Origin of the sequence: Faecalibacterium sp. BCRC 81149 (assembly GCF_022750605.1) — a bacterium.
Taxonomy (GTDB): Bacteria; Bacillota; Clostridia; order Oscillospirales; family Ruminococcaceae; genus Faecalibacterium; species Faecalibacterium duncaniae.
Window position 1 is genome coordinate 1 of sequence record NZ_QXJA01000006.1, and the last position, 57,671, is coordinate 57,671.

Genomic DNA, 57,671 nt, shown 5'->3' on the forward strand with positions numbered 1-57,671 from the left:
GAACCAGTCATATTGGTCGGTGACGATGACGGTGAGGTTCCACCTGTTCCCATTCCGAACACAGAAGTTAAGCTCACTCGTGCCCAAGATAGTTCGCTGGAAACGGCGCGTGAAAATAGGTAGTCGCCGACTTAAACGAAAGCTCTGAGATGAAAGTCTCAGGGCTTTTTTGTTGTGCGTGTGCCTTTCCGTTAAAATAGCCTAAAAAATCACATGGATTTGTGAGTGTTCACAAACTTTGCCCAGACCCCTTGATTTTTTATAGGGGGGGGGGGTATGATAAGGTGCGAAAAGCACCTTGTCAGCAAAACAGAAAGATCGGCAAACCAGTCGGAAGGCTGTGACGCAAGGCGGAAGGCCCGGTATGGGCCGTCAGCTGCACTTTGCTCTGCAACCCTCTTCGACTATGCGGAAATGTGCCGGCACCCCCCAAAGGGCAGCCGGTGCGGGGTTATGGAGAAGTTTATGGGAGTAGCTTTTCCGGGTACCACGATCACCCTGCCCTTGAGAGAAGCGGCGGGTTAAAGCATAGATAGAGAGGGCGAGCACCCCTAAAGTACAAAACGCAAAGCGTTGTACCAGCCATTTGGCTGGTGCGGCGCTTTTTTCTTTTTGTCCGGATGCTTTTTGTGGAGAAACTGGGAGTATTGATGACTGACAAAGGAGGATTTTTATGAAAAAACGGCTCATCAGCCTCTTACTGGCGTTCAGTATGATGCTGACATTCCTGCCTGCGGGGGCAGTGTCGGCATTTGCGGAGGAAAGTTTGGGTCCGTATGACTGCGGAAAAAAGCCGGGCACCGTTACAGCGACATTAAGTCGGAACAACGATGGAGGCGAAACCTATACCATGACGATTCGCGGAATGGGGCCGATGAAAAATTACGATTTTTTGTCATGTAGAGATATGCCATGGCGTGATGCAATACTAAAGATTACGAGGCTCATAGTTGATGATGGCGTAACCTCATTAGGGGATTGTGTCCTCCATGGTTTTGACGGAGGGCATGATGCAAGAAATCTCATGGAAGTAACGCTTCCGGAAGGATTGACCTATCTCGGAAATTATGCATTTTTTGGTGCAGCCAAATTAAAAAGCATCACGCTACCCAGTACCTTAACAACGATTGGATTAGGTGCATTCGGTGAGTGTGCCGGACTAACGGACATTACGATTCCCTCAGATGTCAAAACGATTAAGGAGGGGGCATTTGGTGGTACCGGTCTAACAAGTGTTACGATTCCGGATAAAGTAGAAACTCTTGGACAGGGTGTATTTGAAAGTTGTACTCAGCTGACAAGCATTAATATTCCCAAAAGCGTAAAATCAATGGGAGCAGAGATGTTTGGTTATTGCGATGCATTGACATGCATCACCTTTGAACCCGGTAGTAATTTAACATACGTTGGTGATTCCAATGGAGATTTGAATCTTTTCACTCGTACGTCTCCCGAGTTAAAAGTTTATTGTGAGCCGGGCTTAAAGTCTAAACTGAGCGGAAGAGGCGTACCTGACGAACGCATTATTACCACCGTTGATGTGACTCTCGTAGATGGTGACAAGAGCGAGCCGAAAAAAATTGACTACGGCGCAAAAATTGCGGCGCTTGGCACACCTACCAAACCGGGTTACACCACCTCCTCCTTTACCGGTTGGTATACCGATGCAGACTGCAAGACCCGATATCCGGATGCACAGCTGTTTACAAACATCAATCGCACCACGCTCTATGCCGGTTGGGCTGGCACTGACCTGACTGTAAAGAATGGCACGATCTCCTCCGTTATTGCTTTTGACAATACTCAGTTGGCAATTGAGCTGAAGAACGGTAAGGCAAAAGTACCGGCAGGTGCAACGGTAACGGTAACCTTTGACCGTGCTGCCGTTGCGGACAACGATTTGAAGTTCGACCATTGGAACATTAGCGGCCTGAATGAGGACGAAAAACCTAAGGACACTTCTCAGGAAGAAATCACCTTTACCGTGCCTGCAGACCGTGACGCTATCGCGATTGAAGCGGTTTGCAAATCGGATAAAACGCCCGATGCGAATACCGAATACCAGCTGTCTGTAACCGGCGGCATTGTTACCGTGAAAAACGGTGACAAGGATGTGACCGATACCCTGACTGTTACTACTGACGAGACCACCGGCAAAAAGACCTACTCTGTACCGGACGGCGCAACAGTGACCGTAACGCTGGACAAGACCCTGATCCCTGAGGGCATGGTGTTTGACATCTGGTCTACCGGCAAATTCTCCCTGCCGCTGGGTCAGGACTACAAGGCAGAGACCATCACCTTTACCATGAGCAGTGGTGTGGATATTGCCGCACAGTACCGTGATGCCACCATTGAAGATGACGAGCCCGATATCGTTGGCCCCATCGTGATCGGCACTACTGTTGTTGTCGGCGGTGCAGTGCTGGGCTATCAGGCCTATTCTCTGGGCGCTGAATTTGCAGGCAAGCTGATGGCTCTGCCCTACTTCCCCAGCAACCGCAGCGCCCTTGCCATGATGCTGTGGGAGGATGCAGGCAAGCCCATGCCCGAATCCGAACTGCTCTACCCCGATGTAGGGCAGGAAGAGCAGGATATGGACCTGCAGCATGCCGCCCGCTGGGCCATGGAAAATGACCTTGTTCCCGATCTGAACGATGAGGGAACGGCTCCGGAAGAGATGAAATTCTATCCCGACAACACCGTAAGCAAGATCGATGTGCTGAAAGCGTGGCAGAAAGCACAGGAGCTCAAGCAGAACGCCTGAGCAGCCCTAAACCAACCCCCACTTGGCCCGTAAACCGCAATGCGGGCTGAGTGTTCCAAAATTCCCAAAGTACAGAAGCGCTTCATCCTCTCCCGGATGAGGCGCTTCTGTGCTTTCCGGAATTTTTTTCCCGGCACCCCTTGCATCCCGCCCGCCGGTGCGGTATGCTTAACCAATAGAGCATTGCAGAGGGAGGGAGACCCCGGATGGACATGGAAGAGATCCGCTACCTGCTGGGCGGCACGATATTCGCACGGGCCAAGGCCTATACGGACCGGATACAGGATCTGAATTGCGAAGTGGCCGGGAACGGCGTGCGCCACCTGAGCGCCGACGTGCGCGGCGGCGGGCGGAGCCTGTACCAGACCCAGGTCTGGCTGCGGGAAAACGGCAGCTTTGTCAGCGCCAGCTGCTCCTGCCCCTACAACGAAAACGGCGAGGGGCCCTGCTGCAAGCACATCGGCGCGCTGCTGATGCGGGACAGCGAGAGTCAGGGCCTTTCCGGCAGAGCGCCGCAAAGGCCCTCGGAGAGCCCGGAGGGCATCCCGGGCGTAGTGCGGGGCACGGCCAACCTGCAAACGCCCCAGCCTGAGGAGCCGCCCCGCAGGGACAGCTATGCCTCCAGCCTGGAGATGCTGTTCGGCAAGAAATGGCGGGGCGAGGAACCGGAATCCGACTACGAGGCACGGCGGCTGCTCCAGGCCTATCAGGAGGGAGCACTGGCCGAGGTGGACGGCGTGACCGGCCACGCGGAGCTGCGCCCCCATTCCGCAGAGCTGGAACCGGAGCTGACCCTGCTGCCCGGGGAGCTGCCCTGGCTGCGGCTGCGCATCTCGGCAGACGGCGGGCGGCAGTATGTGGTAAAGAGCATCCCGGACCTGCTGCGGGCCGTGGAGAAGCACGGCTTCATCAGCTACGGCAAGGCGCTGGAATTCCGGCACAGCTGGGAAGCCTTTGCCCCGGAGGCACAGCAGCTCCTCCGCCTGCTGCGGCGGCAGCTCAGTGCAAAGGAAGGGGTCGAGGCGGCTCTGCGCAGCTATGGCAATGCACCCCGCAGCGGGCCTGCCGGGGGCATCCCGCTGAACGGCGAGATCTTTGACGGTCTGGTGGCCCTCTATGCCCCCACCGGCAATCTGGGCGGCTATACCCTCAAGACCGGCATCCCGGCCCTGACCATGCGGGTGGAAAAGCGCCGGGGCGGCGTGGAGGTGTCCGTGACCCCTGCGTTGGGGTGGAAAACGGGTTTAGACAACGACTATTTATACAGTGAGGATACGATCTGGCAGCTGGACCGGGCCGAAAGCGCCCGGATGCGGCCCGCCCTTGAGGCGCTGTGCGGCAAGAGCCTGTTCTTTACCACCGGGGATGCCACCGCCTTTTGCAGCTATGTCCTGCCAGAGCTGGGCAGCAGGGTGACCATTGAGGACCCCGAACGCCTGCTGCTGAATCAGATCCCGTTGGAGCCGGTGGTGCAGTTTTATCTCGACGCGCCCACGCGGGAAACGGTGCGGGCACACCTTGAATTTTTGTACGGCGAGGACCGCGTCACGCCGGAGGAACCGGGGCCTGCCGGTCTGCTGCGGGATGCCCGCGCCGAACAGCGGGCCGGGCGGCTGCTGGGGCGGTATCTGGAGCCGGGGCCGGACACCATGGGCAACGGCCTTGCCGCCCACTACGATGCCTATGAGGAGGATGCGGTCTACCGCTTCCTCGATGAGGGGATCCCGGCCCTGCTGGCCGAGGGCGAGGTCTACCTGACCGATGCCTTCCGCAATATGCAGGCCGCACCGCCGAAGATCTCGGTGGGGGTGTCGGTGCACGGCAGCGTGCTCGACCTTGAGGTGGACACGGGGGAGTTCCCGGTGGGAGAGCTGAAAGCCCTGCTGAGATCGCTCCACCAGAAAAAGCGCTACCACCGCCTGCGCGATGGCCGTCTGCTCCGGCTGGACGATTCCATGGAGGTGCTGGACGAGCTGAACGAGACGCTGGAGCTTTCCGGGGCCAAACTGGGCCAGACCCACGCCCGGCTGCCCCTGTACCGGGCCCCCAGTCTGGACTGGGCGCTCTCGGGGCAGAACGGCATCCGCTTCAACCGGGACGATGCCTTCCGCCAGCTCAGCCGGAGCTTCCATGCGGTGAAGGACAGCGAGTATACACCGCCTGTATCTCTACAAAAAGTTTTGCGAAAATACCAGCGGGACGGCTACCGCTGGCTCCGCACGCTGGACGGCTACGGCATGGGCGGCATCCTTGCGGATGATATGGGTCTGGGCAAGACGGTGCAGGTGCTCAGCTATCTGCTGGCCCTCCGGGAGCAGGGCGGGAACCCCCTGCCCAGCCTCATCGTCTGCCCGGCCTCGCTGGTGCTGAACTGGGCCGAGGAATGCCGGAAGTTTACGCCGGAGCTGAACTGTGTTGTGGTGGACGGGGATGCCGCCCACCGGGCCCAGCTGGCCGAGCAGTGGGACGGGGCCGATGTGGTGGTGACCAGCTACGACCTGCTCCGCCGCGACGAGACCCTCTACGAGAGCCAGAAATTCTACGCCTGTATCCTGGACGAGGCCCAGGCCATCAAGAACCACACCACCCAGAAATACAAGGCGGTGTGCGGGGTGAACAGCCGTGTCCGCTTTGCGCTGACCGGCACCCCCGTGGAGAACCGCCTGGGCGAGCTGTGGAGCATCTTCTCCTTCCTGATGCCGGGCTACCTGCCGCCCTACAAGAGCTTCTGCAGCCGGTTTGAAAAGCCCATCACGCAGGAAAACGACCCGGCGGCGGTGCGGCGGCTGAACCAGCTTACCGGGCCGTTCATCCTGCGCCGGATGAAGTCCGAGGTGCTGAAGGAGCTGCCCCCCAAGACAGAGAACGTCTACCGCATCGAGCTGGAGGAGGAGCAGCGCAAGCTCTACCTTGCTGCCGTGGTGGATGCCCGGGAGAAGCTGCGGGCCGCCAAGCCTGAGGACAAGATGGCGGTGTTTGCCGTCCTCATGCGGCTGCGGGAGATCTGCTGCGACCCCCGGCTCATTGCCGACAACTGGACAGGCGGCAGCGCCAAGCTGGATGCCTGCATCGAGCTGGTCACCAGTGCCGTGGAGAGCGGGCACCGCATCCTGCTGTTCAGCCAGTTCACCTCCATGCTGGAACTGCTGGCCAAGCGGCTGGACGCGGAGGGCGTGAGCCACTTCACCCTGCAGGGCTCCACCCCCAAGCCGGTGCGTGCCGAGCTGGTGCGCCGCTTCAACGGCGGCGAGGCCAGCGTGTTCCTGATCTCCCTGCGGGCAGGCGGCACCGGCCTGAACCTGACCGCCGCCGATATCGTCATCCACTACGACCCGTGGTGGAACGTGGCAGCTCAGAATCAGGCCACCGACCGTGCCTACCGCATCGGCCAGCAGAACCCGGTGCAGGTGTACAAGCTCATCGCCCAGGACACCATTGAGGAAAAGATCGTGGAGCTGCAGCAGGCCAAACAGGATCTGGCCGAGACCGTCACCGGCAGCGCGGATGGTGCCATCCTGCGCATGAAGCCGGAGGAGCTGCTGAATTTGTTGGAGGGAACCGAATGATGCAATACGCCATCTTTGCCCGGCCGGTCGTGACCATTTACGACCTGCCCCAGACCACCAAACAGAGCGAGGCGGGCCTTGTTTCCACCATCGGGGACGAGGGGCTGTACGGTCAGGCCTGTCAGGTGCGCACCGCCCCCGGCGGCGTGACTGCCGAGGGAGTGCCCCTCTCCCCGGAGGTGGCCGAGGTGGTCACCTTTTACGGTTACCACGGCTTTGTCCGGCGGGATGCGCTGAAATTTGTCCATGAGGATACACTGCGGGACTACCTGCCCCAGCCGCTGGTGCTGGTGGGCCGTGCCACCGATGTGCTCAGCCTGCCCAAGGTGCAGGGGGTGCGGATGCTGGAACTGGAGCGGGGCTGCCTGCTCTGCCGCCTGCCCGAGCCGCCCGAGGAAGCCGAGGCCCACACCGGCTGGGCCAAGGTGGCCCTGCTGGATGGCCGCACCGGCTATGTCCGGGACGTGGCGCTGGAGCCGGTGCGGTTTGAGATGACCGCTGTGTTCTCCCAGCGGGAGGGGCTGGCCTTTGATGACGCGCTGGCCGAGGCCCGGAATGTCACCGCCGGGGAGCTGGTGCCGCAGGCACTGCAGGCGTGGTACGACGGCAGCGAGGAAGCGTTCCGGGATGCCGTCTGCGCGCAGGCGAAAAAATATCTGGGCACCGAGTACCGCTGGGGCGGCAAATCGGGCCGGGGCATTGATTGTTCCGGCCTTGTCAGCAGCGCCTATATGCAGTGCGGCGTGCTCATCTACCGGGATGCCAGGATCGTGGAGGGCTGGCCCATGCACCAGATCCCCTTTGCGGACAAAAAGCGGGGCGATGCCCTCTATTTCCCCGGCCATATCGCCCTTTACCTCGGCGAGGGCCGCTACATCCACTCCACCGGCGCGTCCGCCAGCGGCGGCGTGGTCATCAACAGCCTTGACCCCGCCGACCCGCTGTACCGGGAAGATCTGGTCAAGAGTCTGTATGCGGTGGGGAGTGTGTTCTGATAAAGTAACTCACCCTCTCCGTCATCCCTGCGGGATGCCACCTCTCCCAAAGGGAGAGGCACTGGCAATTCCCCCGCAAGGTTTTGGGAAACCGCCAGAGGCTCCCCCTTTGGGGGAGCTGGCAAAGCCGTCAGGCTTTGACTGAGAGGGCGAGGATGTTATAGGAGGAAGAACAATCCATGAAAGTCTTTGATCTACACTGTGACACCCTGAGCGAGCTGCGGCGCGCGGAGATGCGGGGCGACGGGCAGACCTTTGCCCACAACAACGGCCACATCGATCTGGAAAAGCTGGAGAAGGGCGACTACATGCTCCAGTGCTTTGCCGCCTTTGTGAATCTGGCCGACCCCACCCCGGGCGCGGACCCGCTGGTGACGGCGCTGGAAGAGACCGACGTGTTCAAGCGGATGATGGAGCGGTATTCCGACAGGATCGCCCCTGTTTACCGCCCCGAGGATATCCGCAAAAACGCCGAGGCGGGCAAGATCAGCGGAATCTGGTCAAGAGTCTGTATGCGGTGGGGAGTGTGTTCTGATAAAGTAACTCACCCTCTCCGTCATCCCTGCGGGATGCCACCTCTCCCAAAGGGAGAGGCACTGGCAATTCCCCCGCAAGGTTTCGGGAAACCGCCAGAGGCTCCCCCTTTGGGGGAGCTGGCAAAGCCGTCAGGCTTTGACTGAGAGGGCGAGGATGTTATAGGAGGAAGAACAATCCATGAAAGTCTTTGATCTACATTGTGACACCCTGAGCGAGCTGCGGCGCGCGGAGATGCGGGGCGACGGGCAGACCTTTGCCCACAACAACGGCCACATCGATCTGGAAAAGCTGGAGAAGGGCGACTACATGCTCCAGTGCTTTGCCGCCTTTGTGAATCTGGCCGACCCCACCCCGGGCGCGGACCCGCTGGTGACGGCGCTGGAAGAGATCGACGTGTTCAAGCGGATGATGGAGCGGTATTCCGACAGGATCGCCCCTGTCTACCGCCCCGAGGATATCCGCAAAAACGCCGAGGCGGGCAAGATCAGCGGAATGCTGACCATTGAGGAGGCCGGCTGCTGCAAGGGCAGTCTGGGCGTGCTGCGCCGGATGTACGAGCTGGGCGTGCGGATGATGACCCTGACCTGGAACCACGAGAACGAGCTGGCCAGCCCCAACGTGGTGCCCGGCAACGGCCCCATCTGGCCCTGTATGCCCAACACCGAGACCGGCCTGAAGGAGAAGGGCTTCGAGTTTCTGGCCGAGATGGAGCGCCTGCACATCATTGCCGATGTGAGCCACCTGTCCGATAAAGGCTTCTGGGACATTGCGGAGCACAGCACCCGCCCCTTTGCGGCCAGCCACTCCAACTGCCGCGCCCTGGCCCCCCACTGCCGCAACCTGACCGATGAGATGATCCGGGTCATGGCGGAAAAAGGCGGTCTGGTGGGCCTGAACTACTGCGCGGGCTTTCTGGATGACCAGCCCAGCCCCGACCTGTGCCGCAGCACCACGGCCCTGATGGCCAAACACGCCGCTCATTTCAAGCAGGTGGGCGGCATTGAGATCATCGGTCTGGGCAGTGACTTTGACGGCATCGGCGGCAAGCTGGAACTGAGCGACTGCTCCAAAATGCCCCTGCTGGCCGATGCCCTGCGGAAAGAGGGCTTCACCGAGGATGAGGTGGAAGCCATCTTCTTCCGCAACGCACAGCGTTTCTTTGAAAACAACCTGTAATCACCGTTAGTATCAAAAGATTCATTGAATTCATTGAAATCATTGCTCATCATTGCACTAGAATCAATAAGAACCAATGAAATCAATGTTTTCAATGATAATTATGTCTTAACGGTAAGAATGAAGTATAACGGAAAGTATAGAAAAGTTGAGGGATTCCGGATGGATCAGAATATGACATTGGAAAAGCGCATTGCCGCAGAGCTCTATTCCTATCAGGGCAGGATGAGCGTTTTTGTGGACGATCTGCGCGGCAGCACGGTGGAGATCGGTGCCGACGAGGAATTTGAGACGGCCTCCACCATCAAGGCGTTCATTCTGGCGGTGCTGTATCTGCAGGCCAGCCGGGGCAGGGCTGACCTGGAGGAGGAGATCACCTACGAGGCCAGCCAGTTCGTGGATGGCTCCGGGATGCTCCGGGCCCTGGGCGTGGGGGCAAAGCTCAAGGTGAAGGACACCGCCACCATGATGATCATCTGCTCGGACAACATCGCCACCAATATGATCATCGATTACCTGGGGCTGGAAACTATCAATGCCTGCATCCGGGAATTGGGCTTTGGGCACACCGTCCTGCACAACCCCCTCCACTTTGACCGCTACGACAAGCTGGGCACCACCACGCCCCGGGACTACGCCGCCCTGTTTGCGCAGGTGGCAAAGGGCACGCTGGTCAGCAAAGAAGCCAGTGCCGCCATGCTGGGCATCTTCCGCCAGCAGCACTACAACACCATGCTGACCCACGATTTCCCCCAGTTCTATCTGGACTGCGAGGAGACCGGCGAGCCGGAGCTTATCTGGGTGGCCAGCAAGAGCGGCAGCATGAACGCCTGCCGCAACGACGGCGGCATCATCCACACCCCCTACGGCGAGTATGTGATCGTTCTGATGAACAAGGAGTTCCATGACATCATCGAGTACAACGACCACCCCGCCATGGTCTATGGTGCCCGGGTGTCCCGGATGATCCTGGATCAGATCCTGGCCTGCGAGGGAAAGCTGTATCTGAAGTAAACGAAAGAGTGGGAAAGTAGAACGAATGGAAATTACATTATCATTGCCAATGCTGCTGTTTCTGATGCTGATGACCGGGTTTGCGGGCTTTGTGGACTCAGCGGCGGGGGGCGGCGGTCTGATCAGCCTGCCCGCCTACCTGTTTGCGGGCCTGCCGGTGCATTACACCTACGGCACCAATAAATTCAGCGCGGCCTGCGGCACCACCTTTGCCACGGCGCAGTTCTTCCAGAAGGGAGCCATGAACATCCGGGTCGGCCTGCTGGCGGCTGTGGGCAGCTTTGTGGGCAGCGCACTGGGCTCCCACATCGTACTCCTGCTCAGCGATCAGGTGCTGCGCACCATGATGCTCATCATCCTGCCGGTGGCGGCGGTGCTCATCCTCTGGCGGCGGGACCTGCCCGACGAGAACCGGGACGACGGCACCCTGAACGCCAAAAAGGCGGTGCTGGCCCTTGCCATCGGGCTGGGCATCGGCCTGTACGACGGCATCTTTGGCCCGGGCACCGGCACCTTTGCCATCATTGCCTTTACCACCCTGATGGGCTTTGATCTGCGCACGGCGGGCGGCAACGCCAAGGTGCTCAACCTTGCCAGCAACTATGCCAGCCTTGTAACGTATCTTTCCAGCGGGCTGGTGGTGTTCTCCATCGGCATCCCCTGTGCCATCAGCGGCATTGTGGGCAACCTGCTGGGTTCCCACTTCGCCCTCAAGAACGGCGCAAAGTTTATCCGCCCCATGATGCTTGTGGTGCTGGTGCTCCTGCTGGGCAAGATCGTCTCGGACGCGGTGCTGTAAACCAACAAAAAAGAGGAACTGCCGGGAAAGCAGTTCCTCTTTTTGATTGGGTAAGCTCAGAAGGTGAAGCCTTCATCGAGGAAGGCCAGGCCGAACGCGCCGGGGCCGGCGTGGGTGCCGATGACGCAGCCGATCTGGCGCACAAGGGCCTCGTTCCGGCCCAGATTCTCCTGCAGGTAGGTCTGGATGGGCTGCACCTCGCGGGGGGCGAGGGTGTAACCGGCCAGTGCGTCGGCGCAGGTGCTGATGCCGCCCAGCTCCTCGATCTTCTTGAACAGGGCAACGTAAGCGCCGGGCAGGCCCCGGGCCTTGCCCGCCATAACGACCTTGCCCTCCTTGATGGTGATGAGGGGCTTGATGCCCAGCATCCCACCGGCCACGGCCACAGCGGCAGGCAGGCGGCCGCCCTTGCGCAGATATTTCAGGTCGTCGATGACAGCCACCAGATGCAGATGCTCCTTGGCGTGCTCAAGGGTGGCGGCGATCTGCCCGGCAGTCTTTCCGGCATCCCGCAGCTGAACAGCCAGCCGCACCAGCAGGCTCTCGCCCAGGCAGACGTTCTCGGAATCCACAAAGAGGACATTGTCCACATTGGCCATGTCTGCGGCCAGCCGGGCGCACTGGCAGGTGCCGGACAGCTCATGGGAGAGGAAGATGCCCACCACTTCGTCCCCGGCGGCAGCCGCCTCAAGGAAGAAGCGCTGGAACAGCTCGGGGCTGGGCTGACTGGTGGTGGGCAGCTTGTGGCAGCGGGCCATCACGCCGTAATACACGGTGGGGGTCATGTCCACGCCGTCCCGGAGCACGGTGCCGTCCTCCAGGGTGACGTTCAGGGGGATGACGGTCACGCCCAGCTGCTCGGCTTCAGCGGGCAGGATGTCGGATGCGGAATCGGTAAGAATGCGGATCATAGTAATACCTCCAACGGGGCCAAGAACGGATAACCCGACCAAATCAATCAAAAAGTCGTATAGGAATATACCAGAGACGACGGGAAATGTCAATTGTTTGAATCAATATTTCTTCGTATTTTCGCAATTCCGCTCCGTTTTCTTGCACAAACGGGCCGAAACATGATACAATGGGCATCAGGCATTGCGGGGCGGTGCGCTGTGCGCCCGAAGCAGCGGAACAGCGCACCCCAAACGGAGAGGGGACGGAGAAGATGTCAGAGCGGAACCGCCGCCTGCGGGCGGCAGGCATCGCGGCACTGGCCTGGGCCGGGCTGGCGGCGGTCTGGTGTGTGCTGGTCCCCGGCGGGGCGGCAGAGCTGCCGCAGGGCGTGCCCGGTACGCTGCGCAGCCTGCTGGTGCTGCCGCTGGCCGAGGAGCTGGTGTTTCGGGGGGCACTGCTGCGCCTGCTGCGGCCGCTGGGGGAGCACCCGGCAAACCTCTGCCAGGCTGTGCTCTTTGCGGCCCTGCACGGGACGCTGACCGAAAAGTGCTATGCGCTGGGCATGGGGCTCATTTTCGGGTGGGCCGCAGAGCAGACCGACAGTCCTGCACCCGGGGTGGTGCTGCATATCCTGAACAATGGGCTGGTGCTGACCCGGGCGCTGGCAGAAAGGGGAATGGGATGACCGACTATGAGCTGATGGGCGCGGCGCTGGAGGAGGCCGCACGGGCCGCCGCGCTGGGCGAGGTGCCCGTGGGCGCGGTGGTGGCCCGGAACGGCGAGATCATCGCCGCCGCCCACAACACCCGCGAGACCGAGAAAAACGCCCTCCACCACGCCGAGCTGCTGGCCATTGACGCGGCCTGCAAAAAGCTGGGCGGCTGGCGGCTGTGGCAGTGTGAGCTGTTCGTTACGCTGGAGCCCTGCCCCATGTGCAGCGGCGGCATCATCAACAGCCGGATCAGGCGGGTGGTGTACGGCGCGGCGGATACCAAGGCCGGGTGCTGCGGCAGCGTGACCGACCTGTTCGCCCTGCCCTTCAATCACCATCCGGTGGTGGAAAGCGGTCTGCGGGCGGAGGAGGCGCAGGCGCTGCTGCAGGCGTTTTTCCTCCGGCTGCGGGAGCAGCGGGCCGCAAAGCCCCGCTGGAAACCGCCCGTGACCCCCTGAGAACGTGAAAAAAAGTGGGAACTGCGTGAAAAGACGGCGGTTCCCACTTTCTTTTTTCGCCGAATTGTGCTATATTATTTAATGGTAACTTGTCGAAACCACTCGCACAGACCAGCGGGCTCGCCGCAGGACCGGCCTTGACCGGAAAGAGGAGCAGAGCGCAGCCCATGGGTGCGGTGGAGGGCGGGACCTTCCTGCCTGCGGGATTTTTTGCAGGCAGAGAACAAACGGCAGGAGGGCTGACTCTTGTACGATGATGAATTTGAATTGACCTTTGACCTGAGCGATGAGGACGAGGCATCCCGGGCCCCTGCGCCGGAACAGGAGCCGGTGCAGGAAGCTGCGCCGGAACCGGCAGCGGAAACGGAACCGCCGGTGGAGGCTGTACCGGAACCGGCAGCCCCTGCGGCCAACGGGCGCTGCGTGCTGATCTCGGGCGGCGACCGGGGCATCGGAGCCGCGGCGGCCCGCGCCTTCTGGCAGGCGGGCTACCGGGTGGCGGTGCTCTATCACACCCACGCCGAGGCGGCGGCGGCGCTGGAAAAGGCGCTGCCGGGCCTGCTGGCGGTCCAGTGCGACGTGGCCTCCCGCGCCAGCTGTGAGGTGGCGTTCCACACCGTGGAGCAGGCCGTGGGCCATGTGGATGTGCTGGTGAGCAACGCGGGCATTGCCCAGCAGAAGCTGTTCACCGATATCACCCCGGAGGAGTGGCAGCACATGCTGGACGTGAACCTGAGCGGCGCGTTCCACCTGTGCCAGCTGGCCCTGCCGGGCATGATCCGCCGCAAGGCGGGCCGCATCCTGACCGTGAGCAGCATGTGGGGCCAGACCGGCGGCAGCTGCGAGGTGCATTACTCCGCTGCCAAGGCGGGCCTGATCGGCCTGACCAAGGCCCTTGCCAAAGAGGAAGGGCCCAGCGGCATCACCGTGAACTGCGTGGCTCCGGGTGTCATCGACACCGATATGATGGCTGCCTTTACGGCAGAGGATAAGGCTGCGCTGGCCGAGGAGACCCCCGTGGGCCGCCTGGGCAGCGCAGACGAGGTGGCGCAGCTGCTGGTGTTCCTGGCAGGCGAAAGCGCCGGTTACATCACCGGGCAGGTGTTCGGTGTGAACGGCGGCCTGGTGATTTGAACCATCCCGCAGCGGCAAAACTTATGATACGATATCACTTACGGCGCAGCCAGCGCCGCGGTGAAAAGGAGAGAGCGAAATGGGCATGACTTTGAAGGAACTGTTGACGAAGGGCGAAGGCACCCTGACGGCGGGCGAGGCCAAGACACTGGCTTCCCAGTGCCGGATGGATGTGGAAACGCTTTACACGCTTCTGGAGGAGCGCGGCATCAAAATTCTGGATGACGAGGCCGACGGTGACACCAGCCTGGATGTGGAAGGCATCATGGCAGAGGTGGAAAGTGCCGAGGCAAACAGCGATGAGCTGGGCCTGGGCGATGAAAATGAGGACGACCCGGCAGAGGAGAACCCCGCAGACCTGAAGGCTGCCATGGATGAGCTGCTGGATGATCCTGTGAAGAACTACCTCAAGCAGATCGGTCAGATCCCGCTGCTGAGCGCGGAGCAGGAAGTGGACCTGAGCAAGCGCATCCACGCCGGTGCCGAGGCTGCCCACATCCTTCAGGCCGACCGCCAGAAGTACGGCGCGCCTGAGTACATCAAAAAGAACAGCGCCCGCTTCTCGTTCGAGGAGGATGAGAACAGCCGGAGCTATACCGAGGATCTGGACGAGGAAGGCAACACCAAGTCCAGCGAGGACGACGAGGAAAAGGCTGCCGAAGAAGAAGCCATGGAGGCCGTGGAGAACGGCCCCCTGACGGAGGAGCGCCGCCAGGAGCTGCTCAAGATCCGCCGCGACGGCCTGAACGCCCGCCGCAGCCTGAGCGAGGCCAACCTGCGTCTGGTGGTCTCCATCGCCAAGAAGCATGTCGGCCACAACCTGGCGTTCCTGGATCTGATCCAGGAGGGCAACATCGGCCTGATCAAGGCCGCCGAGAAGTTTGACTGTGACCGTGGCTTCCGCTTCTCCACCTACGCCACCTGGTGGATCCGTCAGGCCATCACCCGCGCCATTGCGGATCAGGCCCGCACCATCCGCATCCCGGTGCACATGGTCGAGACCATCAACCGGATGCGTCAGGCCACCAACCAGCTGGTCTACCAGAACGGCCACGAGCCTACCCCCGAGGAGCTGGCAAAGGCCATGGATATGAGCGTGGAGCGCGTGCGCGAGATCCAGCGCATGGCGCAGGAACCCGCCAGCCTGGAAAGCCCCGTGGGTGAGGAAGAGGATTCCTCCCTGGGCGATTTCGTGGCCGACGAGAACGCCGAGGCCCCCGGCAAGGCAGCAGACCGCGCCATGGTGGCCCAGCAGATCAATCAGGCCCTCAAGAGCCTGACCCCCCGTGAGGAAAAGGTCATCCGCCTGCGCTTTGGTCTGGACGATGGCCGCCCCCGCACGCTGGAGGAGGTGGGCCGCGACTTCGGTGTCACCCGTGAGCGTGTCCGCCAGATCGAGGCCAAGGCCATCCGCAAGCTGCACAGCCGCAAGTGCCTGGCCCTGCTGAACGGCCTGATCGAGTGATCCTGAACTTACCGCTATGAGAAAGAGCCCCTGCCGGTCTATTCCGGCGGGGGCTCTTTTGGTGCTGTACAGGTCAGCAGCTGCGCAGCAGAAAGGCCATATAGAGGGGAAGGGTCAGGAGCGGCCCGGTTTTCCCGATATTATAGTCCCCGAGCTTGATCGCATGGGATACATGATATTTTTCAGGGTGGTTGAGGATCGTCTTTGTGCTTTTGACATTTCCGGAGCGGGCCTTTACCTCTACAAGGGTGCATTCTCCCTGATAACGGATCACAAAATCCACCTCGAGGCCGGAATCCTTGTGGAAATAGTAGAGCTTGCGCCCCATCTTGGTGAAGATATCGGCGATCAGGTTTTCAAAGATAGCGCCTTTGTAGCCATAGAGGTCGCCCTGCAGGATGTCAAACTGCGTTCCGTCCTCCAGCATGCTGACGAACAGGCCGGTGTCGCACATATAGACCTTAAAGGTATCCTCTTCCGCGTTCCCATCCAGAGGCAGCTCGGTAATGGACAGATTGTGGCACCGTGTGATGATGCCAGCATCCTCGATCCATTGCAGGCTTCCGGCATATTTTGCGGAAGTGGAGCCTTTTTTTACAACGGAATACTGGAATTTCTTGTTTTCCTTGGCAAGCTGGCGGGGAATGGACTGGAAACACTCCTTGATGCGGGACTTATCCTTTTTCTCCGCGTACTTTACCATGTCGTCCTCATAGGAACGAACGATGTCCCGCTGGATACGCAGGACCTCATCCATCTGCCTGCTGGTCACAAAGGTCTGGACAGCATCCGGCATTCCTCCCACAACGGTATATTGGAGCAAAAGCTGCCGCATCCGGTTGTGCAGCGCTTCCGGCACAGGGGAACCGGAGTCCAGAGACCTTTGCAGCAGCGCTATGACAGGTTCGGTGATGTCATTGGCCCATAAAAATTCTTCAAAATCCAGTGGGTACATTTCAAGAACCGTCTCCGATCCGACAGGAACGGATCTTGGCTCCTTGCCGTAGCCCTTTACGCCCAACAGGGAGCCGGTGCCGATCACGTCATAGCGGCCGTCGATGCGGAAAAATTTCAGGGCCGTCCGGGCTTCCGGGCAATCCTGGATCTCGTCCAGGATCAGGATCGTCTGGCCCGGCTCAAAAACGGCATCCTTGCCAAGAAGGGCAGAGAGCATCATCACGATGTTGTCGATCTCCAGAGAACCGGAAAAGACAGAAGCATAATCCGGATTCTCGAAGAAGTTGAGGTACACTGTGTGTTTGTAATTCTTTCTGGCAAATTCCAATACAGAAAAGGTCTTGCCGCACTGACGGCAGCCCTTGATGATAAGCGGCTTCCGGCCGGGCGTGTTTTTCCATGCAAGCAGCTGGTCTGTGATCTTTCGCCTTAACATACCGTTTCATTCTCCCGAAAATAAATGATGCTGCATCTATTATAAAAGATAAGGATAACTTTTTCAAGGGACTTCTTTGTGAGGATTGCAACTTTTTTAAGCGACTTTTTAGCAGGAGAAACAACTTTTTCAAATGACTTCTGCGCGGGAAAGTGGATCTGTCGCAGCACGGTTATAATTCCTCTGCCCGCCCCATATATTCTTTTCAGAACAAAACGGGTGGGAGGGAACGGCATGTTTGTGGTAACGCTGAACAAGACGAACTTGAAAAAGGTGGGGGCCGGTGCGCTCTGCTGTGCGCTGGTGATCTTCAGCGCCTTTCTGGGGCGGTACATCAGCACCCGCACGGTGGCGGCAGCGGCCGGGGTGAACCGGATCGAGAGTGCGCAGGATATCCAGACCTGGTTCACGGGCTATGGGCTGGATGTGGACGGCACGTCCATCACGGCGGATAAGGTCAAGATCCCCCGCAAGTGGGACGACAGCTTTTCGGCCTTCAACGGGGTGGTGCAGCAAAGCGGGATGGATCTTACCCGCTACAAAGGGAAAACCGTGGAAAAGTGGACCGCCCTGATCCCGGCGGCCAGCAGCGGAGAGACCAGCCGCTATGGCGTGCTGCTGGTCTACCGCAAAAAGGCCGTGGGGGCCTACCTGCTGGAAAAGCCTTCAGGCACGGTGATCGGCCTGAAGGATGCCCAGACCGCAATGGCGCAGGCTGAGCAGCAGGATGCCCAGCAGGTGTCCGGTGAGGATTACAGCGGCGACTGGGGAGAGCGCCATGATGAGGAGCTGGGCGCGGCCGGGCAGAGCCAGCAGACCAGCGGGGAGCCGGACTCCGTGGTGCCCGAGGAGGCGCAGTACACCGACCTGCCCCTGGATGCCGAGGGGTACCCTGTTGAATGAATCCGGTGGAAAAATGGGGGCAAAACTTCTGTTCAATAGCACCAAAATTTCTGGCTAAAAATCAGCAATATGGGATGATGAAAAAATAACAAAGCGGGTTTATAATAATAGTAGCATCCCGCAGCAAAATCGGCTGCGTCCGGAGTGGCAGGACCGTCCGGATCTGAAACGGGATGAAGTAAGGAGAAAATGATCATGAAGGAATTCCAGTATACTGTTAAGGATGCATGCGGCATCCACGCTCGTCCGGCCGGTCTGCTCGTGAAGGTGGCCAAGGGCTTTGCCAGCACCGCTACCCTGGAAAAGGACGGCAAGAGCTGCGACCTGCGCAAACTGATGGCTCTGATGGGCATGGGTGTCAAGCAGGGCGACACCGTGACCGTGAAGGTGGAGGGCGACGATGAGGCCGCCGCTGCCGAGGCCATTCAGAAGTTCCTGACCGAGAACGTCTGATCTTTGAATCTGCGGACAAAAGCCCTTGCGGGAGACCCTGCGGGGGCTTTTTCGCACTAAATTCTCAACAAAGGAGAGAGAACGATGCAGGTAGGAACCGGTAAAAGCATTCTGAACGGCATTGCCATCGGCAAACTGAAGATCTACAAGAAAAAAGATACCGTGATCTCCACCGCTCAGGTCGCGGACACGGCGGCAGAGGAAGCCCGCTTTGAAGAGGCCCGGGCCAAGGCCATTGACCAGCAGACTGCCCTGTATGAAAAGGCACTGGCCGAGGCAGGCGAGGACATTGCCGAGGTGTTCAACATCCATGCCATGATGCTGGATGACGATGACTTTGTGGATGCCATCAAGGAGATCATCAACGGCCAGCACATGTGTGCGGAGTATGCCGTCAAGAAAGCGGGCGACAACCAGGCCGCCGTGTTTGCCGCCATGGACGACCCCTATTTACAGGCCCGCAGCGCCGATGTCATCGACATTGCCCAGGCCATGCTGGACATCCTGCAGGGCGTGGACAATGCCACCCTGCAGGGCACGGAGCCCAGCATCCTGGTGGCAGAGGATCTGGCACCCTCGGAGACGGTGCGGATGGACAAGAGCCTGCTGCTGGGCTTCATCACCCGGGAGGGCAGCTCCAACAGCCACACCGCCATTCTGGCCCGCAGCATGAACATCCCCGCCCTGATCCAGTGCAAGGAGATCCAGGAAGATTGGGACGGCAAGATGGCTGTGGTGGACGGCTACAACGCCTGCGTGTATGTGGACCCCACCCCCGATCTGCTGGAGAGCCTGAAAAAGCGCCAGCAGGAGGACCAGAAGAAGCTGGCCCTGCTGGCCGAGCTCAAGGGCAAGCCCAACACCACGCTGGACGGCAAGACTGTGCAGGTCTTTGCCAACATCGGCGGCATGAGCGATGTGGGCGCGGTCCAGCAGAACGACGCGGGCGGCGTGGGCCTGTTCCGCACCGAATTCGTCTACCTGAACTGCACGGATTACCCCACCGAGGAATACCAGTTCGAGGCCTACAAGCAGGTGTTGGAGAGCCTGGCTCCCAAAAAGGTGGTCGTGCGCACCTGTGATATCGGCGCGGACAAGACCGTGGACTACATGAAGCTGGACCACGAGGCAAACCCCGCGCTGGGCTACCGCGCCATCCGCATCTGCCTGACCCGCAGGGATTTCTTCAAGACCCAGCTGCGGGCCCTGCTGCGCGCTTCTGCCTACGGCAACATGAGCATCATGTTCCCCATGATCACCAGCCTGCGGGAGCTGCAGGATGCCAAGGCCGTGCTGGAGGAGTGCAAGGCAGAGCTGACCGCCGAGGGCAAGAAGTTCAGCGACAAGATCGAGGTGGGCACCATGATCGAGACCCCCGCCGCAGTTCTGGTGGCGGACGATCTGGCCCAGGAGTGCGATTTCTTCTCCATCGGCACCAACGACCTGACCCAGTACACCTGCGCGCTGGACCGCCAGAACGCCAAGCTGGAGCCCTTCTTTGATCCCCACCACCCCGCTGTGCTGAAGGCCATCCGGATGACCATTGAGGCGGGCCACCGCCACGGCATCTGGGTGGGTATCTGCGGTGAGCTGGGCGCGGATACCGCTCTCACCGAGACCTTCCTGCGGATGGGCGTGGACGAGCTGTCCATGAACGCCAAGAGCATCCTGCCCGTGCGCAAGATCATCCGCGGCGTGGATCTGAGCAAGCCCTCTGCCAAGAATGTCTGAGTTCCCCTGACGGAACTGTAAAAGGGGCTGCTGCGGCGCTCTGTGCCAACCAAAGTGTTGGCAAGGGGTGCGCGCGGCAGCTCTTTTTTGATTGCAACAAGAAGCAAATTCACAAAACTGCCGCCTGACAAGCCGCAGTTTCATGGGTGAACGCTTCACAACGGTAAAGCTGGGTGCTATACTATACCTAAGTCGTATTTTTTGAACGCACTTCTGGAGATGAAAGATAGATATGACACAATTTCTGATCCGCCGGTTCATCCGGCATCCCAATGATCCCCAGGACCCCGCCACCCGCACGGCCTACGGCAACCTTGCCAGCGGTGTGGGCATGGCCTGCAACCTGCTGCTCTGCCTGGGCAAGCTGCTGGCAGGCACCCTGTTCGGCTCCATTGCCATTATGGCGGATGCTTTGAACAACCTCTCGGACGCTTCGTCCAACGTGGTCAGCCTCATCGGTTTCCGGCTGGCCGCCAAGGCCCCGGATGCCGAGCATCCCTACGGCCATGCCCGCTATGAATATCTGGCCGGTCTGGTGGTCAGTGTGACCATCCTGGGCATCGGCTTTTCCCTGCTCAAGGAATCGGTGGTCAAGGCGTTCCACCCCACCCCCGTGGTGTTCAGCTGGCTGAGCGTGGGTGTGCTGGCCGCATCCATCCTCGTCAAGCTCTGGATGAGCGGCTTCAACCGCACCATCGGCCGCACCATCGGCTCCGAGACCCTGATGGCCACCGCCGCCGACAGCCGCAATGACGTGCTGACCACCGGCGCGGTGCTGATCTCCACCGTGGTCTGCAGCCTGACGGGCTGGGCGCGGCTGGACGGCATCATGGGCGTGGCCGTGGCAGCCTTCATCCTCTGGTCGGGCTGGGGGCTGGTCATGGACACCCTGAGCCCCCTGCTGGGCGAGAGCCCCAGCCCGGAGCTGGTGGAGCACATTGAGCAGACGGTCATGGGCTACCCCGGCGTGCTGGGGATGCACGACCTCATGGTGCACGATTACGGCCCGGGGCATCAGTTCGCCTCCCTCCACATCGAGTTCCCGGCAGAGACCGACCCGCTCAAGGCCCACGATGTCATCGACAACATCGAGAACGATTTTATAAAGCGGGACGGCCTGCAGGTGACCATCCACTATGACCCCATCGTCACCACCGATGCGGCGGTGGGCGTGCTGCGCACCCGCCTGATGGAAAAGGCCCGCCAGCTCGACCCCTGCCTTTCGATCCACGACCTGCGCATCGTGCCGGGTGATACCCATACGAATGTTCTGTTCGATCTGGAGTTCCCGGCGGGCTATACCGGGAACAAGGACGAGATGCTGGCCGCCATGTGCCAGTTCGTCCATGAGCAGGACCCGAAATACAGCTGTGTGGTGAAAGTAGAGCAGAGCTATGCGTCTGCTGCCCACGAAAAATAAATTTGTGTTTCAGAGGGGAAGGAACTTATGCTGAACGAGACTTACCGCGGGATGCTGGCCCACAAGAGCGTCATCCGCGAGACCTTTATGTACGGCAAGCAGCGCGCGGCCCAGATCGGCTACGAGAACGTGTTTGATTACTCGCTGGGCAACCCCAGCGTGCCCTGCCCGGAGCAGTTCACCGCCGCCATGCAGGAGCTGCTGGCACAGGAGGACCCGGTGGCCCTGCATGGCTACTGCCCCAGCCAGGGCGACCCGGAGTTCCGCACCGCCGTGGCGGCCCACCTGAACAGGACCTTCGGCCTGCCCTATGCGCAGAAGGATATCTTTCCCACCACGGGCGCGGCGGGTGCCATTGCCCACGCCCTGCGCGCCGTGACCCGGCCCGGGGATGAGGTGCTGACCTTTGCCCCCTACTTCCCGGAGTACGGCCCCTATGTGGAGGGCACCGGTGCCCATCTCAGGGTGGTGCCGCCCCAGGCCCCGGCTTTCCAGCCCAATCTGGAGGCCTTTGAGCAGATGCTGACCGAGAAGGTCACCTGCGTCCTCATCAACACCCCCAACAACCCCACCGGTGTGGTCTACTCCTCCGACACCCTGACCCGGCTGGCGGAGATCCTGACCGAGAAGAGCCGGGCCTACGGCCACAACATCTTCCTTGTCAGCGACGAGCCCTACCGGGATATCGCCTTTGATGGCAGGGCCGTGCCCTACCCGGCGGCGTTCTACCCCCACACCCTGACCTGCTTCTCCTTCTCCAAGAGCCTGAGCCTGCCCGGCGAGCGCCTGGGCTACGTGGCCGTGCGCCCCGGCTGTGAGGGGGAGGAGGTTCTGGTGGATATGATGGCCCAGATCTCCCGCTTTACCGGCCACAACTGCCCGCCCAGCATCATCCAGCGCGCTGTGAGCCGCTGCCTGGATGTGACCAGCGACCTGAGCGTTTACGAGACCAATATGGATCTGCTTTACAACAAGCTGAAAGCGCTGGGCTTTGAGGTCGAGCGGCCCGGCGGCACCTTCTATCTCTTCCCCAAGGCACTGGAGGAGGATGCCAACGCCTTCTGCCGCAGGGCCCGGGAATTTGACCTGCTGCTGGTGCCCAGCGATACCTTTGGCGTGACGGGCTATGTCCGCCTTGCCTACTGCATCGACACCGAAAAGGTAAAGCGCAGCCTGCCCGCGCTGGAAAAGCTGGCGGCCGCGTATCGATAAAGCCGAACCTCCCGGCAGAGCATCTGGCAGTGCCGCCGGGGGTCACAGTTTTTTTTGAAACAGAGGAAAGGGAAACTGTTATGGAAAAGATCAAGATGACCACGCCGCTGGTGGAGATGGATGGCGACGAGATGACCCGTGTGCTCTGGAAGATCATCAAGGAGGAGCTCATCCTGCCCTTTGTGGATCTGAAGACCGAGTACTACGATCTGGGCCTGCCCAACCGGGATGCCACTCAGGATCAGGTGACCCTGGATGCAGCCCTTGCCAACAAGAAGTATGGCGTGGCGGTCAAGTGTGCAACCATCACCCCCAACGCCCAGCGCGTGGAGGAATACCACCTGCACCAGATGTGGAAGAGCCCCAACGGCACCATCCGCGCCGTGCTGGACGGCACCGTGTTCCGCGCGCCGATCATGATCGACAGCATCAAACCGGTGGTCAGGAACTGGACAAAGCCCATCACCATTGCCCGCCACGCCTACGGCGACGTGTACAAGTGCACCGAGTTCCGCATCCCCGGCCCCGGCAGGGCAGAGCTGATCTACACCGGCGACGACGGCTCCCGGCAGGCCGCCACGGTCTACAACTTCGAGTGTGCCGGTGTCCTGCAGGGCCAGTACAACAAGGACACCTCCATCTACAGCTTTGCCCGCAGCTGCTTCAACTACGCGCTGGAAAGCAAACAGGATCTCTGGTTCGGTGCCAAGGACACCATTTCCAAGAAGTATGACCACACCTTCAAGGACATCTTCCAGGAGGTGTACGATGCCGAGTACCGGGAAAAGTTCGAGGCCGCAGGCATCACCTATTTCTACAGTCTGATCGATGACATCGTGGCCCGTGTCATCCGCAGTGAGGGCGGCTTTGTCTGGGCCTGCAAGAACTACGACGGCGACGTGATGAGCGATATGGTCTCCACCGCCTTTGGCTCGCTGGCCATGATGACCAGCGTTCTGGTCAGCCCGGACGGCAACTATGAGTACGAGGCCGCCCACGGCACCGTGACCCGCCACTACTACAAGTACCTCAAGGGCGAGGCCACCTCCACCAACCCCATGGCCACCATCTTTGCCTGGAGCGGTGCCCTGAAAAAGCGCGGCGAGCTGGACAGCCTGCCCGCGCTGGTCCGGTTTGGCGAGGCGCTGGAGGCCGCCAGCCTGCAGACCCTCAACGACGGCATTATGACCAAAGACCTCTGCGGCCTGGCGGAGGGGATCACCCCCACCCAGGTGAACAGCGAGGAATTCATCCAGGCCATCCGCACCCGGCTGGAAGCAAAACTGGCATAAGCACTGCATCAAAGCCCCTGCCCCGGAACCCCGGCGGCGGGGGCTTTTTGCGCCTATACAAGGCGGTTGGCCTGTGCTACAATGGGAGCAGAAAAGGCGGTGACAGTATGCAGCATCATCCTCTGCCCGAATACCCCCGCCCGGCCCTGCGGCGGGACAGCTACGAGAACCTGAACGGCCTGTGGCAGTACGCCATCACCGGCTCTGCCGGGCTGCCCGCAAAGTGGGACGGCGATATTCTGGTGCCCTACTCCCCGGAGACGAAAGCCTCCGGCGTGGGGCACACCCTGCAGCCCGGGGCGTGGCTCCACTACCACCGGAGCTTTGTGCCCCCGGCGGGCACCGGCGGGCGGGTGCTGCTCCACTTCGGGGCCGTGGACTATGCCTGCGCCGTGCAGGTCAACGGCCATCTGGTGGGGGGCCACCGGGGCGGCTACTGGCCCTTTGCGCTGGATATCACCGATGCGCTGAACCCCGCCGGCCATGACCGGCTCTGGGTGGCCGTGCAGGACCCCACCGGCACCGGCGTGCAGGCCCGGGGCAAGCAGACCCTCCGGCCCGGCGGGATGTTCTACCCGGCCCAGAGCGGCATCTGGCAGACCGTCTGGCTGGAGCGGGTGCCGGAAAACTACATCACGGAGCTGACTGTCACCCCGGACTATGATGCCCGCACCGTGACCGTGAAAGCCCATACTTCCCTGCCCGGCGGGGCGGCGAACCTGTGGGCCGTGGTGCGGGCCGGGGGCGTGACCGTTGCCGAGGACTGGGGCAGCGACGAGGCCGACCGGGACGGTGCGGTGACCCTGCACATCCCGGAGGGGCATTTCTTCCCGTGGAGCCCGGACAGCCCGTTTTTGTATGACCTGACCGTGGGCACCACGCAGGGAGAGGAGGAGCAGCGCGACACCGTCCACAGCTACTTTGCCCTGCGCAAGTGGAGCTGTGCGCCGGATGCCCACGGGATCATGCGCTTCTGCCTGAACGGCAAGCCCATCCTGCTCAACGGCCTGCTGGATCAGGGCTACTGGCCCGAGGGTCTGTACACCCCGCCCAGCGATGGGGCAGTGGTGCGGGAACTGCAGACCCTAAAAGAGCTGGGCTTCAACCTTCTGCGCAAGCACGCCAAGATCGAGCCGCAGCGCTGGTATTACCACTGCGATAAGCTGGGCCTCATCGTCTGGCAGGACATGGTGAACGGCGGCGGGCCCTACAAACTCTGGTTCGTGACCTACCTGACCAACGTGTTCCAGCCGCTGCTCCGCCGCCTGCCCGACGCAAGGCCCCTTTGGGGCCTGCTGGGCCGCGAAACGGAAGCGGGCAGGGAAGAATATGCCCGGGAGCTGGAAGCCACGGTAGAGGCCCTGCAGTGCCACCCCTGTGTGGGCTGCTGGGTGCCCTTCAATGAGGGGTGGGGGCAGTTCGATGCCGCCGGGGCCGTGGAGGCCGTCCGCAGGCTGGACGATACCCGCCTTGTGGACGAGGCCAGCGGCTGGTACGATCAGGGCGGGGGAGATGTGGATTCCCTGCACAACTATTTCTACCCGCTCCGGGTCAGGCCCCGGAGCCGGGTGGTGGCCCTGAGCGAATACGGCGGCATTGCCTGGCCCATGCCCGGCCATGAGCCGCCCCGCAGGGCGTATGGCTACGGCACGGCAAAGAACCGGGCCGAGCTGACCGCCCGCTGGAAAAAGCTGCAATTGGAAACGGTGCTCCCCCAGCTGAAAAAGGGGCTTTCGGCCCTGGTGTACACCCAGGTGAGCGATGTGGAGGACGAGGTGAACGGCCTGTTTACCTACGACCGCGCCGCCATCAAGCCCGACCCCGCCGCTGTGCGTGCCGTGAACCAGGCGCTGGAAGCGGCGTTTGAGAAGACCGTAGAATAAAAAAAGAAGGCTGTTACCCTGTAACTCCATCAGTCACGGCTTCGCCGTGCCAGCTCCCTTCGGAGGGAGCCTTGGCGTAACGGTGAACTGTGAAAGCCTCCCTCTCAGAGGGAGGTGGCATCGCGTCAGCGATGACGGAAGGAGTTTAGGCAACAGCCTTTTTGCATATAAATAAAAACTTAGTTGGTGCTGCTGTTCACGATCTTGGAAGCGGGCATCCTGTTCATGGCGGAGCTGCTCAGATCGTGCTCCAGAGAAGCACCGTAGGCGGTCAACGCCTCGGAGAGCTCCTCCCCCTTCATATCGTTGAGCACCTGTCCGCGCAGATCGTCCAGCGCCTTCAGGCTCAGGGGGTCCAGCCGCAGGGCGGCCATCAGGGCGTAGCTGTTGTACTTCACAGCCGCTGCCTGCCCGATGGACAGGCTCCGGATGGTGTCGGCGGAACCCTCTGCGGTAAAGGCAGAGGTCACGGTGCTGTCCCCGATGAGCTCCAGAGAAGGTGCATTGGAATCGGAGGAATAGGTGGAGCCCAGCACGGCGTAGACCTCCGGCAGGGCGGAGGTGACCACGCTGGAGAAGTAGCCCAGCAGGGCGCTGCTGAAATCGGAATCGCTCAGGCCGGTCAAGGAAGCAGCGTAGGCATTGGTCTGGTCCACAGCAGCCTGTACCAAATCCAACATCTCGCTGGTCTGGTCCTCATCGGCAGAGGCATAGGTGCTGGTGTTGTAGAGCGGGATGGTGTAATAGGCCAGCTCGTACATGTTGTTTTCCAGATGGCTGGTCAGGTCGGCATCCGACACCGGGGTCTCGCCGTCCACGCCGTAGACCAGCTCCAGCAGGTCGGTGCTCTTGATGAGGATGCGCTCAAACCGCTGGACGGTGTTCAGGCCGATGCCGTTGGCCTTGTAGGTGTCGCCGTACTGCTCCATCAGCTGGGAGGCGTAGCTGTCGGCCTGTGCTTCCTCTTCTGCGGTCAGCTGGCCGCCCAGCTCCTCAAAGCGGGTCTCGATGGCGGCGTAGGTCTCAAGGTTCTCCATGGTTTTCTGGCTCACATAGTCGCTGACAGTGGCAGTCTCGCCGCTGTCGGCATCCACGGTGATGGTCTGCTTCAGGAAGGCCTTCACATCGGTGGCATCCTGCTCCGAGGTGGCCAGATCGGCGGCCTTCTGGTAAGCGTCGTACTGGGCCAGCAGATACAGGCCCGAGGTGATGTCCACCGTGCCGATGGTGCCCACCGAATCCGGGGTGGAGCCGCAGGCGGCAAGGGAAAATACCATTGCCACGGCGGCAAGAAGTGCGATCAGTTTCTTTTTCATTGTTATGCTCCTGTCGTTCGGGTCGCCCGCCCTCTCCGTCAGCGCAAGCGCGCTGCCACCTCTCCCAAGGGGAGAGGCTTTGGCAATTCCCCGCAAGGTCTTGGGGAGCCGCCAGAGGCTCCCCCTTTGGGGGAGCTGGCAAAGCCTATTGGCTTTGACTGAGAGGGTGAGGCCGTTAATCTTTCAAAATATCCTGCATCGCCCGGAGGATGCTCTGCAGCAGCTCCAGCGGCTTTTCCTCTTTTTGCAGGGTGACGGAGAGGTAGGGCTTTGCACCGGCCCCGGTGACAACGCGGCCGTTGAAGGCCACCAGCAGGCCCTGGATCATCCGGAGGTCCAGCTGCTCTACCTGCAGCACCAGGGTGTCCTTCTTCTGGGTCACCTCGTACACGCCCACGGCGGTGGCCTGCACCCGCGCCAGCGAGACATTGACCAGATCGCTGACCGAGGGCGGCGGGTCGCCGTACCGGTCGATGAGCTCGTCCAGCACATCGGCGGCATCCTCGGGGGTCTGGATGGCCGCGATCCGCTTGTAGGCTTCAATGCGGCCCGGCCCGTCGGCAATGTACGTTTCGGGGATGTAGGCATCCACCCGCAGGTCGATCAGGCACTCGCTCTTGTCGCGCTGCACAGGCTCGCCCTTGGCCCGGGCGATGGCCTGCCCCAGCATCTTCACATAGAGGTCGTAGCCCACGGCCTCCATGTGGCCGTGCTGGCTGTGGCCCAGCAGACTGCCTGCGCCGCGGATCTGGAGATCGCGCATGGCGATGCGGAAGCCGGAGCCGAAGGCCGTGAACTCCCGGATGGCGGAAAGCCGTTTCTGGGCGATGTCGGTCAGGGTCTTGTCCCGCCGGAAGGTGAAGTAGGCGTAGGCTTTGCGGCCGGAGCGGCCCACCCGGCCCCGGATCTGGTACAGCTGGGCAAGGCCCATCCGGTCGGCATCCTCAATGATAAGGGTGTTGCAGTTGCGCACATCGATGCCCGTTTCGATCAGGGTGGTGCAGACCAGAATGTCGATCTCGCCGTTGAGCAGATGCTGCCAGACCGGGTTCAGCTCCTCCTCGGTCATCTTACCGTGGGCAATGCCCACCCGGGCACCGGGAACCAGCTGGCTGACATGGGCGGCGGTGGACTCGATGTTGTCCACCCGGTTGTGCAGGTAGTACACCTGACCGCCCCGGGCCAGCTCCTTCTTCATGGCTTCGGCAAGGATGACATCGTTGTACTCCAGCACAAAGGTCTCCACGGGCTGGCGCTCAATGGGCGGCTGCTCGATGGTGGACAGGTCGCGGATGCCGCTCATGGCCATGTTCAGGGTGCGGGGGATGGGCGTGGCCGAGAGGGTCAGCATATCCACGCCGATGAAGTTTTCCTTCAGCTTCTCCTTGTGCTTCACGCCGAACCGCTGCTCCTCATCGATGATGACAAGGCCCAGGTCGTGGAAGCGCACATCCTTGGAGAGCAGGCGGTGGGTGCCCACTACGATGTCCACGCTGCCGGACTGCAGGCCCCGCAGGGTCTCCTTTTGCTGTTTCGCGGTACGGAAGCGGGAGAGCATCCCGATCTTCATCGGGAAGGCCTCCATCCGGGAGAGCAGGGTGTTGTAGTGCTGCCAGGCCAGCAGGGTGGTGGGGGCCAGAAGAGCGCACTGCTTGCCGCCCATCACGCACTTGAAGGCCGCGCGCAGGGCAACTTCGGTCTTGCCCACGCCCACATCGCCGCAGAGCAGGCGGTCCATCGGGTAAGGCTTTTCCATGTCCTGCTTGATCTCGGCGGTGGCGTGGAGCTGGTCGTCGGTCTCATCGTACTCAAAGCGGGTCTCGAAATCGTTCTGCCAGTCGCCGTCGGGCGGGAAGGCGTATCCCTGGGCCTGCCTGCGCCGGGCGTACAGCTCAATGAGCTCCTGGGCCATCTCCTCGGTGGCCTTTTTCACCTTGGCGCGGGTGCGCTGCCATTCGGCACCGCCCAGCTTGGCCAGCTTCACCTTTTCCTCGTCGCCGGGGGCGGTGTAGCGGCTGAGCAGATCCAGCTGGGTCACTGGCACATAGAGCACGTCGGAGCCGGAATACTGGATCTTCAGGTAGTCCTTGATGGCACCCTGCACTTCCAGCCGCTGGATGCCTGCGTACATGCCGATGCCGTGGCTCTGGTGCACCACATAGTCCCCGGGCTTGATGTCCGAAAGGCTGGACAGGGCGTTTTTGTTCTTTTTGCGTTTTTTGTTCTCGGCAGCGGCTTCTTCATCCAGCCCGTGCCGCCGGGAGGAGATGACCGCCGCGTGGGCAAAGGGGAAGGTGCAGCCTGCGGTCAGGTGGCCGGGCAGCACCTGCACGATGCCCTTGGCCGGGCGCACGTCCCGGCTCATGCTCACGGAGTAGCCCTTGTCCGTCAGGTCCCGGGTCAGGGCGGCGGCACCCTTGGGAGTGCCGGAGAAGAGGGTGACGGCATAGCCCTGGGCGATCAGCGGGTCAAGATCCTCCCGCAGGGAGGCCAGGTCGCCGCCCCAGTTGGGGGCCGCAAAGGCCTCCACATTGATGAGGTCCTTCAGCTTGAATTCGTTCATCCCCCGCAGGAAGTTCTCACACAGCAGGGTGCTCTGTTTCTGGGCCGCAATGGCAAGGTCGTCCATGGTCTGGTAGAGCACGTCCAGCCCGGGGCAGAGCACGCCCTCCTCCAGCAGGCCGGTCAGCTCCTCGCCCCGGCGGTACTCGGTGGCCTTCTGGGCATCCCGGATGCCGCCCACCTCGTCCAGCACGAAGATGGGGCTGTCCAGATGGTCCAGCAGGGTGGCGGGCTGCGGGTAGCGGATGCCGTAATACTTGTCCATGGCTTCGGGCATCAGGCCGGAATCCAGCTGAGCAAGGTCGGCCTCTGTGGCCTTTTCCATGGCAGTGCGGTGCTTGCCCCGCGCCTTTTTGATGGCTCCGCGCAAGGCCTCGGCCGTCTCGGCGGTGCTGCCGAACAGCACCTCGCGGGCGGGGGAAAGGTAGATCTTTTCCAGACTGCCGTCCCGGCGCTGGGTCAGCAGGTCGAAGGAGGCCAGCGAATCGATCTCATCGTCCCAGTATTCCACACGGGCGGGCTGGTGCATGTCCGGCGCGTAGATGTCCACGATATCGCCGCGTACACTGAACTGGCCCGGGCCGTCCACCTGACTGCGCCGGACGTATCCGGCGGCAAAGAGCCGCGCCACCAGCGCTTCCCGGTTGTAGACCATGCCGGGCTTGAGGGTGAGGGTGTTCCGCAGGAACTCATCCCGGGGCACCGTGTATTGCAGCAGCGCCTCGGCGGGCACGCAGACGGCATTCAGCCGCCCGCCCGCCAGCGCGCCCAGCACCGACAGGCGGCGGTACTCGTACTCGCGGCCCGCGCCCTCCACCGGCCGCAGCATGAAGTCACGGGGCGGGAACACCGCCGCGGTCAGGCCCAGCGCCTTGAGGTCGTCCGCAAAGTGGGTAGCCTCTGCCTCGCCGGGGGTCACGATGCACAGCACCCGGTCAAGGTCCTTTTGCAGGGCGGCGTACAGCAGGGCACGGCCCGCAGGCGGCAGGCCGAACAGCGCCGCCGGGCCCGGGGTGCGCAGGCTCTCCGCGATCTTCTGATATTCCGCTGTGCTTTTCAGCAGCGCTTCGTACATCGTAGACCTCCTCTCGAAGCAAACACTTTTGGAAAGCTAAACCCCACCGTCATTGCTTCGCAATGCCACCGCCCCTACTAGGGGCGGCCTTGGCAAAACCGTAAAACTTTACGCAATGCCAAGGGCCCCCCTATTAGCGGGGGCTGTCGCCGCAGGCGACTGGGGGGTTCTCCCTCACCCATTATACTTGCTCTGCGCCAGTCCCAGCTTACCGTCCATGATAAGCTTTGCGGCGGCTTCAAGGTCGGGGTAGCGGTCAGCCATGGCCTTTGCGTCCTCGAGCGGGAACTTGCCCAGCACCCAGTCGGCAAGGTCATAGTCCGGGCGGGGCTTGGCACCCACGCCGATGCGGATGCGGGGGAAGTTCTCCCCGCCCAGCCGGGCAATGATGCTCTTCAGGCCGTTGTGCCCGCCTGCCGAGCCGGAGGGCCGGATGCGCAGTTTGCCGGGGGCCTGGGTGATATCGTCGCACAGGACGATGACGTGGTCAGCAGGGATCTTGAAAAAGCCCGCCAGCGGGGCGATGGAATCGCCGGAGAGGTTCATGTAGGTCAGGGGTTTCAGCAGCACCACCTTGTGGCCGTCCACCTCGCCCTGGCCCCACAGGCCCTGAAACTTGGTTTTGCTGACGCTGATGCCCCATTTGCCCGCCAGAGAGTCCAGCGCGGCAAAGCCCGCGTTGTGGCGGGTGCCATCGTATTTTGCTTCCGGGTTGCCAAGGCCCGCGATCAGCCAGATGTCGTTTGCATTCATAGTTGTTGTTTTGCCTTTTCTTTTTGCTTAAAATAATGTGTGGTACAGTTCTTTAGTATAACATACGCGCGAAGAAAAAGAAATCTGTTTTGCGGGAAAAACACAAAGCCGCCCTATATCAGTACAGATACAGGGCGGTGCTTTTGCATAATACCTTATAAAGCAGCGGGAGAGTTACTTGTTCTGCTCCTCCTCCAGCTTCTGCTTTTTGGCGATGTAGGCTTCCATCTTGGGGGCTGCCCAGCCGTCCAGATTGGTCTGGCGCTCCCGGGCGATGCCCAGCGCCTGGGCGGGTACATCCTTGGTAATGGTGCTGCCGGCGGCGGTGTAAGCACCGTTGCCTACCTTGACCGGGGCTACAAGGTTGGTGTTGCAGCCAATAAAGCAGTAATCGCCGATCTGGGTGCGGAACTTATCCTTGCCGTCGTAGTTGCAGGTGACGGTGCCGCAGCCGAAGTTGCAGTACCTGCCCACATCACTATCGCCGATGTAGGTCAGGTGGCTCACGGTGTTGCCCCGGGCAAAGTTGGAGTTCTTGGTCTCCACATAGGCACCCAGATGCACGCCGTAGTCGGTGACAGTGTTCACCCGCACATGGGTGAAGGGGCCGATGTTGTTGTGGGGGCCCAGATGGCTGCCGTAGACCTGGCTGGCGTTGACGGTGGTGCCCTCGTCCACGGTGCTGTCCTCGATCAGGGTATTGGGGCCGATGACGCATCCTGCGCCGATGACCGTCTTGCCGCGCAGGATGGTGCCCGCCAGAATGGTGGCTCCCGGGGCGATGACAACGCCACCGTCGATCTGGACGGTACGGCTCTCAATGTTCACGCCGTTGGCGATGTGAAAAAGCAGGATGTTCTCGCGCCGGCTCTCGGCAGCGTCCAGTTTGGCGCGTGCTGCGGCCAGAGCTTCGTTGGAAATGGTTTCCATAAATAGTGTCCCTCCTTGGGAAGGTGTGGTATTTTGTTGTATCCATGAGGGAGAAATTCCGACCCGTTCCGCAGGTGGAATTCCACCGGAAATTTTAATGGATAACAGCATGTATCCAAGACACGGAAAAATAGCTCTGCAAAACAAAAAACCTCTCGAACTTTCTCCCATTTTATAATAGCGGAAAATTGAGTAAATTTCAAGGGAATTGCACAAAATTTATCAAACAAATTCGGTGTTTTGCCCGGTGGCAATGTGGGAATTTTCTGGTATAATAGTTTAGCATTCACAAGACAATGTTCATCAGCTTTGAGAAAAAAGTGCGATGAGACCGCCGGGCGTGGCACCGGGGGTCACCAAATGGGAGGTAAACACGCATGAGCAAAAAGTATCTGTACTACTTCAGCGAGGGCAACGATGCCTTCGGCGGCGACAAGGTCACCATGAAGAATACTCTGGGCGGCAAGGGTGCCGGTCTGGCAGAGATGACTGCTGCCGGTATGCCGGTTCCCCAGGGCTTCACCATCACTACGGATGCCTGCACCCAGTACTATGCAGACGGCCGTCAGATCAATGACGATATCACCGCTGACATCTTCGAGCATCTCAAGGGTCTGGAAGAGATCACCGGCAAGAAGTTCGGCGACAACACCAACCCCCTGCTGGTCTCTGTCCGTTCCGGTGCCCGTCAGTCCATGCCCGGCATGATGGATACCATCCTGAACCTGGGCCTGAACGATGAGGCTGTTGAGGGCCTGGCCAAGAAGACCGGCAACGCCCGCTTCGCATACGACTGCTACCGCCGTTTTGTGCAGATGTTTGCAGACGTTGTTATGATGGTCCCGAAGAGCCTGTTCGAGGTCGAGATCGACAAGATGAAGGAAGCCAAGGGCGTTAAGAACGACGTGGACCTGACGGCTGACGACCTGAAAGAACTGGTCGGCGTCTTCAAGAAGATCTACGAGGAGAACGAGGGCAAGCCGTTCCCCCAGGATCCCCGCGATCAGCTGATCGAGGCTGTCAAGGCTGTGTTCCGCAGCTGGGACAACCCCCGTGCAAACGTTTACCGCAAGATGAACGAGATCCCCTACGAGTGGGGCACCGCTGTCAACGTGCAGCAGATGGCATTCGGCAACTCCGGCGACCGTTCCGGCACCGGCGTTGCATTCACCCGTGACCCCGCCACCGGCGCAAAGAAGCTGATGGGCGAGTACCTGATCAATGCACAGGGCGAGGATGTCGTTGCAGGCGTGCGCACTCCTTCTCCCATCAGCCACCTGAAGGATCAGATGCCTGAGGTGTACGATCAGTTCGTTGAGATCGCAACCCGTCTGGAGAACTACTTCCGCGATATGCAGGATATGGAGTTCACCATTGAGGACGGCCACCTGTACATGCTGCAGACCCGTAACGGCAAGCGTACCGCACAGGCTGCTCTGCAGATCGCATGTGACCTGGTGGACGAGGGCATGATCACCGAGCAGGAGGCTGTTCTGCGCGTGGAGCCCAAGCAGCTGGATACCCTGCTGCATCCCCAGTTCGATGCCGCTGCCCTGAAGGCCGCCGAAGTCGTCGGCAAGGGCCTGGCAGCTTCTCCCGGTTCCGCCTGCGGCCAGATCGTCTTTACTGCTGAGGAAGCAGAGGAGATGGTCAAGTCCGGCAAGATGAAGAAGGTCGTTCTGGTCCGTCTGGAGACTTCTCCCGAGGACATCGTGGGCATGCAGGTGTCTCAGGGCATCCTGACCGTCCGCGGCGGCATGACCAGCCACGCAGCCGTTGTTGCCCGTGGTATGGGTACCTGCTGTGTCTCCGGCTGCGGCAATGACAACGAGGTCAAGATCGATGAGGAGGCCAAGACCTTCGAGATCAACGGCCACAAGTTCGTTGAGGGCGACTGGATCTCCATCGATGGTTCTACCGGCAACATCTACGGTGAGCAGGTCGCAACCGTGGCCGCTACCGGCAACAAGAACTTCAACCGCTTCATGGGCTGGGCCGATGCTGCCCGCCAGCTGCTGGTTATGACCAACGCCGATAACCCCCGCGATGCACAGCAGGCCGTTGACCTGGGTGCTGAGGGCATCGGCCTGTGCCGTACCGAGCACATGTTCTTCGCTGAGGACCGCATCAAGGCTGTCCGTGAGATGATCTGCGCCCGTACCGTGGAAGAGCGCGAAGCTGCTCTGGCCAAGGTCGAGCCGTTCCAGCAGGGTGACTTCGAGGCCATGTACCGCATCATGGGTGAGCGCCCGATGACCATCCGCTATCTGGATCCCCCTCTGCACGAGTTCCTGCCCACCAAGGACGAGGACATCAAGGAGCTGGCTGCCGATATGGGCATGACCTTCGATGACCTGAAGAACGTGGTTGCTTCTCTGCACGAGTTCAACCCCATGATGGGTCACCGTGGCTGCCGTCTGGCTGTTACCTATCCCGAAATCGCTGCCATGCAGACCCGCGCTGTGATCAAGGCTGCCCTGAACGTCTCCGCTGAGACCGGCTGCATGATCACCCCGCACATCATGATCCCGCTGGTCGGCGAGGTCAAGGAGCTGAAGTTCGTCAAGGACGTTGTTGTCAAGGTTGCTGATGAGCTGATCGCTGCTGCTGGCGTTGACATGAAGTATCAGGTCGGTACCATGATCGAGATCCCCCGTGCAGCCCTGACTGCCGGCGAGATCGCCAAGGAGGCTGAGTTCTTCAGCTTCGGCACCAACGACCTGACCCAGATGACCTTCGGCTTCAGCCGTGATGACGCTGCCAAGTTCCTGGGCGCTTACTACGAGAACAAGATCTACGAGAGCGATCCGTTCCAGCACCTGGATCAGATCGGCGTGGGCAAGCTGGTCAAGATGGCCGCACACGATGGCCGTGAGACCCGTCCCGACCTGGGCCTGGGCATCTGCGGTGAGCACGGCGGCGACCCCACGAGCGTGGAGTTCTGCCACAACGTCGGTCTGGACTACGTCAGCTGCTCTCCCTTCCGTGTGCCCATTGCACGTTTGGCTGCTGCTCAGGCTGCGATCAAGAACCCCCGCAAGTAATTGCGTGAGCGCTTGAAAAAGCACAAATAATGCAAGTGAACCGCCCCGGTTTCCGTAACAGGAGATCGGGGCGGTTTTTATATCGTGGATTATATTTATTTTACATATTTACACAAAAAGATTTGAAAAGAAGCGGAGGCGGTGACTGGTTGAAAATTTAAGAGCGACTGAGTATAATAAAACTGTAAAATGCTTTATTCAGGAAAAGAGGTCTGTATGGCAAAGTTTGTACCATTTATTATAAAAACAGACGGCAGTCAGAATATCAGTGTGAAAATCGTGCGCATGAAAAAGTCTGATGCGGTACAGACTGAAAAAGAACCCGTCTGGCAAACAAGCTGGTTGTCAGATTATATTCAGGATGATGCCATTGAAAAGTATGCCTTAAAGACGGGTAATGGCGAATTGGTTGCGCTGGCTGCATACGAAATATTGGAAAATGACGTGATGGTTCATATTACCTACATTGAGAGCCAGCCGGAAAGCAATCCGACAATTGTCGGGCATTCTAAAAAGTATCAGGGCATTGGCCGAGTGTTGATTGCGTACGGAATCAAGCTGTCGATTGACCATGAATGCGGCGGGACGGTCACGTTTGAGGCAAAGGTTCCGGAGCTGGCAGAGCATTATGTCCGGGACTATGGAGCTTGTCCATTGCCGAGTTTTGGCGGAGCACCGCGTTATGAACTTTCTGGTGAGGCGGCAATGAACATCTTTGTAACTTACTTGAAATGAGGTGTGTTTGATGAGTGCAAAAGAATATTTCCAGCGTGATGCAGAGCGAGAGACATTTTATCGCACATTTTATCAAATTTGCAGACGCTTTAATGTCACATGGTCAACAGCAACGCCGGAAGTCCGAGCTTTTATTGAGGAAGTTACCCGTGTGACTTATGAACAGGAAAAAGCAAAGCGTAACGGAGTTTCTCTTAGTACAGTGAAGCCGTTCTTTGGAGATACAGCGTGTTAAAGAAACGGCAGAACACTGTTCCGAACGCCCTGTAATTTTAGCACCCGCTCAGGCTGCGATTAAGTCTCCCCGGAAATAAAATCTGGTAGGGCAAAGAAGATAAAAGCTCTTGGCTTCTGTAATGGAGGCCAAGAGCTTTTTGCATCTTGTTTTGTAAGCGGAAAGAGGTTACAATAATAGAAAAGAAAGCGTATATCAGTCGAATAAGGTGGTAGGCCTATGAAGTTTTTCGAAGTGGTTCCCAGTGAACTTTTCTCGCCGCTGGCTTCGCCCAACCGTATTTTATATGCGGATGCACTGGACGTACTGTACGCAGCATACCAAGAAAACCTGAAAATACGGGAAGATGTCTTGTATTCAATGCTGCGCGGCAGGCTGGAGCAGGAACTGGCGGATGCTACGTTTGAAGATGAAGACATTGACGAAGAGGAACTGAGGGATATCTCTGGCCGCGCCCGTTTTTTGATCCGCAAGCTGTGTAGTAAGGGGTGGTTTGAGAAGGAACGTGGGGATGATTTTGAAGAGTATATCACGATTCCTAATTACAGCAGCCGCTTGCTGGAATTATTCCACCAACTCCGCGATGATAGCCCGGCTCGTGGATATTCCTATGTGTTCGGAACGTTCTCTGCATTAAAGGTCGCTGACGATAGCGACAATGCTTACGAAAAAATGACGGCGCTTTACAGTGCCTACGATAACACAACGGCACTGATTAGTTTGTTGCAAATGGTCTATCATAACGTAAAGCATTACTTTCAGATGCAGATCGATATGCAGGATGTCAACCAGGTGCTGGCTGCACACTTCAATGACTTCGGACAAAAAGTTGTGGAGGCATACATCCGTCCGCTGAAAATCAAAGACTCAGTGCCGAAGTATCGTGTCCCAATTCAATCTATACTGAGACGGTGGGAAGAAGATGACGCGCTGCTGATGACGATGGCAAATGAAGCATTGCGTGATAAGCGGGGCAAGACATTGGAAGACTGCCGTGCCGATCTGCTGAGGAAAATTTTCTGGATCGAAGAACGCTATGACAATTTAGAGAAGGACTATCTTGAAGAAATTGATACGCAGGTCCGGCGCTATACCAGGGCAGCAACACAGAAAATCGAGAACCTGACGAACCGAGATCAAAGCGTGCGCGGCAATTTGAATGTTTTGCTGACGGCACTGTCCAGAAACCGCAGGGCATCTGAGCTGGTGGACCAGATACAACCGGCATTTCAATTGTATGAGCAGTCTTTTTTGTCAGAAAAAAGTCTGTGGTACCGTAAGCGTCCCGAAAAACGGACAAAAACCGCGTCGGTGCTGATACAAGATGATCAGGCACCGAATACGGAAGAACAGGTCAGAGCGGCACAGTTACTGCAATCGAAATATGGCCGGGCAGCAGTAAATGCTTACGTGCAGGGATGGCTGGGAGACGCTGACATTCGTTGCTCGGAGGAGCTCTCGCTTGAAGAGGACAAGGATTATATCATGAGTTTGCTGGCAATCCTTGGAAGCAAGGATGCATCTGCCGGTTATGTGGTCCAAGAACTCGATGGCATTTTTTGCAAAAATGGCTATTCGATCCCGCAAATGCAGATCCGGAGGAAGGAGAAGAAGCCGTGAATTTTGATTTTGTTACCAATGCAACGGCAAAAGAACTGGAACAATTCAAATCTGTCTGCAATCAGCTGCTCAGCCGCACATACATTGTGCGAACCATCTACCAGCCGGGAAAAGGCAGGGTGGATAACCCAGACTATCTTTTTCTATCACGGCACTATGAGGCTGTACAGGAGTACCTGAGCCTGCTGGACTGGGATTTGCGCAGGGATGAACTGAACGGATATTTTTATGTGTTGAACACAGACGAGGCTAATCGTTGCAACCTTAATAAAAAAGAAACGGCGATTTTGCTGGCATTACGGCTGATCTACGAAGAAAATATGGAGCGTTTGGGTTTGGAGCAGGATGCCGTGTGTACTGTGCGGGATGTGCTGGAAAAAGTGGTGACCGACTATCCTGTTTTTCCAGCTAAGCCGAATATGGAAGAGGTGAAACGCGCCTTTACGGTGCTGGAAAACCATTCCGTGATCCAAAGACTGGAAGGAAAATTCAACCAGGGCAGCTGCAGGATCGCAATACTGCCCACCATTTTATCTGCGGTCTCCAGCGAAAAGCTGAACTTGGTGGTGTCTGTTTTGAAAAAGGAGGAAACAGATGAAGAAGCTGAAGAAAATCCTGCTGATCAACTGGCTCTATTTCAGTAAGGAACTGATTGAAGTGGGCAACATCAATTTCCTGACCGGCAAGAACGGCGCCGGAAAGTCAACGGTCATCGATGCACTGCAGATCGTGCTGCTGGGCGAGACAAATTCCCGCAATTTTAATCAGGCAGCCAACGAAAAATCGCAGCGCACATTGGAAGGCTATCTGCGCGCCGACATGGATGATAACAGCCCGTATTCCCGCCGTGGTAAGGACTTTTCCACCTATATTGTCTGCGAATTTCAGGATGAGATGGAGGGTAGCAGCTTTGTGACGGGCGTTACCTTTGACTGCCGCAGCGATGGAAGTTACCGTGATACATTCTTTATTTACACGGGGACACTGCCGGAAAATTGCTTTATTGAGCAGGGCGAGGGAATGGAGATTTCTGCACTTCGCCGTTTTTTGAAGCAGAACTATGCACGGGCAGAATTTTACGATACCCAAAAAGAGTATCGCCGCAACATGCTTGCAAAGTGGAACGTCCACAACGAGCAGGTCTTACGGATGATGAAGAAGGCTGTTTCGTTCCGGCCAATTGTGGATATCCAAAAATTTATTACGGAGAACATCTGCGATATTCCGGATAAACCCAATATTGAGCTGATGCAGCAAAACATCCGGGATTATAAACGGCACGAATTGCTGGCGCAGCGTCAGCAGGAAAAGCTGGATGCGCTGCAGCAAATCAGCAGGCTGTATCAGGAGATGAACCAAGCCATAGACCGCTGCCAGATCCAGAAGTTTCTGGTACGGTGGGCCGAAAAAGAAGCTGCGCAGACAGAGATCGACCAGAGGGAATTGGAACGAACTGAATGCAAGGAGAACCTTGCAAATGTGAATGAGCAACGGGAGGAGCTTGAGCGGCAGATCGAACAGAAAGAAACGCGCCGCAGTGAGCTTGAGCTGGCCTGCAGGCAGAGCAACGTTTTCCAGGAGGAAGAGCGTCTACTCAACATGGAAAAGGCTCTGAGAGATGAGCAGAAAAAGCTGGAACAGGGTCTGCAAAATCTTGAAGTGGAGATTAAGCGGGAAGCACGGCGTTTGCAGAGATTCTGTGGGGAGATACAAGAACTGGAACCGGAAGAACTTCTCATACCGGTGCAGGAAGCGGCGAACACTGCGCAGAAAGCATATGCTGTATTTACTGGTGACGAGAAGGGATTGTTTGCCCGGCCTGTGGAGTTGTTTGAAACGGGGCAGCAGGCAGCGGCCGAATTGTCGGATGCTGTCCGCAGTGCGGCTCATAAAACAGAGGATCGTATTGCAGAGCTGAAGAAGCAAGCCGACCAGAAAAGTGCGGTGCTTGCAAATCTGCGCAGGAACATCAAAGATTATCCCCATGGGCTTCTGCTGTTCAAAGACCGGCTGGAAAAGGATCTGGCGGATAAAACGGGGCATGCGGTTCCCGTTTATATTCTGGCTGATGTGCTGGAAATGGCAGATGAGCGCTGGCGTGGAGCGGTAGAAGGCTACCTAAATAACCAGAAATATTATCTGCTGGTGGAGCCGGGACGTTATCAGGATGCACTCAACATTTACGACCGGCTGAAGCAGGAAGCAGAGTACCGTGCGTTTGGTCTGGTAGATATCGGAAAACTGCGGGAAAAAGAAACACTTCGACCGCTGCCCGGCAGTCTGGCAGAAAAGGTGGAGACAGAAAACAAGCTGGCACGCAGCTATGTGGACTATCTTCTGGGTCGGGTGATATGCTGCGACACGGCAGAACAGTTGCGCTGCTATAAGACGGCAATTACGGCAGAAGGAATGCTGTATCAGGGCTATGTGGCCCGCGCACTTCGGAAGGGCTGGATGGAAGACGCCTTCATCGGGCGGCGTGCGGTGCAGTTCCGCATCGACCATCTGGAAAAGGAACTGGCCTGTCTGCAGGAAGAGCTGCGGCATTGGCAGCCGCTCCAGAAGCAGCTGACCGGCCTGCAGGAGCCGCTTTTTACCCAAAGATTCGTCCGAATCGATGTGGCGCAAAAGCAGGAGGACTACCAGCGCGTCCAGACGATCATCAAGGAAATCGCAGAAGTCAAAAATCAGCTTTCCCAGTTGAATCTGTTCTGGTTGGATGAGCAGCGACGCATCATTGAACAGTTGAAAGAAGAGATCCTTGCATTCAATAAGGAAAAAGATGCGAAAAATGTGCAAAAAGGGAAGTTGGAAGACCGCATCCATCAGCTGGAATATGAGATCTTGCCGGAAAAATACCAACGGTATGAGGCTATCGAAGATGTTTTGAACGAGGAGTTCACGAAGGAATACCGAGAAACCATCGGCGTTCCCCGCTATCGGCAGGAGCTTGTCCGCTTGAAAAAGGCAGATGTCATCCGCAAGAACTTTGGCGACAGTTTGGCGCAGAGCACAAAGGCGATGGACGGGGCTCAGAAGAAACTGTTTGCAGCACGCAGAGAATATGCAGAACGGTTCAAACCCTGTGCATTCCAGATCGAGGTGATGGATAACACCGAATACGAGGAAGAACGGCGTACTCTGCAGGAAAGCGAGCTGCCCCGATACAAAGAAAAAATTCGGGCGGCACGGGAAAGCGCAATGGAGCAATTCCAGAACGATTTCCTTGCCAAACTGAAATCCAGCATCGACCAGGTGCAAGAACAGGTGCACAATTTGAACAAGGCCCTGCGCCAGGCACAATTTGGCACAGACAAGTACCAATTCCGTGTAGGGCCAAACCCGGATTATCTGGATTACTATAACATGATCATGGCAGATGAACTGATGGAAGGCGAATCCGGTCTATTCGCACTGCCCTTTCAGCAAAAATACGGCCCATTGATCGAAAAACTGTTCAGCCAGATCACAATGGCAGACGATACGCAGCTCAATGCCCGCAAACAGAGCGAACTGCAGGAGAATATCGTCCGCTATACAGACTTCCGGACGTATCTGAAGTTTGATTTGGAAACGATCGATCAGAACGGTTCCAAGCAGCTGCTTTCTCAAACACTGAATATGAAGTCTGGTGGTGAAACACAAACGCCATTCTATATTGCGGTGCTGGCCTCGTTTGCCCAGCTGTACCGCGTCAACGATGCTACCCGTTTTGGTAATACGGTGCGTCTGGTGGTGTTCGATGAAGCTTTCAATAAAATGGATAGTGACCGGATCACGGAGAGTGTACTCCTTCTCCGAAAGATGGGGCTGCAGGCGATCATCTGTACGCCGCCGGATAAGGTCTCGGACATTATGCCCATTGCAGACCGTACATTATTAGTGGACAAATCCGGATACCGGATGCACATCATTCCATTTGGAAAGGAGATGCAGAATGAAGGAAGCACAGGTGATCCTGAATCGTCTGCTGGATAAGTTTGAAAACAGTAAGCATCTTTCTGAACCCAACACATCCAGACGTCGGGTAATGCTGCGCATTGATAAAAGGGAGTTGCCGGAGTATCAATACGAAGATGCGGTGGTTCGGGATGCTTACAATATTGCAGCGCGGGAGCTGGAGCAGCAGGCTTTGGTGCGTCTGGAATGGGCGAGAAAGCAGAGCGTTCTCTCCTGCATTGTGCTGGATCTGGAACGGGTCGCACAGTGCTATGAATGCGCCGACAGAGTGCATCCGCGAAAAAAGGCAGAAGAGGTTGCAAACATCATCATGCAGAAGCTGGCAGACAATCCCGTTCCATGGATCGCGGCATGGAGGAATGCTGTATGTGCTCAGGTGCGGAACAGCATGAAAGTGCCAACGTATTGCAGGGAAAACGACGGTCTGCTGCAGGAGCTTTTGCTCACGTTTCAACGGTATGCGGAGCTGTCCGGCAGTGTGACGATGCGTGCATTCAGCAGCCAGTGTTTTCACGATACCAAGTATTTTGAGCGAAATGTACGGGAGCTGTTTCTTACCATTGCACGAAAGTACAATACCCAACTGGCGGCGGCCTGTACAGAAGCGGAACTTGGTGAGCGGGATCAGCTTGCATTTCTGGGAATCTATGCCCGCCCGGAGCTTTACGAACTCTCGGGCGATTGCGCAATCTGCTTGAAGAAGGGAGAACTACAGCTCAGCGCAGCAGAACCTTATGGATTGGCTTTGCCCAGTACACTTGTGTCAGAGATTGTGGACATTGAACTGAAAAACATCTGCTGCATTACCTTTATCGAAAATAAAACGAACTATGATGAATATTTGCTGGCGGAAAAACAGCCGGAAGAACTTGTTGTTTATCACGGCGGCTTTCTGAGCCCGCGGAAGAAAAAACTTTTTGAAAAACTGGCTGCTGCGGCAGGGGAAACCATGCAAATTCGATTCTGGGCAGATATTGATCTGGGCGGTTTTTGCATGTTTGAAAACCTGCAAACGGTGTTCCCACAGCTTGAACCCATGCGTATGGAAGGGCGCTTTGTGGAACAGTACCACAAAAATGGCCTGAAGCGGCCGGAGCAGTATCTGAAGAAGCTGAAGGAAGAGCGGAATGCGGGAAGACATACGCTGTTTGTTGATGCAATTGATAAGATTTTGCAATATGGGGTCACAATCGAACAAGAAACATTTCTGGAGTAGAATTCATGCGAAGATAAAAACGCTTGTTGACCTATAGAAACGTACTATTATTCTTTTCAACGCCCTGCAATTTTGGAACCCGCCCAGGCTGCAATTAAGTCTCCCCGGAAATAAAATCTGGTAGGACAAAGAAGATAAAAGCTCTTGGCTTCTGTAATGGAGGCCAAGAGCTTTTTGCATCTTGTTTTGTAAGCTGAAAGAGGGTACAATGATAGCAGAAGTATGCACATCAATGAGGTGATACTATGCTGAATGTCTTTTACGGTGATATGAAGGAAGCGGTGTACAATACGGCTTCTTATTTCAAATACGACTACGAGGAAAGCTGGATCATCGACCCGATGGTCAAGGAAATGATTCAGGATGTAGATAGCTCCACTGTGATTGACAGTGGTATCATCGACAGCCCGGTCTTAGGCAAAATTCCACCGACTGCTTTGTCTGGTGGTGTAAAGACACTGATTTTGGTAAAGTTTGAGCCAGAGAAAGTGTTCAATGCATCGACTTGTGGTGACAACTGTGCAAAGTGGCTGCTCAAAATTGCAGAGCAGGAGGATCGCACGGTGAATTTGCGTCACCTGATGGATTTTGGCAAAAAACCATTTACAGTAAAAGTGCTGAATACAAATCAAATCGTTCACAGTATGGAAGAGCTGATTTTGGCCGCAGGTGAGTTTGTGTAAAGGGGCTGACAGAAATGAAAGGCATTCATAAAGTGGTCGTTGGCACAAAGTACTTGAAATATGAATTTGAACTGCGCCGCAACTTAACCATCATTCGCGGGGATAGCGCAACGGGTAAAACGACTCTCGTAGATATGATCCGTACCCATATGAACGATGGAGAGAGTGGACCGGTTACTCTAAATTGTGATAAAAGTTGCTACGTGGTAGAAGGAAATCTTTGGAAGGGACAACTTGACAATATTCAGGACAGCATTGTTTTTATCGACGAAGGAAACGAGTTTGTCAGGATCAAAGATTTTGCGCGTGCGATTCAGCAGACGGACAACTATTACGTCATCGTGACCAGAGAGGGTTTGTCTGCCTTGCCATACAGTGTGGAAGAAGTGTATGGTATCCGAACCTCTGGTAAGTATGGCTCACTGAAACAGAGCTATCATTCGTTCTATCGAATTTACCCGGATAGTACGACTGAGAATATTAAGCCGGAGAAGATCTTGACTGAGGACAGCAATTCGGGTTATCAGTTTTTTGACGCGGTCTGTGCAGAGCATCAAATGCAGTGTGATACTGCAAACGGAAAGTCCAATGTGTTTTCCTATTTGAAGGCTCATAGGGATGAAAAAATTATGGTGATCGCAGACGGTGCAGCATTTGGCCCTGAAATGGACAGGGTATTGCAGCTGGTACATACAAGAGAAAATCTAGTGCTATATTTGCCGGAATCCTTTGAATGGCTGATACTTTCTTCTGGAATCCTGAAAGATACGGAGGTTGCACAGATATTGCAGACACCGTCTGACTACATCGATGGCAAAGACTATTTCAGCTGGGAACGTTACTTTACTGCACTTCTGACAGAGAAAACGGCTGGAACTTATCTGAATTATACTAAGAAAACGCTAAACAAGGCCTATTTGAGTGATAGCACGAAGAATGCGATTCTGGGTCAGATGATGAAAGGGAAACAGGAGTAAATTGGAAGATGCACATGAAAAAGGTGCGAGGCAAAATATGAAACTTATAACGAAAGAAGTTTCAAATCCTGAGAAAAAATTCTGGATTTGGGATGAAAAAATCACAAATAAACAAGATGGGCGAATTTACCCTCATAATACAACGAACGTAGGATCTGGGAAAAGTGTTGCGGTATACCAACTAAGCGAGAGTGGCAAGGAAGAACAGATTGCACAACTAGAAATTCCAGATTATAAAAAATTGGAGGAGTATTATTGGCAAGAAAAAGAGATATGTTTGGATTATACGTATATAGATGAATTTGAGTGGCTTGGAGATAAAGTACCTTATGAAGTAGAAGGAAATCCTTATAGAGAATATGAAAAAATAACAGCTAGGGCAGCGATTTTTTATTCTGAAGAGCCAAAACTGATTCATCTTATGCAGTTGAAGATTCAAAGTGAAGATTTGGATTTTTCATATGCAGGATTTTATAATCTAAATCTTGATATATGCGATATTACCCTTGTAAATGGAAATGTTGAATTTAGCGATGCTCATATTATAGAAACGGAGATTTCATTAGGAGGAATTGAGTGTGGCGGAAGTAGATATTTTACACCAGAAGTATCATTTCGTTACATAAAAGCCCGCAAATCGAAAATTTTAACGATGCTAATGACGCAATCTTTAAGTTTGGATTTTTTATGTGCCAAAACAGAAGAAACAGAGGTTTGCTTGGATCCGCTGCCGAAGACTTTTGAAAATTTGTGTTTTGTGAAATCAAATATTTCTCAAGTAAAGTTGTCTAATGCGTCAATAAGAGAATTAGACATTAGAGAAGCAAGATTTGATTGCTTGGAATTGCTGTGTTGTGAAATTTTGGGTAAAAGTAATCTTAGTGGAAGCATAAAAAGATTTCTATTTAATGATTGCATAAATACAAATATTTTAAGGATTGCATTAGAAGATACAGAAGAAGTATCATTTGAGGATGCAATCAATAGTGGGAGAATTTATTTTAAAGACTTTCCTAAACTAGTTGAAAAGATTACCGAAAAAAAGAATGAACAACTCTTGATGCTAAAGGAAAATTTTAGACAGCTCGGGGAATATGATAATGAAGATATTTGTCATCTTCATTATCAAAAAGCGAAAACGAAAGAAGAAAAAAGATATTATATAAGAGGATTACGCAGGCTGCTGGATTGGATTAGCGGATATGGAACCAAACCGTGCCGAACATTTTTAACTATAATTCTTCTGATTTTAATATTCGGAACGGCATATTATGTAATGCCATGTTTACAATATCAAGGAGTAAGTGGATGGCTAGAGTGCATTTATGCGAGTGCCATTACTTTTTTTGCAGTAGGCTATGGCGATCTTTTTCCTGCTACACTTGCAACGAAGATGGTTTCATTGGTAGAGGCGTTCTCTGGAGTGACAATGACAAGCTATTTTTTGGTGCTTCTTTCGAGAAAGGTCATTCGATAATGATTAATGTCATGGTGGAGTAAAACGAACGCTCTGTAATTTTGGCACCCGCTCAGGCTGCGATCAAGAACCCCCGCAAGTAATCGCGTGAGGGCTTGAGAAAGCACGAATAAAGCATAATGAACCGCCCCGGTTTCTGTAACAGGAAGCCGGGGCGGTTTTTTGCGCTCACGGAGGGGCAGATGAAAAACGCAGTATGAATATATACCATATAAAAATGAATATATGCTAAAATTTCGGGAAAATACTTGCATTTTCATTAAAATGGGTGTATTATAACACCCGCCGACGAAATGCCGACAATCAACAAGAGAGGGATCGATACTATTATGTCTTTGAAGAAGAAAATTGCTGCGGCTTTCATCGCCTGTGCGATGACGCTTGCCGTGGTTCCTTCCGCCTTCGCCTGCACGGCACTCTATGTCGGCAGCGACCTCACCGAGGACGGCACCACCATGTTTGGCCGGATCGAGGATCTGGGCACCAACGATTACAACAAGCTGTTCAACGTCAGCCCTGCCGGGAAGCACACTGCGGGCGAGGTGTACGAGGGCTGCTACGGCTTTACCTACACCTTCACCCACGACAGCTACCGCTACACCGCCCGCCGGGACGACAACGGTCTGGGTGTCTGCCCGGACTGCGACAGCACCCACGAGCACACCCCCTATGAGGAGGCTGGCACCAACGAGAAGGGCGTCATGGTCTCTGCCACCGAGTCTCTCTACGGCACCGATGCCGTGCTGAGCGTAGACCCCTATGTGGACAACGGCATTGAGGAAGCCGAGATCACCACGGTGCTGCTGAGCGAAGCTTCCACGGCCCGCGAGGGTGTTGCCCTGCTGACCTCCATCTACGACAACGCCGGTGCAGCCGGCGGCTCCGGCGTGTTCATTGCCGACCAGAACGAGACCTGGTTCGTGGAGAACCTGACGGGCCACACCTACCTTGCCCTGAAGCTCTCCTCCAGCGTGGTCTTCATGCAGCCCAACGTCGCCGCTATGGGCAAGATCGATCTGGATGACACCGACCATGTGGTGGCCTCTGCCAACCTGATCTCCGTGGCCCAGAAGGCCGGTACCTTTGTGGGCGATGCCGCTGCCAACATCATCGACCTGGATGCCTCCTACAACGGCGACATCGCATCGGACCGCATGGCAGCTGGCCTGAACTACCTGTACGGCACCGACACCTTTACAAAGGACAACTACAGTGAGACCGACTTTGCCATCAGCAACGTCGGCGAGAACGGTGCCATCGTCCCGGTCTACTCCAATATCCAGCTGACCAAGAAGTTCTCGGTGGAGGATTCCATCCACTTCTTTCAGACCGAGCCCATCGGCAAGACGGGCAATGTGGAGACTCATCTGTTCCAGGTGAGCGCCACCGGCGATCTGAACACCGCCATTACCGAGTGGACCGCTTTTGACGACGACGTGTACAACGCCTTCGTCCCTTACTATCCGATGCTGACCACCGACACCGCAGATGTCTACAAGGTCTCGGTCCATAAGGTCACCCGCTCCGACGAGCAGCCCACCGAGGGTGTCTGGTATCAGGATGCCAAGGGCCGCTACTATACCTACCCGGACGACTGGACCGACTCCTTCTACGGCGTGCGTGACGCCCTCTCCAACCTGCTGACCTACGGCAGCAATGGCAATCAGGTCACCGCAAAGGATCAGACTGCAGCCAAGGCCAGCTACGCCGCGCTCCAGCAGGAGATCATGGCCGACTACGCCGATATGAAGGCCGCCGTTGCCGCTGCCGACACGCTGGAGGCCAAGCAGGCTGCCGCCACCAACGCCAGCAATGCCATGAGCCAGAAGGTGTACAACACCACCCTGAAGATGTATAACAAGCTCCAGGCCAAGACGGCCGCCCGGGCATGGGTCAGCTCCCTGCTGCACTGAGGCTTTGCAGCGCCTGAGGCGTTTCCCGTAAAACTGCAGCGCCCCCGGTTTCCATGACAGGAAGCCGGGGGCGCTTTGTGCGTGACTGCTCCTTGCAAACGCCGCCCATTCGTTCTATATGACAAGGCAAAGCTGCCGGAATTCTATTTGCAGGAAGAAAATTTGGAGAAGATCATTGCGGAGATGGAGTAAGGCAAACTGAAAAATTATAAATAACGTATCATCGTTACTCTGAACGCCCTGTAATTTTGGCACCCGCCCAGGCTGCGATCAAGAACCCCCGCAAGTAATTGCGTGAGCGCTTGAAAAAGCACAAATAATGCAAGTGAACCGCCCCGGTTTCCGTAACAGGAGATCGGGGCGGTTCACTTGCATTATTTGCTGAATCTGAAGGATCCGCTTGTAAAGTTGGGAAAAAAGGTGTAATATTGGTGTACAGAGATTTAGAACAATGCGTGATATGTAATACCTCTGTGATCTGCATCAGCGGATGTGCTCCGAATGCTTGATAGGGAGCAACACTTTCCCCGCCTTGCGGGGGTAACAGCCGAAAAACGGCAAACATCGAAAAAACTGAAAAAACCTGAAAAAAGCAGCAAACATCCGCTTTATAGGACTTTTTGTGTGCTATTCTATCCTCAGAGGAACCCCGATGATGCGGAAAAAGCGATTTTCCTGACTGCAGTGGAGGTGGAACAGGATGAGACGACGAACGCTTTCTTACGAGGTACGGCTGTTTGCAGGCAAAACAGACCCGGTGAACAGCGGTTTCTGGCTGCCGCTCTGGATGCACCTGCGGGATACGGCGGGTATTATGGTGTATCTGGTGCAGAAGTGGCTGCCGGAAAGCGTCCGTCAGCATATCGAGCTGGACGAGGACCTGCTGACACAGACCGCCTGCTTTCTGGGGTGGGTTCACGACCTGGGGAAGATATCCGCGGCTTTCCAGGGGCCAATGATGGCACATTTGCCGGAGCCCGGACAGCACCTGGAAAAATACACAACGCTCAGTTACCGGGAACAGAACCGCAAGTATTCACGTCACGCGCTGGCGAGTGAGGCCATTTTGCGGTGGCTGAAATGCCCCAATGGGCTTGCATCGGTAGCAGGAGCGCACCATGGCAAGCCACAAACCGGGAAGGACGTACTTGACCAGCTGGGCGATGAGGAAGAAGGTTGCTGGGAATCCAACTACTGGCCCGAGGGCGAGCAGAAATTCTGGGAGAGCTGCTGGCGGGAACTGTTTGACTACGCCTTGCAGGAAAGCGGCTTTTCCAGCGTGGACGAGCTGCCGCAGTTGACCATCCCGGCTGAGATCCTGCTGACCGGCCTGCTCATCATGGCGGACTGGGTCGCCAGCAATACCCGGTACTTTCCGCTCATCCCTGTGGAAGAGGTGGGCAGCGATACCCTGTATCCTGCCCGTGTCGATCGGGCGTGGGAAGCGCTGGACCTGACCTCTCCGTGGGAGGTGCAGTCAGATGTGACGGAACCGGGGGCGTTTGCGGAACGGTTCGGCTTTCCGCCCAACGAAGTCCAGCGGGCCATGCTGGAAGCTGTCAGCCAGGCCCAGGAACCGGGGGTGTTCATTCTGGAAGCACAGATGGGCGTGGGCAAGACGGAAGCCGCGCTGGGTGCGGCAGAGATTTTAGCCAAGCACGGCGGCGAGGGCGGCATCTTCTTTGGTCTGCCCACCCAGGCCACCGCCAATGGCATCTTTGGGCGGCTGCTGGCATGGGCTGAAAAGCAGCCGGATGGGTTGGAGCACTCCATCAAGCTGGCCCACGGCATGGCCGAACTGAACGAGGCCTACCTCCGATTGCAGCAGGACACGGTGCGGGTGGAGGAAGATCTGGAAGCGGACCCCGATGCTGACCCGGAGAGCCGGGTGATGGTGCATCAGTGGTTCCGCGGCAATAAGCAGGGGCTGTTGGCTGATTTTGTCATCGGCACGGTGGATCAGCTGCTGATGGCGGCGTTACAGCAAAAACATGTGATGCTGCGCCACCTTGGCCTTGCGGGCAAGGTGGTGGTCATTGACGAGTGCCACGCCTATGACGCTTACATGAACTGCTATCTTGACCGGGCGCTGACCTGGCTGGGCCGGTACAAAGTGCCGGTGATCCTGCTTTCCGCTACCCTGCCCGCCAAGCGCCGGGTCGAGCTGGTCAGGGCCTACCTGAATGGAAGAACCGCTCCGGACGGCTTATGGCAGACCTGCAGGGGCTATCCGCTGCTGACCTGGACGGACGGCAAACGGGTGGAGCAGACGACTATCCCACTGGAAACCGAACCGCGCAGAGTGGAGACATTCCCGCTGACCGAGGAACAGTTGACTGACACTCTGCGCAGTGCCTTGCGGGAGGGCGGCTGTGCGGGCGTGATCGTCAATACCGTAAAAAAGGCGCAGGCCATTGCGGCCCGTCTGCGGGCAGAACTGCCGGAGTTTGAGGTGGTGGTATTCCACGCTCAGTTCCTTATGCCAGACCGTGCCGCCAAAGAAGAGGCGCTGATGAAGCGCATCGGCAAGCACTCCACCCCGGAACAGCGGGATAAGCTCATTGTGGTGGGCACGCAGGTGCTCGAGCAATCCCTTGATATCGATCTGGATTTTCTGGTCACAGAGCTCTGCCCCATGGATCTGCTTTTACAGCGCATCGGACGACTGCACCGCCACGAGGGGCGGGCTCGTCCCCGGCCGGTGGCGCAGGCCCGCTGTGCCGTGCTGGACACTGGGACGGAGGAGTTCGACGAGGGCAGCAAGGCGGTTTACGGGGAGTGGCTGCTCTGGCGCACCCGCAAGTTCCTGCCTGCCGCCATCACCCTGCCCGATGACATTGCCCCGCTGGTGCAGGATGTCTATGGCTGGGAGCCCGACCCTTTGCCCGCCAGCCCGCAGAGCACTGCGGCCCGGGCAGAGTACGAAAAGGCCCAACAAATCAAAATGAGCAAGGCAGAGACCTTTACCATCCTGCCGCCGGAAGAGCACAGAAAGCGCCCTTCCCGGAATACGCTGGATAATTGGATGAATGATGTGGGTGCGGTCAGTGACAACGGTGCCCGCGCGGCGGTGCGTGACGGAGACCCTTCTGTTGACGTGCTGGTCCTGATGCGGGATGCGGCGGGAAATGTCCGCTTCCTGCCCGATGAAACGGGGCATCCCGGTGCCTGCGTGCCCACGGACGAGCCGCCTCAGCCGGAGATGGCGCTTCAAATTGCACGGCAGAAGCTGCGCCTGCCCGGATATTTCAGCAAGCGGTGGTCGGTGGAACAGACCATCGACGCACTGGAAGCCCGGAACCGGGAAGTGTTCGGGCTGTGGCAGCAGTCGCCGTTGCTGCGGGGAGAACTGATCTTACTGCTGGATGACCACCTGACCGCACAGCTTGCCGGGCAGGTGCTGCAATACGACCGTGAAAACGGTCTGACTTACCGGAAGGAGGAAGAGAATGAAGCAAATTGAGTATAATTTGCTGGAGGAACGCTGGGTGCGGGTGCGCGGGCAGGATTACACCGTGCAGGAAGTTTCTCTGTCGGATGCCCTGCTGCACGCCCACGAATACCGTGACCTGGCCGGAGAACTGCCCACGCAGGATGCCGCCATGCTGCGGCTGCTGTTGGCGGTTCTGCACACGGTGTTTTCCCGGGTGGATGAAAACGGTACTCCAGCCCCCTTTGAGGAAACGGACGATGCTCTGACCCGCTGGGAGGAGCTGTACCGGCTGGGGCATTTTCCGGAAGCGCCCATCCGGGCCTATCTGGAGCAGTGGCGGGACCGCTTCTGGCTTTTCCACCCGGAACGCCCCTTCTGGCAGGTGCCGGAAGCGAAGATCGGCACAGAATACACCGCTTCCAAGCTGAACGAGGAGCTTTCCGAGAGCAGCAACAAGCTGCGGTTATTCTCGTCCTATGCGGGTGAGGGCAAGGAGGGCCTGACTTATGCCCAGGCGGCCCGCTGGCTGCTGAGTGTGAATGGCTACGATGACACCTCTGCAAAGCCCAAGGGCAAGGGTCTGCCCTCGGTGGGCGCTGGCTGGCTGGGAAAGCTGGGGTACATTCAGGCGCAGGGCAGCAACCTGTTCGAGACTTTGATGCTGAACCTCACTCTGCTCAAGGATGGCGTAGAACTGTGGGGGGAGAATCATCCCTGCTGGGAACTGGAACAGCCCCACAGTGCAGAGCGCACAGAGATTGCCCTGCCGGACAATCCTGCGCAGCTGCTGACCCTGCAATCCCGGCGGCTCCTGCTCGACCGGGAAGGGGAGACCGTGACCGGCTTTACCCTGCTGGGCGGCGATTTCTTCCCCCGGGAGAACGCATTTGCAGAACAAATGACCGTCTGGCGTGACCCGGATGCCAAAAAGAGCAAAAAGACCGGGCAGGTCACCTTTGTGCCCAGCCGTCACGACCCGGCAAAGCAGTTCTGGCGGGAGTTTCCGGCAGTGTTCTGCGAGGAAGGGGAAAGCGTCCGCAGGCCCGGCGTTGTCCGCTGGGTGGAAATGCTTCAAAATGACCCGGACTGCCCGCTGGAACGCAAGCGGCTGATCCGCTTTGCCATCAGCGGCATGAAGTACGGAGATAAGGATTTTTTTGTAAACGATTCCTTCAGCGACAGCCTGACCTTTCAGGCCGCGCTGCTGGGAGAACTGGGACGGCGCTGGACAGTGCCCATCCGGGATGAGATTGGGCGCTGCGAGCAGGCCGCGCAATGCGTCGGCCGCCTTGCCTGGGAGCTCTCCCTTGCGGCGGGAGATAAGAACGATACGACCGCGGAATCCGCCCGCACCCAGTTCTACTTTACCATCGACCAGCCGTTCCGGCTTTGGCTGCAGAGCATTGATCCCGAAACGGACAAGCTGGACGAAAAAGCCGATGAATGGCAGGAGAAAGCCCGCAAACTGGCCGCAGAGCTGGGCCGCCAGATGGTGGAGCGGGCCGGGAATGCCGCCTTTGTGGGCCATAGGGTCGAGGTGAAAACAGGCGGTAAAAAGGACGAAAAGAAAACCGTTCTGTATACGGCCCCCAAGGCCTACAATAGCTTCCTGTACAATCTGCGGAAGCTCTACCCGAAGAAAGAAGGAGGAACAGCATGATAACGGATGCGATCCATGATTATGTGGCCGGACAGCTGAGCGGGCTGTGGAGCCTGCCCAAACCCCAGCGGCGTGCCCGGCTGGCAGAGCTGCGCCGGGGCGTTGGGCATCAGCCCGGCGACCTGCCGGCGCTGTGGGGCAGCTTCCTGCAGGAACTGCCCAAAGAGCTCTGGGGCAGGGAAACGGCGGCAGGAGAGTGCCGGGAACCATCGGAAGCCGAGTGGGCGGTCTACCTTGCCCTGACTCTCTACGCCCTGCACCAGCAGGGAGAAGAGAACGTTTCCATGAATGAAAAGGGCTGCACGCTGGGCAGGGCGGTGCGTCTGCTGGCCCAGAATTCCGCAGCTGCCGCGCAGGACTGGACCGAGAGCAGCGTCCTGCGCCGATTCAACGCACTGGCCACAGCGGATTCCATGCCCGAGGTGTCCCACTACCTCCGGGGGATGGTGCAGCTGTTCCGGGGAAATGAACCGAAGCTGAAACTGGATTACCCCCGGCTGGCTGTGGAGCTGTACCGGTTCCAGCTCCCGGATCAGGCAGCCAATGTCCGCCTGCAGTGGGGCCGGGACCTCTACCAGATGAATGCCGACACACCTGAAACCGAAGAAAAGGAGAATTGAAATGGATACCAAGCGTCTGTATGTTGATTTTCATGTGCTGCAAACGGTGCCGCCCAGCTGTGTGAACCGCGACGATACCGGCAGCCCCAAGACGGCTGTCTATGGCGGTGCCACCCGCGCCCGGGTATCCTCTCAGGCGTGGAAGCACGCGATCCGAGAGATGTTCAAAGATGAGTACATGCTGAATGCCGAAGATATCGGCAGCCGAACCAAAAAGATTGCAGATGTGGTGGAAAAGCAGATCAAACTGCTTGCACCGGATGCGGACGCAGCTAAACTGGCAAAGAAAGTAGTCAAAAACACAGGGTTTAAGGTGGACGAGAAGAGCGGAGAGGACAAACTTAAGACATTGTTCTTTTTGAGCGAGGCCCAGGCCAAAGCATTGGCTGAATTGGCGATTGCAGATTGCAATGACCCGAAGCAGTATAAAGATGCACTGGGGACGGCTCCTTCGGTAGATATGGCGTTGTTCGGAAGAATGGTGGCAGATGCGCCTTCCCTGAATTACGATGCCGCCGCTCAGGTGGCCCACAGCATCTCCACCCATGCCGTGCAGAACGAGTTTGATTACTTCACCGCTGTGGATGACTGTGCCCCGGAGGATTCGGCAGGCGCGGGCCATCTGGGCACGGTGGAGTACAACTCTTCCACCCTGTATCGCTATGCTACCGTCAACATGGTGGAACTGGTGCACCTGCTGGGGGCTGAAAAGGCAGCCCAGGCCGTCCGGGTGTTCGGCGAAGCTTTCATCCGCTCCATGCCCACCGGAAAGCAGAACAGCTTTGCCAACCGCACCCTGCCGGATGCTGTCTATGTCACCCTGCGGGAGGATCAGCCTGTGAACCTCTGCGGTGCCTTTGAAAAGCCGGTGCGCAAGAGCCCCGAGGGCTATGCGGAACCCTCCAAGACGGCGCTGAAGCAGTATGCGCAGCAGGTGTATGCCTGCTATGCGGATGCTCCGGCCCAGAGCTTTGCTGTGGGCATCGGGCTGGACGAGCTGGCCCCGGCCATGCCCCTGAACCAGATGCTCACCGCGCTGGAACGTGCCGTAAAGGAGAAGCTGCCCGGAAATGAGGTGTGACCATGGCAACGCTGTTGCTTCGGCTGGCCGCGCCCCTGCAATCGTGGGGTGCGGATTCCAAATTTGAGACCCGCAAAACGAACCGGGAACCCACCAAAAGTGGTGTCATTGGCCTGTTGGCAGCGGCTCTGGGCCTGCGCCGGGACGATGCCGCAGGCCTTGCCCGGCTGAACGGCCTGCACTTTGCCGTCCGTGCTGACCGGGAGGGCAGCCTGCTGGTGGATTTCCACACCGCCAACCGAGAAGAGGATCGGAAAAAAGGCAAGGCTCCTTATGTGACCTACCGCCATTACCTGCAGGATGCGGTCTTTCTGGTGGGGCTGGAAAGCGAGGACACCGCCCTGTTACAGGAGTTGGAAACGGCCCTGAAACATCCGGTCTACCCGCTGTATCTGGGGCGGCGATCCTGCCCGCCCACCCTTCCGCTCTGCCTTGGCCTCCGGGCCGGGGAACTACAGGATACCCTGCGGGCTGAACCGCTGCTGGTGAAACAGAGGAATGGGGCCCCCTTGCACATCGTGGCAGACGCGGACCCGGCGGATGCTGCTGCCGTGCCCCGGCGTGATCTGGCGGTGTCGTTCAGCCCCATCCACCGGCAGTACGGCTTCCGCCCAGTGCGGGAGTGGAACACAAACCCGCCGGAAATGCCCGGCGCGACCGAACATGACGCAATGGCAGAATTGAGGTGAGGAATCATGTATCTATCCCGCGCAGAACTTGACCCGACCCGCCGTGAGACCATGGTGGCGCTGATCTCGCCCCAGAAATTCCATGGTGCGGTGGAAAACGCTTTTCCCGGTGCGCGCCGCCGCAGGCTGTGGCGGCTGGATCAGCTGGGAGAAAAACTGTACCTGCTCCTGCTCAGTGAGGAACGGCCGGACCTGACCGCCCTGTGTGCGCAGTTTGGCACCGGTGCGCCCCCGGAGACCCGGCCCTATGACCCGCTGCTGGAACGGGTGACAGCGGGCAGCTGCTGGCAGTTCCGCCTGACTGCCAACCCCACCCGCAGCAAAAAAGACTCTGCCGACCATACGGCCCGGGGTACCCTGAAACCCTGCTATCTCGAGGTGGAGCAGGAGGAATGGCTGTGGGCGCAGGCCGCAAAGCACGGCTTTGCCGTCTCGGAGGGGTCGTTCGCAGTGACCCGGAAGCAGACCTATCACTTCAAGAAAAACGGCACCCGGCCTGTTACCCTGCTGGCTGTGACCTACGAGGGTGTTCTGCAGGTGACAGACCCGGAGGCCTTCAAGGCCCTGCTGTGCGAGGGCGTTGGCCGGGGCAAGGCCTATGGCCTTGGTCTGATGACCATTATCCACAGGGGAGGAGACCATGGCTGAGATGCCGGGCTTTTCCCCGCCCATGCGGGGGTGATCCCATTCCGACTGCGGAAATTTCTGCCCGGTGGTACTTTTCCCCGCCCACGCGGGGGTGATCCTGCCCCGACCGACCTGCGCGGGCGGCCCATCAACTTTTCCCCGCCTGCGCGGGGGTGCTCCCTACCCCAAAATCATCCGCAAGAAGGGCCTGACCTTTTCCCCGCCTGCGCGGGGGTGATCCCGACTTTGGCCATAACCCAGACGACAACGCATTCTTTTCCCCGCCCACGCGGGGGTGATCCCATGGGCAGCCATACGCCCTCCAGCTCCTTGTTCTTTTCCCCGCCTGTGCGGGGTGATCCTCCGTATTATGCAGTCAACATCTGGCAGAGAGTCTTTTCCCCGCCCATGCGGGGGTGATCCCGATGCGGTCGATGCGGGGGAGAGACGGGTCGGCTTTTCCCTGCCCACGCGGGGGTGATCCCATCTGGCTGAATGGTCTGGTCGGCGCAGGCTACTTTTCCCCGCATGTGCGGGGGTTCTACATTGACAACCCTGCGCAAAAAGCAGATAATAGGTTTATCTTGAATGCAGAGCGAGGGAAAGTATATGCTGTATTTTGAAAACGATTACTGCGAGGGTGCGCATCCGGCGATCCTACAGAAGCTGGTGGAGACCAACTTTGAAAAGGTCTCCGGCTACGGCACCGATCCCTATTGCGCCAGCGCGCGGGAGAAGATCCGCGCGGCGTGCGGCGCACCGGATGCCGATGTCTGGTTCATTTCGGGCGGTACCCAGAGCAACGCCATCGTCATTGCATCGATGCTGCGCCGCTGGGAGGGTGTGCTGGCCGCATCCACCGGCCATGTGGCCGCTCACGAGGCCGGTGCCATCGAGTTCACGGGCCACAAGGTCATCGGCCTGCCGCACACCAACGGCAAGCTGGATGCCGGGACGGTTGAGGACTGGTGCAGGACCTTCTATGCCGATGGCAATATGGACCACCTCGTGTTCCCGGGCATGGTGTACATCTCCCACCCGTCGGAGTACGGTACCCTGTACACCAAGGCAGAGCTGGAGGCGCTGTCCGCTGTCTGCCATAAGTATCACATGCCGCTGTTTATGGACGGTGCCCGTCTGGGTTATGGTCTGGCCGCCGAGGGCACCGATGTGACGCTGGCCGATGTGGCCCGCCTGACCGATGTGTTCTACATCGGCGGCACCAAGGTGGGCGCGCTCTGCGGCGAGGCAGTTGTGTTCC

At 57.9% G+C, this 57,671-nt stretch carries 42 protein-coding genes and 1 rRNA gene (1 of these 43 running past the window's edge); 37 read left to right on the forward strand and 6 right to left on the reverse strand.

What is annotated here, in order from left to right; translation table 11 throughout:
* Positions 1–15: 15 nt before the first annotated feature.
* From rrf to D3F01_RS08070, 8 genes are all read left to right on the forward strand, one after another.
* A 5S ribosomal RNA gene (rrf, locus tag D3F01_RS08035) occupies positions 16–132 on the forward strand.
* Positions 133–1,540: 1,408 nt separating this feature from the next.
* Entirely contained in the window at positions 1,541–2,767 is a 1,227-nt protein-coding gene (locus tag D3F01_RS08040) for an InlB B-repeat-containing protein (RefSeq protein ID WP_242887698.1), read from the forward strand.
* Between the two features lie 206 nt (positions 2,768–2,973).
* Entirely contained in the window at positions 2,974–6,333 is a 3,360-nt protein-coding gene (locus tag D3F01_RS08045) for an SNF2-related protein (RefSeq protein WP_242887708.1), read from the forward strand.
* Positions 6,330–7,328, forward strand: coding sequence for a C40 family peptidase (locus D3F01_RS08050; protein WP_242887710.1), 999 nt, complete (start codon positions 6,330–6,332; stop codon positions 7,326–7,328). The genes D3F01_RS08045 and D3F01_RS08050 overlap by 4 nt, the downstream gene beginning before the upstream one ends.
* A 179-nt stretch (positions 7,329–7,507) precedes the next feature.
* The gene (locus D3F01_RS08055; protein WP_242887712.1) at positions 7,508–8,008 is read left to right on the forward strand and encodes a membrane dipeptidase; all 501 of its coding nucleotides are present in this window, start codon (positions 7,508–7,510) and stop codon (positions 8,006–8,008) included.
* A 34-nt stretch (positions 8,009–8,042) separates the two neighbouring features.
* Positions 8,043–9,041: a dipeptidase gene (locus tag D3F01_RS08060; protein ID WP_117534697.1), complete on the forward strand. Its 999-nt coding sequence runs from the start codon at positions 8,043–8,045 to the stop codon at positions 9,039–9,041.
* A gap of 162 nt (positions 9,042–9,203) precedes the next feature.
* Positions 9,204–10,055: a serine hydrolase gene (locus tag D3F01_RS08065; RefSeq protein ID WP_242887715.1), complete on the forward strand. Its 852-nt coding sequence runs from the start codon at positions 9,204–9,206 to the stop codon at positions 10,053–10,055.
* Between the two features lie 25 nt (positions 10,056–10,080).
* Positions 10,081–10,854, forward strand: a complete 774-nt coding sequence (locus tag D3F01_RS08070; protein ID WP_097770231.1) for a TSUP family transporter — start codon at positions 10,081–10,083, stop codon at positions 10,852–10,854.
* 56 nt (positions 10,855–10,910) lie between these two features.
* Here the strand turns inward: D3F01_RS08070 and D3F01_RS08075 are convergent, their stop codons facing one another.
* Positions 10,911–11,765 carry a DegV family protein gene (locus D3F01_RS08075; RefSeq protein WP_035393397.1) on the reverse strand — a complete coding sequence of 285 codons (855 nt, stop codon included), beginning with the start codon at positions 11,763–11,765 and terminating at the stop codon, positions 10,911–10,913.
* Between the two features lie 254 nt (positions 11,766–12,019).
* On the opposite strand from D3F01_RS08075, the gene D3F01_RS08080 reads away from it, so the two are divergent.
* The 4 genes from D3F01_RS08080 to D3F01_RS08095 all read left to right on the forward strand — a co-directional run bounded on the left by D3F01_RS08080 (position 12,020) and on the right by D3F01_RS08095 (position 15,517).
* Positions 12,020–12,433: a CPBP family intramembrane glutamic endopeptidase gene (locus tag D3F01_RS08080; protein ID WP_242887717.1), complete on the forward strand. Its 414-nt coding sequence runs from the start codon at positions 12,020–12,022 to the stop codon at positions 12,431–12,433.
* Positions 12,430–12,918: a nucleoside deaminase gene (locus D3F01_RS08085; RefSeq protein ID WP_097770228.1), complete on the forward strand. Its 489-nt coding sequence runs from the start codon at positions 12,430–12,432 to the stop codon at positions 12,916–12,918. The genes D3F01_RS08080 and D3F01_RS08085 overlap by 4 nt, the downstream gene beginning before the upstream one ends.
* 246 nt (positions 12,919–13,164) lie before the next feature.
* On the forward strand, positions 13,165–14,052 hold the full coding sequence (locus D3F01_RS08090) for an SDR family NAD(P)-dependent oxidoreductase (RefSeq protein WP_242887719.1): 888 nt from the start codon (positions 13,165–13,167) through the stop codon (positions 14,050–14,052).
* Positions 14,053–14,131: 79 nt separating this feature from the next.
* Positions 14,132–15,517 (forward strand): RNA polymerase sigma factor, encoded by a 1,386-nt coding sequence (locus D3F01_RS08095; RefSeq protein WP_097770227.1) that lies wholly within the window; start codon positions 14,132–14,134, stop codon positions 15,515–15,517.
* A gap of 73 nt (positions 15,518–15,590) precedes the next feature.
* Here the strand turns inward: D3F01_RS08095 and D3F01_RS08100 are convergent, their stop codons facing one another.
* Positions 15,591–16,910 (reverse strand): ATP-binding protein, encoded by a 1,320-nt coding sequence (locus D3F01_RS08100; RefSeq protein ID WP_156070440.1) that lies wholly within the window; start codon positions 16,908–16,910, stop codon positions 15,591–15,593.
* Between the two features lie 234 nt (positions 16,911–17,144).
* Between D3F01_RS08100 and D3F01_RS08105 the strand changes: the two genes are divergently transcribed.
* The 7 genes from D3F01_RS08105 to D3F01_RS08135 all read left to right on the forward strand — a co-directional run bounded on the left by D3F01_RS08105 (position 17,145) and on the right by D3F01_RS08135 (position 25,804).
* Complete coding sequence (locus D3F01_RS08105; protein WP_156070439.1) at positions 17,145–17,813, forward strand: DUF4830 domain-containing protein; 669 nt, start codon at positions 17,145–17,147, stop codon at positions 17,811–17,813.
* Between the two features lie 189 nt (positions 17,814–18,002).
* A complete protein-coding gene (locus D3F01_RS08110) occupies positions 18,003–18,266 on the forward strand; it encodes an HPr family phosphocarrier protein (protein WP_005930193.1) in 264 nt (87 codons plus the stop codon).
* A gap of 84 nt (positions 18,267–18,350) precedes the next feature.
* Positions 18,351–19,997 (forward strand): phosphoenolpyruvate--protein phosphotransferase, encoded by a 1,647-nt coding sequence (gene ptsP / locus D3F01_RS08115; RefSeq protein ID WP_117534184.1) that lies wholly within the window; start codon positions 18,351–18,353, stop codon positions 19,995–19,997.
* 232 nt (positions 19,998–20,229) lie between these two features.
* Positions 20,230–21,417, forward strand: a complete 1,188-nt coding sequence (locus D3F01_RS08120; protein WP_098923781.1) for a cation diffusion facilitator family transporter — start codon at positions 20,230–20,232, stop codon at positions 21,415–21,417.
* 27 nt (positions 21,418–21,444) lie between these two features.
* Positions 21,445–22,629 (forward strand): pyridoxal phosphate-dependent aminotransferase, encoded by a 1,185-nt coding sequence (locus D3F01_RS08125; RefSeq protein ID WP_242887730.1) that lies wholly within the window; start codon positions 21,445–21,447, stop codon positions 22,627–22,629.
* A gap of 80 nt (positions 22,630–22,709) precedes the next feature.
* A complete protein-coding gene (locus D3F01_RS08130) occupies positions 22,710–23,921 on the forward strand; it encodes an NADP-dependent isocitrate dehydrogenase (RefSeq protein WP_242887733.1) in 1,212 nt (403 codons plus the stop codon).
* Between the two features lie 107 nt (positions 23,922–24,028).
* Positions 24,029–25,804, forward strand: a complete 1,776-nt coding sequence (locus D3F01_RS08135) for a sugar-binding domain-containing protein (RefSeq protein ID WP_242887736.1) — start codon at positions 24,029–24,031, stop codon at positions 25,802–25,804.
* Between the two features lie 179 nt (positions 25,805–25,983).
* Here the strand turns inward: D3F01_RS08135 and D3F01_RS08140 are convergent, their stop codons facing one another.
* The 4 genes from D3F01_RS08140 to D3F01_RS08155 all read right to left on the reverse strand — a co-directional run bounded on the left by D3F01_RS08140 (position 25,984) and on the right by D3F01_RS08155 (position 32,440).
* Positions 25,984–27,120, reverse strand: a complete 1,137-nt coding sequence (locus tag D3F01_RS08140) for a foldase (protein WP_242887739.1) — start codon at positions 27,118–27,120, stop codon at positions 25,984–25,986.
* Positions 27,121–27,295: 175 nt separating this feature from the next.
* Complete coding sequence (mfd, locus tag D3F01_RS08145) at positions 27,296–30,757, reverse strand: transcription-repair coupling factor (RefSeq protein ID WP_242887741.1); 3,462 nt, start codon at positions 30,755–30,757, stop codon at positions 27,296–27,298.
* A gap of 174 nt (positions 30,758–30,931) precedes the next feature.
* The gene (gene pth / locus D3F01_RS08150) at positions 30,932–31,510 is read right to left on the reverse strand and encodes an aminoacyl-tRNA hydrolase (protein ID WP_242887743.1); all 579 of its coding nucleotides are present in this window, start codon (positions 31,508–31,510) and stop codon (positions 30,932–30,934) included.
* 174 nt (positions 31,511–31,684) lie between these two features.
* Positions 31,685–32,440: a UDP-N-acetylglucosamine diphosphorylase gene (locus D3F01_RS08155; RefSeq protein WP_242887745.1), complete on the reverse strand. Its 756-nt coding sequence runs from the start codon at positions 32,438–32,440 to the stop codon at positions 31,685–31,687.
* Positions 32,441–32,817: 377 nt separating this feature from the next.
* Between D3F01_RS08155 and ppdK the strand changes: the two genes are divergently transcribed.
* From ppdK to D3F01_RS08245, 18 genes are all read left to right on the forward strand, one after another.
* A complete protein-coding gene (ppdK, locus tag D3F01_RS08160; protein ID WP_005930157.1) occupies positions 32,818–35,484 on the forward strand; it encodes a pyruvate, phosphate dikinase in 2,667 nt (888 codons plus the stop codon).
* A gap of 216 nt (positions 35,485–35,700) precedes the next feature.
* Positions 35,701–36,219, forward strand: coding sequence for a hypothetical protein (locus D3F01_RS08165; protein ID WP_242887747.1), 519 nt, complete (start codon positions 35,701–35,703; stop codon positions 36,217–36,219).
* Positions 36,220–36,229: 10 nt separating this feature from the next.
* Positions 36,230–36,454 (forward strand): hypothetical protein, encoded by a 225-nt coding sequence (locus tag D3F01_RS08170; RefSeq protein ID WP_128118643.1) that lies wholly within the window; start codon positions 36,230–36,232, stop codon positions 36,452–36,454.
* A 219-nt stretch (positions 36,455–36,673) separates the two neighbouring features.
* Positions 36,674–38,074, forward strand: coding sequence for a Wadjet anti-phage system protein JetA family protein (locus D3F01_RS08175; protein ID WP_242887749.1), 1,401 nt, complete (start codon positions 36,674–36,676; stop codon positions 38,072–38,074).
* Positions 38,071–38,718: a DUF4194 domain-containing protein gene (locus tag D3F01_RS08180; protein WP_005936600.1), complete on the forward strand. Its 648-nt coding sequence runs from the start codon at positions 38,071–38,073 to the stop codon at positions 38,716–38,718. Before D3F01_RS08175 ends, D3F01_RS08180 begins: the two co-directional genes overlap by 4 nt.
* Positions 38,669–42,052 carry an SbcC/MukB-like Walker B domain-containing protein gene (locus D3F01_RS08185; protein WP_242887752.1) on the forward strand — a complete coding sequence of 1,128 codons (3,384 nt, stop codon included), beginning with the start codon at positions 38,669–38,671 and terminating at the stop codon, positions 42,050–42,052. The genes D3F01_RS08180 and D3F01_RS08185 overlap by 50 nt, the downstream gene beginning before the upstream one ends.
* Positions 42,012–43,250 (forward strand): Wadjet anti-phage system protein JetD domain-containing protein, encoded by a 1,239-nt coding sequence (locus D3F01_RS08190; RefSeq protein ID WP_097770212.1) that lies wholly within the window; start codon positions 42,012–42,014, stop codon positions 43,248–43,250. The genes D3F01_RS08185 and D3F01_RS08190 overlap by 41 nt, the downstream gene beginning before the upstream one ends.
* Positions 43,251–43,495: 245 nt before the next feature.
* Positions 43,496–43,933: a DUF4869 domain-containing protein gene (locus D3F01_RS08195; protein ID WP_097770211.1), complete on the forward strand. Its 438-nt coding sequence runs from the start codon at positions 43,496–43,498 to the stop codon at positions 43,931–43,933.
* A 14-nt stretch (positions 43,934–43,947) separates the two neighbouring features.
* Complete coding sequence (locus D3F01_RS08200; protein ID WP_097770210.1) at positions 43,948–44,910, forward strand: translation initiation factor 2; 963 nt, start codon at positions 43,948–43,950, stop codon at positions 44,908–44,910.
* Between the two features lies 1 nt (position 44,911).
* Positions 44,912–46,387 (forward strand): potassium channel family protein, encoded by a 1,476-nt coding sequence (locus D3F01_RS08205; RefSeq protein WP_097770209.1) that lies wholly within the window; start codon positions 44,912–44,914, stop codon positions 46,385–46,387.
* A gap of 329 nt (positions 46,388–46,716) precedes the next feature.
* Entirely contained in the window at positions 46,717–48,300 is a 1,584-nt protein-coding gene (locus D3F01_RS08210; RefSeq protein WP_242887755.1) for a C69 family dipeptidase, read from the forward strand.
* A gap of 700 nt (positions 48,301–49,000) precedes the next feature.
* Complete coding sequence (gene cas3 / locus D3F01_RS08215; RefSeq protein ID WP_242887757.1) at positions 49,001–51,763, forward strand: CRISPR-associated helicase Cas3'; 2,763 nt, start codon at positions 49,001–49,003, stop codon at positions 51,761–51,763.
* Positions 51,750–53,393: a type I-E CRISPR-associated protein Cse1/CasA gene (casA, locus tag D3F01_RS08220; RefSeq protein WP_242887759.1), complete on the forward strand. Its 1,644-nt coding sequence runs from the start codon at positions 51,750–51,752 to the stop codon at positions 53,391–53,393. The genes cas3 and casA overlap by 14 nt, the downstream gene beginning before the upstream one ends.
* On the forward strand, positions 53,390–54,013 hold the full coding sequence (casB, locus tag D3F01_RS08225; RefSeq protein WP_117535588.1) for a type I-E CRISPR-associated protein Cse2/CasB: 624 nt from the start codon (positions 53,390–53,392) through the stop codon (positions 54,011–54,013). The genes casA and casB overlap by 4 nt, the downstream gene beginning before the upstream one ends.
* A 1-nt stretch (position 54,014) precedes the next feature.
* Positions 54,015–55,094 (forward strand): type I-E CRISPR-associated protein Cas7/Cse4/CasC, encoded by a 1,080-nt coding sequence (cas7e, locus tag D3F01_RS08230; protein WP_097770204.1) that lies wholly within the window; start codon positions 54,015–54,017, stop codon positions 55,092–55,094.
* 2 nt (positions 55,095–55,096) lie between these two features.
* Positions 55,097–55,783 (forward strand): type I-E CRISPR-associated protein Cas5/CasD, encoded by a 687-nt coding sequence (gene cas5e / locus D3F01_RS08235; RefSeq protein WP_242887761.1) that lies wholly within the window; start codon positions 55,097–55,099, stop codon positions 55,781–55,783.
* Between the two features lie 6 nt (positions 55,784–55,789).
* Positions 55,790–56,431, forward strand: coding sequence for a type I-E CRISPR-associated protein Cas6/Cse3/CasE (gene cas6e, locus D3F01_RS08240; protein WP_117535590.1), 642 nt, complete (start codon positions 55,790–55,792; stop codon positions 56,429–56,431).
* 588 nt (positions 56,432–57,019) lie between these two features.
* Positions 57,020–57,671 carry the 5' portion of an aminotransferase class I/II-fold pyridoxal phosphate-dependent enzyme gene (locus D3F01_RS08245; protein WP_005930152.1) on the forward strand. 371 nt of this gene lie beyond the right edge of the window, so only the first 652 of its 1,023 coding nucleotides appear in the window; its start codon is at positions 57,020–57,022; its stop codon lies off the right edge, out of view.

Excerpts from the sequence above, each read along its gene's own strand:
- D3F01_RS08165 (WP_242887747.1), top strand. The coding sequence starts at position 35,701 with ATGGCAAAGTTTGTACCATTTATTATAAAAACAGACGGCAGTCAGAAT.
- D3F01_RS08125 (WP_242887730.1), top strand. The coding sequence starts at position 21,445 with ATGCTGAACGAGACTTACCGCGGGATGCTGGCCCACAAGAGCGTCATC.
- D3F01_RS08190 (WP_097770212.1), top strand. The coding sequence starts at position 42,012 with ATGAAGGAAGCACAGGTGATCCTGAATCGTCTGCTGGATAAGTTTGAA.
- D3F01_RS08135 (WP_242887736.1), top strand. The coding sequence starts at position 24,029 with ATGCAGCATCATCCTCTGCCCGAATACCCCCGCCCGGCCCTGCGGCGG.
- cas6e (WP_117535590.1), top strand. The coding sequence starts at position 55,790 with ATGTATCTATCCCGCGCAGAACTTGACCCGACCCGCCGTGAGACCATG.
- cas3 (WP_242887757.1), top strand. The coding sequence starts at position 49,001 with ATGAGACGACGAACGCTTTCTTACGAGGTACGGCTGTTTGCAGGCAAA.
- D3F01_RS08185 (WP_242887752.1), top strand. The coding sequence starts at position 38,669 with ATGAAGAAGCTGAAGAAAATCCTGCTGATCAACTGGCTCTATTTCAGT.
- D3F01_RS08170 (WP_128118643.1), top strand. The coding sequence starts at position 36,230 with ATGAGTGCAAAAGAATATTTCCAGCGTGATGCAGAGCGAGAGACATTT.
- D3F01_RS08195 (WP_097770211.1), top strand. The coding sequence starts at position 43,496 with ATGCTGAATGTCTTTTACGGTGATATGAAGGAAGCGGTGTACAATACG.
- D3F01_RS08155 (WP_242887745.1), bottom strand. The coding sequence starts at position 32,440 with ATGGAAACCATTTCCAACGAAGCTCTGGCCGCAGCACGCGCCAAACTG.
- D3F01_RS08095 (WP_097770227.1), top strand. The coding sequence starts at position 14,132 with ATGGGCATGACTTTGAAGGAACTGTTGACGAAGGGCGAAGGCACCCTG.
- D3F01_RS08085 (WP_097770228.1), top strand. The coding sequence starts at position 12,430 with ATGACCGACTATGAGCTGATGGGCGCGGCGCTGGAGGAGGCCGCACGG.
- D3F01_RS08200 (WP_097770210.1), top strand. The coding sequence starts at position 43,948 with ATGAAAGGCATTCATAAAGTGGTCGTTGGCACAAAGTACTTGAAATAT.
- cas7e (WP_097770204.1), top strand. The coding sequence starts at position 54,015 with ATGGATACCAAGCGTCTGTATGTTGATTTTCATGTGCTGCAAACGGTG.
- D3F01_RS08065 (WP_242887715.1), top strand. The coding sequence starts at position 9,204 with ATGGATCAGAATATGACATTGGAAAAGCGCATTGCCGCAGAGCTCTAT.
- D3F01_RS08075 (WP_035393397.1), bottom strand. The coding sequence starts at position 11,765 with ATGATCCGCATTCTTACCGATTCCGCATCCGACATCCTGCCCGCTGAA.
- D3F01_RS08080 (WP_242887717.1), top strand. The coding sequence starts at position 12,020 with ATGTCAGAGCGGAACCGCCGCCTGCGGGCGGCAGGCATCGCGGCACTG.
- casB (WP_117535588.1), top strand. The coding sequence starts at position 53,390 with ATGATAACGGATGCGATCCATGATTATGTGGCCGGACAGCTGAGCGGG.
- D3F01_RS08210 (WP_242887755.1), top strand. The coding sequence starts at position 46,717 with ATGTCTTTGAAGAAGAAAATTGCTGCGGCTTTCATCGCCTGTGCGATG.
- cas5e (WP_242887761.1), top strand. The coding sequence starts at position 55,097 with ATGGCAACGCTGTTGCTTCGGCTGGCCGCGCCCCTGCAATCGTGGGGT.
- mfd (WP_242887741.1), bottom strand. The coding sequence starts at position 30,757 with ATGTACGAAGCGCTGCTGAAAAGCACAGCGGAATATCAGAAGATCGCG.
- D3F01_RS08045 (WP_242887708.1), top strand. The coding sequence starts at position 2,974 with ATGGACATGGAAGAGATCCGCTACCTGCTGGGCGGCACGATATTCGCA.
- D3F01_RS08070 (WP_097770231.1), top strand. The coding sequence starts at position 10,081 with ATGGAAATTACATTATCATTGCCAATGCTGCTGTTTCTGATGCTGATG.
- D3F01_RS08055 (WP_242887712.1), top strand. The coding sequence starts at position 7,508 with ATGAAAGTCTTTGATCTACACTGTGACACCCTGAGCGAGCTGCGGCGC.
- casA (WP_242887759.1), top strand. The coding sequence starts at position 51,750 with ATGAAGCAAATTGAGTATAATTTGCTGGAGGAACGCTGGGTGCGGGTG.
- D3F01_RS08100 (WP_156070440.1), bottom strand. The coding sequence starts at position 16,910 with ATGTTAAGGCGAAAGATCACAGACCAGCTGCTTGCATGGAAAAACACG.
- ppdK (WP_005930157.1), top strand. The coding sequence starts at position 32,818 with ATGAGCAAAAAGTATCTGTACTACTTCAGCGAGGGCAACGATGCCTTC.
- D3F01_RS08120 (WP_098923781.1), top strand. The coding sequence starts at position 20,230 with ATGACACAATTTCTGATCCGCCGGTTCATCCGGCATCCCAATGATCCC.
- D3F01_RS08110 (WP_005930193.1), top strand. The coding sequence starts at position 18,003 with ATGATCATGAAGGAATTCCAGTATACTGTTAAGGATGCATGCGGCATC.
- D3F01_RS08060 (WP_117534697.1), top strand. The coding sequence starts at position 8,043 with ATGAAAGTCTTTGATCTACATTGTGACACCCTGAGCGAGCTGCGGCGC.
- D3F01_RS08130 (WP_242887733.1), top strand. The coding sequence starts at position 22,710 with ATGGAAAAGATCAAGATGACCACGCCGCTGGTGGAGATGGATGGCGAC.
- D3F01_RS08140 (WP_242887739.1), bottom strand. The coding sequence starts at position 27,120 with ATGAAAAAGAAACTGATCGCACTTCTTGCCGCCGTGGCAATGGTATTT.
- ptsP (WP_117534184.1), top strand. The coding sequence starts at position 18,351 with ATGCAGGTAGGAACCGGTAAAAGCATTCTGAACGGCATTGCCATCGGC.
- D3F01_RS08050 (WP_242887710.1), top strand. The coding sequence starts at position 6,330 with ATGATGCAATACGCCATCTTTGCCCGGCCGGTCGTGACCATTTACGAC.
- D3F01_RS08105 (WP_156070439.1), top strand. The coding sequence starts at position 17,145 with ATGTTTGTGGTAACGCTGAACAAGACGAACTTGAAAAAGGTGGGGGCC.
- pth (WP_242887743.1), bottom strand. The coding sequence starts at position 31,510 with ATGAATGCAAACGACATCTGGCTGATCGCGGGCCTTGGCAACCCGGAA.
- D3F01_RS08175 (WP_242887749.1), top strand. The coding sequence starts at position 36,674 with ATGAAGTTTTTCGAAGTGGTTCCCAGTGAACTTTTCTCGCCGCTGGCT.